The sequence below is a fragment of the Phaeobacter sp. 11ANDIMAR09 genome (genome assembly GCF_001294455.1).
Taxonomy (GTDB): Bacteria; Pseudomonadota; Alphaproteobacteria; order Rhodobacterales; family Rhodobacteraceae; genus Pseudophaeobacter.
Map to the genome: position 1 here is coordinate 1 of NZ_LIKT01000003.1, position 57671 is coordinate 57671.

The 57671-nt window shown below is 57.7% G+C and carries 46 protein-coding genes, 3 tRNA genes and 1 riboswitch; of the genes, 19 read left to right on the forward strand and 30 right to left on the reverse strand.

All coding sequences use genetic code 11. The features are described 5' to 3' along the window. From AN476_RS23030 to AN476_RS02980, 6 genes are all read left to right on the forward strand, one after another. The coding region (locus AN476_RS23030) for a hypothetical protein (protein ID WP_054459492.1) at nucleotides 1–822 on the forward strand (822 nt) is incomplete at its 5' end. A 29-nt stretch (nucleotides 823–851) separates the two neighbouring features. Further along, nucleotides 852–1274 carry a hypothetical protein gene (locus AN476_RS02960; RefSeq protein ID WP_157063668.1) on the forward strand — a complete coding sequence of 141 codons (423 nt, stop codon included), beginning with the start codon at nucleotides 852–854 and terminating at the stop codon, nucleotides 1272–1274. A gap of 307 nt (nucleotides 1275–1581) precedes the next feature. Continuing rightward, nucleotides 1582–2028, forward strand: a complete 447-nt coding sequence (locus AN476_RS02965) for a DUF2852 domain-containing protein (protein ID WP_054459497.1) — start codon at nucleotides 1582–1584, stop codon at nucleotides 2026–2028. A gap of 87 nt (nucleotides 2029–2115) precedes the next feature. Next, entirely contained in the window at nucleotides 2116–2547 is a 432-nt protein-coding gene (locus tag AN476_RS02970) for an RDD family protein (protein ID WP_054459499.1), read from the forward strand. Nucleotides 2548–2832: 285 nt separating this feature from the next. Continuing rightward, on the forward strand, nucleotides 2833–3657 hold the full coding sequence (locus tag AN476_RS02975) for an arginyltransferase (RefSeq protein ID WP_054459500.1): 825 nt from the start codon (nucleotides 2833–2835) through the stop codon (nucleotides 3655–3657). After that, entirely contained in the window at nucleotides 3654–4064 is a 411-nt protein-coding gene (locus tag AN476_RS02980; RefSeq protein WP_054459501.1) for a VOC family protein, read from the forward strand. The genes AN476_RS02975 and AN476_RS02980 overlap by 4 nt, the downstream gene beginning before the upstream one ends. A gap of 30 nt (nucleotides 4065–4094) precedes the next feature. On the opposite strand, the gene AN476_RS02985 is transcribed toward AN476_RS02980, so the two are convergent. The 4 genes from AN476_RS02985 to AN476_RS03000 form a co-directional block, all read right to left on the reverse strand. Further along, nucleotides 4095–4658 (reverse strand): hypothetical protein, encoded by a 564-nt coding sequence (locus AN476_RS02985; RefSeq protein WP_054459502.1) that lies wholly within the window; start codon nucleotides 4656–4658, stop codon nucleotides 4095–4097. A gap of 177 nt (nucleotides 4659–4835) precedes the next feature. Next, the gene (locus AN476_RS02990; RefSeq protein WP_054459503.1) at nucleotides 4836–7190 is read right to left on the reverse strand and encodes a TRAP transporter large permease subunit; all 2355 of its coding nucleotides are present in this window, start codon (nucleotides 7188–7190) and stop codon (nucleotides 4836–4838) included. Between the two features lie 17 nt (nucleotides 7191–7207). Continuing rightward, a complete protein-coding gene (locus AN476_RS02995; RefSeq protein WP_054459504.1) occupies nucleotides 7208–8134 on the reverse strand; it encodes a TRAP transporter small permease subunit in 927 nt (308 codons plus the stop codon). 152 nt (nucleotides 8135–8286) lie between these two features. Next, nucleotides 8287–9369 (reverse strand): TRAP transporter substrate-binding protein, encoded by a 1083-nt coding sequence (locus AN476_RS03000; protein ID WP_054459505.1) that lies wholly within the window; start codon nucleotides 9367–9369, stop codon nucleotides 8287–8289. 249 nt (nucleotides 9370–9618) lie between these two features. Here AN476_RS03000 and AN476_RS03005 point away from each other — a divergent pair, with 249 nt between their 5' ends. Both AN476_RS03005 and AN476_RS03010 read left to right on the forward strand, forming a co-directional pair. Then, nucleotides 9619–11055 carry a cache domain-containing protein gene (locus AN476_RS03005; RefSeq protein ID WP_054459506.1) on the forward strand — a complete coding sequence of 479 codons (1437 nt, stop codon included), beginning with the start codon at nucleotides 9619–9621 and terminating at the stop codon, nucleotides 11053–11055. 67 nt (nucleotides 11056–11122) lie between these two features. After that, on the forward strand, nucleotides 11123–11767 hold the full coding sequence (locus AN476_RS03010) for a response regulator transcription factor (RefSeq protein WP_054459507.1): 645 nt from the start codon (nucleotides 11123–11125) through the stop codon (nucleotides 11765–11767). A 21-nt stretch (nucleotides 11768–11788) separates the two neighbouring features. Here the strand turns inward: AN476_RS03010 and AN476_RS03015 are convergent, their stop codons facing one another. Further along, complete coding sequence (locus AN476_RS03015; RefSeq protein ID WP_054459710.1) at nucleotides 11789–12172, reverse strand: VOC family protein; 384 nt, start codon at nucleotides 12170–12172, stop codon at nucleotides 11789–11791. A 483-nt stretch (nucleotides 12173–12655) separates the two neighbouring features. On the opposite strand from AN476_RS03015, the gene AN476_RS03020 reads away from it, so the two are divergent. The 3 genes from AN476_RS03020 to AN476_RS03035 all read left to right on the forward strand — a co-directional run bounded on the left by AN476_RS03020 (nucleotide 12656) and on the right by AN476_RS03035 (nucleotide 16675). Further along, nucleotides 12656–14407 (forward strand): acetolactate synthase 3 large subunit, encoded by a 1752-nt coding sequence (locus AN476_RS03020; protein WP_054459508.1) that lies wholly within the window; start codon nucleotides 12656–12658, stop codon nucleotides 14405–14407. A gap of 66 nt (nucleotides 14408–14473) precedes the next feature. After that, nucleotides 14474–15034, forward strand: a complete 561-nt coding sequence (gene ilvN, locus AN476_RS03025; protein WP_054459509.1) for an acetolactate synthase small subunit — start codon at nucleotides 14474–14476, stop codon at nucleotides 15032–15034. A gap of 810 nt (nucleotides 15035–15844) precedes the next feature. After that, complete coding sequence (locus tag AN476_RS03035) at nucleotides 15845–16675, forward strand: helix-turn-helix domain-containing protein (RefSeq protein ID WP_371257282.1); 831 nt, start codon at nucleotides 15845–15847, stop codon at nucleotides 16673–16675. 40 nt (nucleotides 16676–16715) lie between these two features. Here AN476_RS03035 and AN476_RS03040 read toward each other — a convergent pair whose 3' ends face one another. From AN476_RS03040 to prfB, 3 genes are all read right to left on the reverse strand, one after another. Next, on the reverse strand, nucleotides 16716–17441 hold the full coding sequence (locus AN476_RS03040) for a DUF2189 domain-containing protein (RefSeq protein WP_172684791.1): 726 nt from the start codon (nucleotides 17439–17441) through the stop codon (nucleotides 16716–16718). Nucleotides 17442–17530: 89 nt separating this feature from the next. Further along, complete coding sequence (locus tag AN476_RS03045; RefSeq protein ID WP_054459512.1) at nucleotides 17531–18928, reverse strand: amidase; 1398 nt, start codon at nucleotides 18926–18928, stop codon at nucleotides 17531–17533. 233 nt (nucleotides 18929–19161) lie between these two features. After that, on the reverse strand, nucleotides 19162–20286 hold the full coding sequence (gene prfB / locus AN476_RS03050) for a peptide chain release factor 2 (protein WP_054459513.1): 1125 nt from the start codon (nucleotides 20284–20286) through the stop codon (nucleotides 19162–19164). A 273-nt stretch (nucleotides 20287–20559) separates the two neighbouring features. Here prfB and AN476_RS03055 point away from each other — a divergent pair, with 273 nt between their 5' ends. Continuing rightward, a complete protein-coding gene (locus AN476_RS03055) occupies nucleotides 20560–23196 on the forward strand; it encodes a Hint domain-containing protein (protein WP_054459514.1) in 2637 nt (878 codons plus the stop codon). A gap of 86 nt (nucleotides 23197–23282) precedes the next feature. Here the strand turns inward: AN476_RS03055 and AN476_RS03060 are convergent, their stop codons facing one another. The 3 genes from AN476_RS03060 to AN476_RS03070 form a co-directional block, all read right to left on the reverse strand. Next, nucleotides 23283–25787 carry a penicillin-binding protein 1A gene (locus tag AN476_RS03060; RefSeq protein WP_054459515.1) on the reverse strand — a complete coding sequence of 835 codons (2505 nt, stop codon included), beginning with the start codon at nucleotides 25785–25787 and terminating at the stop codon, nucleotides 23283–23285. Nucleotides 25788–26007: 220 nt separating this feature from the next. Continuing rightward, entirely contained in the window at nucleotides 26008–27243 is a 1236-nt protein-coding gene (locus AN476_RS03065; protein WP_054459712.1) for an N-acetylmuramoyl-L-alanine amidase, read from the reverse strand. 102 nt (nucleotides 27244–27345) lie between these two features. Next, nucleotides 27346–28491, reverse strand: coding sequence for a pyridoxal phosphate-dependent aminotransferase (locus AN476_RS03070; protein WP_054459516.1), 1146 nt, complete (start codon nucleotides 28489–28491; stop codon nucleotides 27346–27348). Between AN476_RS03070 and AN476_RS03075 the strand changes: the two genes are divergently transcribed. Together AN476_RS03075 and AN476_RS03080 are read left to right on the forward strand one after the other, a co-directional pair. Beyond that, nucleotides 28490–29866, forward strand: a complete 1377-nt coding sequence (locus tag AN476_RS03075) for a M48 family metalloprotease (protein ID WP_054459517.1) — start codon at nucleotides 28490–28492, stop codon at nucleotides 29864–29866. The two genes, AN476_RS03070 and AN476_RS03075, sit on opposite strands and share 2 nt — an antisense overlap. After that, the gene (locus tag AN476_RS03080; protein ID WP_054459518.1) at nucleotides 29863–30633 is read left to right on the forward strand and encodes a DsbA family protein; all 771 of its coding nucleotides are present in this window, start codon (nucleotides 29863–29865) and stop codon (nucleotides 30631–30633) included. The genes AN476_RS03075 and AN476_RS03080 overlap by 4 nt, the downstream gene beginning before the upstream one ends. An 82-nt stretch (nucleotides 30634–30715) precedes the next feature. Here AN476_RS03080 and ispG read toward each other — a convergent pair whose 3' ends face one another. From ispG to hemA, 3 genes are all read right to left on the reverse strand, one after another. Then, nucleotides 30716–31843 carry a flavodoxin-dependent (E)-4-hydroxy-3-methylbut-2-enyl-diphosphate synthase gene (gene ispG, locus AN476_RS03085; protein WP_054459519.1) on the reverse strand — a complete coding sequence of 376 codons (1128 nt, stop codon included), beginning with the start codon at nucleotides 31841–31843 and terminating at the stop codon, nucleotides 30716–30718. A 171-nt stretch (nucleotides 31844–32014) separates the two neighbouring features. Further along, complete coding sequence (locus AN476_RS03090; RefSeq protein ID WP_054459713.1) at nucleotides 32015–33229, reverse strand: RodZ domain-containing protein; 1215 nt, start codon at nucleotides 33227–33229, stop codon at nucleotides 32015–32017. A gap of 131 nt (nucleotides 33230–33360) precedes the next feature. Continuing rightward, nucleotides 33361–34584 carry a 5-aminolevulinate synthase gene (gene hemA, locus AN476_RS03095; protein ID WP_054459714.1) on the reverse strand — a complete coding sequence of 408 codons (1224 nt, stop codon included), beginning with the start codon at nucleotides 34582–34584 and terminating at the stop codon, nucleotides 33361–33363. A 504-nt stretch (nucleotides 34585–35088) separates the two neighbouring features. Between hemA and AN476_RS03100 the strand changes: the two genes are divergently transcribed. The 3 genes from AN476_RS03100 to AN476_RS03110 all read left to right on the forward strand — a co-directional run bounded on the left by AN476_RS03100 (nucleotide 35089) and on the right by AN476_RS03110 (nucleotide 37550). Beyond that, a complete protein-coding gene (locus AN476_RS03100; RefSeq protein ID WP_054459520.1) occupies nucleotides 35089–36477 on the forward strand; it encodes a M20/M25/M40 family metallo-hydrolase in 1389 nt (462 codons plus the stop codon). A gap of 220 nt (nucleotides 36478–36697) precedes the next feature. After that, nucleotides 36698–37108: a hypothetical protein gene (locus AN476_RS03105; protein ID WP_054459521.1), complete on the forward strand. Its 411-nt coding sequence runs from the start codon at nucleotides 36698–36700 to the stop codon at nucleotides 37106–37108. Between the two features lie 220 nt (nucleotides 37109–37328). Further along, the gene (locus tag AN476_RS03110; RefSeq protein WP_054459522.1) at nucleotides 37329–37550 is read left to right on the forward strand and encodes a hypothetical protein; all 222 of its coding nucleotides are present in this window, start codon (nucleotides 37329–37331) and stop codon (nucleotides 37548–37550) included. Between the two features lie 207 nt (nucleotides 37551–37757). Here AN476_RS03110 and AN476_RS03115 read toward each other — a convergent pair. The 4 genes from AN476_RS03115 to AN476_RS03130 all read right to left on the reverse strand — a co-directional run bounded on the left by AN476_RS03115 (nucleotide 37758) and on the right by AN476_RS03130 (nucleotide 39244). Beyond that, a tRNA-Asp gene (locus tag AN476_RS03115) sits at nucleotides 37758–37834 on the reverse strand. A 45-nt stretch (nucleotides 37835–37879) separates the two neighbouring features. Further along, nucleotides 37880–37956: transfer RNA gene (locus tag AN476_RS03120), tRNA-Asp, on the reverse strand. A 565-nt stretch (nucleotides 37957–38521) separates the two neighbouring features. Beyond that, nucleotides 38522–38597 (reverse strand) — tRNA-Val (locus AN476_RS03125). A gap of 74 nt (nucleotides 38598–38671) precedes the next feature. Continuing rightward, nucleotides 38672–39244, reverse strand: a complete 573-nt coding sequence (locus AN476_RS03130) for a histidine phosphatase family protein (protein ID WP_054459523.1) — start codon at nucleotides 39242–39244, stop codon at nucleotides 38672–38674. Between the two features lie 201 nt (nucleotides 39245–39445). On the opposite strand from AN476_RS03130, the gene AN476_RS03135 reads away from it, so the two are divergent. Continuing rightward, nucleotides 39446–40063, forward strand: coding sequence for a glutathione S-transferase (locus AN476_RS03135; RefSeq protein ID WP_054459524.1), 618 nt, complete (start codon nucleotides 39446–39448; stop codon nucleotides 40061–40063). 28 nt (nucleotides 40064–40091) lie between these two features. Here the strand turns inward: AN476_RS03135 and AN476_RS03140 are convergent, their stop codons facing one another. Then, nucleotides 40092–40658: a TetR/AcrR family transcriptional regulator gene (locus tag AN476_RS03140; RefSeq protein WP_083464231.1), complete on the reverse strand. Its 567-nt coding sequence runs from the start codon at nucleotides 40656–40658 to the stop codon at nucleotides 40092–40094. Nucleotides 40659–40809: 151 nt separating this feature from the next. Here AN476_RS03140 and AN476_RS03145 point away from each other — a divergent pair, with 151 nt between their 5' ends. Then, nucleotides 40810–41394 (forward strand): NAD(P)H-dependent oxidoreductase, encoded by a 585-nt coding sequence (locus AN476_RS03145; RefSeq protein WP_054459526.1) that lies wholly within the window; start codon nucleotides 40810–40812, stop codon nucleotides 41392–41394. A gap of 80 nt (nucleotides 41395–41474) precedes the next feature. On the opposite strand, the gene AN476_RS03150 is transcribed toward AN476_RS03145, so the two are convergent. The 11 genes from AN476_RS03150 to metZ form a co-directional block, all read right to left on the reverse strand. Then, complete coding sequence (locus AN476_RS03150; RefSeq protein WP_054459527.1) at nucleotides 41475–43094, reverse strand: AMP-binding protein; 1620 nt, start codon at nucleotides 43092–43094, stop codon at nucleotides 41475–41477. A 1-nt stretch (nucleotide 43095) separates the two neighbouring features. Then, on the reverse strand, nucleotides 43096–44256 hold the full coding sequence (locus AN476_RS03155) for an acyl-CoA dehydrogenase family protein (protein WP_054459528.1): 1161 nt from the start codon (nucleotides 44254–44256) through the stop codon (nucleotides 43096–43098). Between the two features lie 79 nt (nucleotides 44257–44335). After that, entirely contained in the window at nucleotides 44336–45139 is an 804-nt protein-coding gene (locus AN476_RS03160) for an enoyl-CoA hydratase family protein (RefSeq protein WP_054459529.1), read from the reverse strand. Then, nucleotides 45136–45597, reverse strand: coding sequence for a MarR family winged helix-turn-helix transcriptional regulator (locus tag AN476_RS03165; RefSeq protein ID WP_054459530.1), 462 nt, complete (start codon nucleotides 45595–45597; stop codon nucleotides 45136–45138). The genes AN476_RS03160 and AN476_RS03165 overlap by 4 nt, the downstream gene beginning before the upstream one ends. Continuing rightward, on the reverse strand, nucleotides 45594–46349 hold the full coding sequence (locus AN476_RS03170) for an SDR family NAD(P)-dependent oxidoreductase (protein WP_054459531.1): 756 nt from the start codon (nucleotides 46347–46349) through the stop codon (nucleotides 45594–45596). The genes AN476_RS03165 and AN476_RS03170 overlap by 4 nt, the downstream gene beginning before the upstream one ends. Beyond that, nucleotides 46346–48640, reverse strand: coding sequence for a bifunctional salicylyl-CoA 5-hydroxylase/oxidoreductase (locus AN476_RS03175; RefSeq protein WP_054459715.1), 2295 nt, complete (start codon nucleotides 48638–48640; stop codon nucleotides 46346–46348). The genes AN476_RS03170 and AN476_RS03175 overlap by 4 nt, the downstream gene beginning before the upstream one ends. Before the next feature lie 611 nt (nucleotides 48641–49251). Next, complete coding sequence (gene ptsP / locus AN476_RS03180; RefSeq protein WP_054459532.1) at nucleotides 49252–51492, reverse strand: phosphoenolpyruvate--protein phosphotransferase; 2241 nt, start codon at nucleotides 51490–51492, stop codon at nucleotides 49252–49254. A gap of 43 nt (nucleotides 51493–51535) precedes the next feature. Beyond that, nucleotides 51536–52774, reverse strand: a complete 1239-nt coding sequence (locus AN476_RS03185) for an aspartate kinase (RefSeq protein WP_054459533.1) — start codon at nucleotides 52772–52774, stop codon at nucleotides 51536–51538. Between the two features lie 150 nt (nucleotides 52775–52924). Further along, complete coding sequence (locus AN476_RS03190; RefSeq protein WP_054459534.1) at nucleotides 52925–54373, reverse strand: TrkH family potassium uptake protein; 1449 nt, start codon at nucleotides 54371–54373, stop codon at nucleotides 52925–52927. A 106-nt stretch (nucleotides 54374–54479) separates the two neighbouring features. After that, nucleotides 54480–55583 carry a GTP cyclohydrolase FolE2 gene (gene folE2 / locus AN476_RS03195; RefSeq protein WP_054459535.1) on the reverse strand — a complete coding sequence of 368 codons (1104 nt, stop codon included), beginning with the start codon at nucleotides 55581–55583 and terminating at the stop codon, nucleotides 54480–54482. Between the two features lie 176 nt (nucleotides 55584–55759). Next, a complete protein-coding gene (metZ, locus tag AN476_RS03200) occupies nucleotides 55760–56950 on the reverse strand; it encodes an O-succinylhomoserine sulfhydrylase (RefSeq protein WP_054459536.1) in 1191 nt (396 codons plus the stop codon). A 60-nt stretch (nucleotides 56951–57010) separates the two neighbouring features. Continuing rightward, nucleotides 57011–57089: riboswitch (SAM riboswitch) on the reverse strand. Between the last annotated feature and the right edge of the window lie 582 nt (nucleotides 57090–57671).

Here is a 57671-nt window from a genome sequence, read left to right on the forward strand (position 1 = left end):
AATGCAGACGGTGCACTTTCAGACTTCATTGAAACGATGCCTGAAGGCCAAGGGCGAAGGTGGTTCGAAACCAATAAAGACCTAGTTGTCAGCGTTTTCTCAGAAGCCGGACACAGTAACTTGAGAGTACTAAGGCAATGCCTGCATGATTGTGGACGGGTTATAGATGTTTTGGAGGAAGACTTACTTGCGTCAACTGGAGCAATGGCCCGTTTTGTACAAACATTTTTCGCTCTCTCCATGGCCTTATCTGTTGGCGAAATCAGTGCTAAACATTTGTCCGAAAGAGATAACTACGAAAACACTCTTGCTCCTAAAGAAGGTGAGAAACCTCATCCTCTCAGAGTCTGTATTGACCGACACAGTCATGCCGAAATTTTCGCGGGCGAAAGCTCAAGTATTATCCCTGTGGGCCTTGGGCTATCACTAATAGGTATAGGCTATGAGACACCAAAAAAGGTAAACCAAATACTGCGAAGCACAGGACAATTCACTGGTGAACTAGAAGTTCCTCTATGGCGACGCTTTGTCGAGTGGCGAAAAATGCCCACTGCTGAACTCGAGGAGACCTATACAGAAGCGCTCAGTTACTTGTTTGAGAGCGACGTGATACAAGCAGGTCCTTATCTTCATATCGCCAATGACATTGTAACGATTGAAAACAATGAAAGCAGCAACGAAAGTAAGCTGCAGGATAAGATTGTTGACAGGATTTCCAGCCTCGCGAAGACAGGGAAATCCCCATTGCTAACTACGGTAGCGAATTTGGCTGGAATATCCGCGGAAGTAACTTTTCATTTGGAGGATTTTCATACGAGTTGAATGAATGCACTACACAGATCATTAAAGCCATGAAAGAAGCCCAATTGGCTGCATTTGAGGTCAATCGGCCGAATGAATGTAACCGGTTGCTGGAGCTGTTGCGAGAGGACTTGACGGCGTTCGGAAATGAGTTTCGCTGGAACAGTGCCTTTTTCGGCTACCAAAACATAGACATCCTTCAAGACATTGGTACCGAGGAGTTTGCTGGTGCGGTTTTTTCTCATGTTAGAGCTGGCCAGTTCGATGCAGTCGGGAAACAGTTGCTCGCCATCGCAAACCTAATTCGCAGCACAATGCGCCAAAAAGACCTCACATGGGCAAGAGACATTAAAAAATCTCTCATCAAGCTCGCTGAAGGTATCAGCACTTTGGAAAAAGCGAGAATGGTCTGGTTCTTGGGGTTCAATTGGAACTTCCCTGATGCAAGTGAGGGCGAAGAAATTCTTACCTAGACAAACATGGCATTCATTCTCAGATACTCCGAGCAACAACTGAAACCCGAAATTTTCTGCTGCAATGGGAAGTGTCCCTTACTGCAACGCGAAGTGTCCCGCTACACTGCAACGCGAAGTGTCCCGCTACACAGGCGAGCATCCATCTTTTAAACACATAATCAATGCGTTACGAAATAATGTGAAAAAGATTTACATAAAGGCTTGAAGCCCCCTCTCCCGAGGCCAATATGCAGTAATGTGAACGGGATTTACATCACACCCTCACAACTACCAAATCGCAAGACTGCAACCCTGGAGATGAAACATGACAGCTATGACCTCCCCGACCCCAGCCCACAGTGAACAGGGTTGGTTTTCTCGCAGCGAAGCCTGGCTGGACCAAAAAGGCAAAGGCGCCTGGATCGCCGCAATGGTCCTTGGCTTTGTCTTCTTCTGGCCCATCGGCCTCGCCCTTCTCTTTTACATGATCTGGAGCAAACGTATGTTCAACAAATCCTGCCGCAGCCACAACCGTAAGCCCTGGGCCAAACATGGCATGGCGGCGATGAAACCTTCGGGCAACTCTGCCTTTGACGCCTACAAAGAGGACACTCTGCGTCGGCTTGAACAGGAGCAGGGCGAGTTTGAAAGCTTCATGCAGCGCCTGCGCGAGGCCAAGGACAAGGCCGAGTTTGATCAATTTATGGATGAACGCAGCTCTATGCCTGCAGAAGAGACCAGCGACGAAGACAGCGCTGCAAAGTCTCACTAAAATCGACCTAACCCTGTTAGGCTCCCCTGGACTGCAGCAGGCAGGGGAGCCCGCTTCCATGTTAGACGCCATAAAAAAGGACCCATCATGACTTCCCTGCCCGACCCAGAGTACCAGGCCGAGTTTTACGCGCTCACGGCACCCAAACGCCTGGTGGCTTGGGTTGTCGATAGTATCTTGATTGTTATGCTGTGCATTCTTGCGGTCTTCTTGACCGCATTTGTTGGACTGTTCATCTGGCCACTGCTCTATCTGATCATTGGCTTTTTCTACCGGGTCGCCACGCTTTCACGCGGATCAGCCACCCTAGGCATGCGCTTTGCCGGGATTGAGTTGCGCGACCTGTCAGGGCGGCGTTTGGACGGGCAACAAGCCCTTTGGCACACCGCGGGTTACACCCTGTCTATCGCGGTTCCGGTCCTGCAGATCGTGTCCATTATCATGATGCTGACCAGCAGCAAAGGACAGGGGCTGAGCGATTCCCTCTTAGGGACTGTCATGCTCAACCGTCGGGCCTGATTGGGCAAACACCGCAGCGGAGAAGGCCCAGGCTTTCTCCGGCTCTTTCTGCCTCTGCGCCTCGCATCCATAGGAAACGCCTGGGTGATCTCTTGCAGTCCGGCCCTGCGAGGTTGATCCCTGTTCTGACCTCCCCCCTACCGGCATTTTAACCACGTTTTATTGCAGACTTGGCCGAAGGACAGGCCATTGATAACCTGTGGCTTCGCCATTGCTATCCTGTCGTGGTCTCTTATGATCAAGATATTCGTTTTCCTGTCCGGCTCCAGATTAGACTGACCCCAGATGCGTCATACACTTCCTATTGCTCCGCAATTCTACGTCACGGCGCCTCAGCCCTGCCCCTATCTGGAAGGCCGGATGGAGCGGAAGCTGTTCACCTCGCTGCAGGGTGACGGAGCAGATCAGTTGAACAATAGCCTCTCGCATCAGGGGTTTCGGCGGTCGCAGAATGTTCTGTATCGCCCCTCCTGTTCGGATTGTTCAGCCTGCATGTCCGCCCGCATTGATGTCAAAGCCTTTGCCAAGACCCGCAGCCAAAAGCGTGTTCTAAAGCGCAATGCCGGATTGCTGCGGCGCGCCACCTCGCCCTGGGCAACCGAAGATCAATATGCGCTGTTCCGACGCTATCTGGACAGCCGCCACTCTGACGGCGGCATGGCCGATATGGATGTTTTTGAATATGCGGCAATGATCGAAGAAACCCCAATTCGCAGCCGGGTGATCGAATATACCGAGCCGCAATTCAGCGGCCTTGTTGCTGTCTCGCTGACAGATGTGCTCGAGGATGGGCTGAGCATGGTCTATTCCTTTTATGACCCGGATCAGCCACAGAATTCCATCGGCACATATATGATCCTGGATCACATCACGATCGCGCTAGAGGCCGGGCTACCCTATGTCTATCTAGGGTATTGGGTGCCTGGCAGTGGCAAGATGAGCTACAAAGAGAAGTTCTCAGGCTTGGAAGTCTATCACCAGGGAGATTGGAAGAAGATGCGCGATCCCGCTGAATTTGCCGAGAGCAGCCATCCTCTGTCAACAGACCCCATTGCGGAACAGGTCGCCAATATCCACCTGCCGGAACAGCCCGTTCACCGCCGCCGATGAAAGCCACTGCGGAGGTGAAACAAGCGCTGCATGCCGTAGCTTTGGTGGTGCCAGACTACGATGCGGCGATCGCGTTCTATTGTGGTCAGCTGGGCTGGCATTTGGCCGAAGATATTGATCAGGGCCACAAACGCTGGGTACGCATTCTGCCACCAGGTGCCACCCAGGGCAGCCTAATCCTGGCCCAGGCCAGCGGCCCGGAACAAAGCGCTGCAATCGGCAACCAGTTCGGCGGCCGCGTTGGTTTGTTTTTGACAACAGATGATTTTGCCCGCGACCATGCCCGGATGCTGGCCCAGGGCGTGCACTTTGAAGAAGCCCCAAGATCTGAACCCTATGGGACTGTGGCGGTCTGGCAGGATCCCTTTGGCAATCGCTGGGATTTGCTTGAGTTCACCTCCGCCTAGCCCGGCACCCCCTATTTCGCGACCTGCGGTTCAGCCAGAGATTTCATTGCACTTGAGGTAGTCATGCACCGCCCGACTGCGCTGATTAATCTTTTTCAGGATGGTGGCATGGTCCAGCCGCAGCGCCAGTTTATCTTCCAAGTTGGCCCGCTTGTTGATGAAATCCTCAAAGGCATCCCCTGCGTCCATCAACCGATGCGCGCTGCGATCATAGACCTCCCGGTATTGGCCCCATTGCACCGGCGACACATCCCCTTTGGCCATCAGCTCCTCCGCGGCTTCCAAAATCTGCTCCAGAACCGCAAGCGCCCGTTCAATCCCTACCTGGGGGCGCGCTTCAACGGCTGTCAGACTATCAAGCTCACGCAGCAGCTCAGTGTTGATCCTGTCGATGCTCTCGGGCGTGAATTCATCCAGATAGGCGTCGATCCTGCGCATATGAGCCGCATCGCCCAGCCTGTTGTCGCGCAGGGCTTTTAGGTAATACTCGACAGCGGAAAGTCTTGTGCTCAACCCACGTATCTGTTGTTTCGCGCGGGTATGAGCAGCGTCATAGCGTTTTTTGGCCGAACGCCAATCTCGCACCAAGGACATGGATTACCACTCCCTTCTTTGCACCCCAGCCCCCACCGGAAAACACGTACCAAGGTAGAACGAAATGGGATTTACGTAAAGTCACCTATCCCCTCGCCCCCAATCCCAAAACCCGGCACGCAAAAAGGGGCCCCAAACTGGAGCCCCTCTGCAGTCTGTTATTTCGTGTCAACCCGATCAGTTCGGGATCAAAGCCGGCACGATGGTCACGATCGACGGGAAGAACCACAGGATCGCCAAGCCAACCACCTGGATCAGCACGAAGGGAAGAACCCCGCGATAGATATGGCCAGTGGTCACTTCCTTCGGGGCCACCCCACGCAGATAGAACAGCGCAAAGCCAAAGGGCGGCGTCAAGAAGGAGGTCTGCAGGTTCACCGCAACCATGATGGTCACCCATTTAGGATCAAAAGACCCCCCATAGATCACCGGACCAACAATCGGGATCACGATGTAGATGATCTCGAGGAAGTCGAGCACAAAGCCCAGGAAGAACAGGACCAGCATAACAATCAGGAAGACCGTCATCTCATTGTCGAAGCTCTTCAGGAACTGCTGGATATAGTGCTCACCGCCAAAGGAAATCACCACCAGATTGAGCAACTGAGAGCCGATCAGGATGGTAAAGACCATGGAGGTCACCTTGGCCGTTTCGCGAACGATCGGCGTCAGAACCGCTCCTTGGTACAGAACCCAGCACCCATAGAGCAGACCAAACAGAGCAAAGAGATAAGCGCCATAGGCAAAGCCAAAGGCAATCCAGCTCTCAACACTCACATTGGACTGGTTGATGCGCAGATCAAAGTTCACCCCGATCAGGATCGCGATCATCACAGCCAGTGTGGCCCAGATGATGATTTTGCCCGATTTACCCTGATCCTGCAGCTTGCGGTAGGCCGCCAGCATGATCGCACCACCTGCGCCAAGCGCCGCAGCCGGCGTCGGGTTGGTGATACCACCCAGGATCGATCCCAGCACCGCAACGATCAGCACCAGCGGGGGGAAGACCACCCGGATCAGATCATTGCGCGCACACCGGGCCGCTGCCTCGCGGGTGCCATAGAGCGCCAACCAGAAAGGCAGCGCCAGCCACAGAACGGTGAAGCCTGGCGATGTTGTAGGGGCAATTGCCAACACATCGACCAACAAAACCAACAGCAGGCCGATGGCACCCAGGATCAACGGTTTTGTATCCCGTGACGGAGCCACCCCCCGACCAATGGCCAGAATGAGCCCCAGCATGATCACCAGAATAGTCACGCCAGTGCCAATCGGAGCGGCTGCCGCGACTTTGTCGACCTGCGCCTGGGCGAACTCTTCCTCAGTCAGTTTGGTTGCCTGCGCAACACCACCAGCCGCATCGATCACGGTCTGCTCAGCAACCGCAGCGTCCCAGGCCTCCTGGCCGTGCAGATCGATCATTGCCGCCTGACAGTCAGGCCCAACATTGGTCCGCAGCGAAGCGGTTTGACCCGCGTCAGAGAAAGCCGAAACAGTGATGTTCTGCGAGCCGATGACGCCAAAGGTGCTCAGCAGCATCGCGCCACCAATCAAGGCAGCAGGAGCGCCCAGGAACCACAGCAGGGCTTCATTCCGAGTCACCGGCTCATTGTCGCTGGCTTCCAACGCCACGGCAGGTGCCTTCTCCGGGTTCAGCATCGCATAGCCAAAGGCATATAGCGCATATAGAAGTGCCAACATGATCCCCGGCAGCAGCGCCGCCTGGAACAGGGTGCCCACAGAGACAACCGCCGGCTCACCCAGATAGGTCAAAGCGTCAGAGCAACCCGCATCCTGAGCCCGGCTTTCCTGCGCGGTGGAATAGAGATCCCCCGCCAGCGTCCCCAACAAAACGATCACGATCGACGGTGGAATGATCTGCCCCAGGGTACCAGAGGCGGCGATCACACCCGTTGCCAGCTCAGGTGAATAGTTGTTGCGCAGCATGGTCGGCAGAGCCAGCAGACCCATTGTTACCACAGTTGCACCAACAATCCCGGTGGAGGCCGCCAGGAAGGCACCAACCACAACAATGGACACCGCAAGACCACCCGGCAGCGGGCCAAAGACGCGCGCCATTGTTGTCAGAAGGTCATTGGCGATCTTGGAGCGTTCCAGGGTGATGCCCATCAGAACAAACATCAAAACCGCCAGCAGGGTTTCAATAGATGCACCCGCCAGAACACGTTCGTTCATCCGGTTCACAATAAAGGAGATATTGCGATCCATTGCGGTTTCCCAGCCCTGTACAAAGACAGGCTCGGCGATGCGGGGGAGTTCCGGGTATCGGAACACGGAAATCACATCGGGTTTCACCCCGCTGTTCACCAGCTCTCGATAGACATCAGAAGATGTATCAATGGCTTGGTGGATCAGCAGACCAGCACTGTCCAGCGCTGCGATGATCCCGAAGGAGATGATGCCGGCACCACCGATGGCAAAGGCCACCGGGAAACCGGAAAGGATGCCTCCAAAAAGGCATAGGAATACGATGAGCAGGCCGAGTTCGACGCCATCAAGACCGAAAAGCATATCAGCTGTCCCTTAGGTTAATGAGCGCCTTCATAGGCTTCTTCGCCCTCACCAAGGCTATCCTTGTCGAGGTACTTATTTTCGCTGCCCTGTCCTTCGATGAACTCCAGCAAGGAGCGATAGAAGAAGGCAGCCGCGTGGATAAAGACGATCCCGGCAAAGGTCACCAGCAAGATCTTGAAGAGGAAGTAGCCGTTAAAGCCATTGGGACTGAAACCGATCGTCTCGACGTTCCAGCGCAGCGCACGGGCCTTCATGATCAGGCGGTCCAGTTGGTCAGAAGCCGAGGGCTTTGGCACGATCAGGTGACGCCACAGGAAGAACCAGCCATACATCCAGGTCAGCACGGCAGCAGGCATCATGAAGATGATCGAACCAACCATGTCGACGACGCGTTTGGCGCGGAAGCTGATGCCGGAATAAATCAGGTCAACCCGCACATGCCCGCCCTGCACAAAGGTGTAGGTGACGCACATGCAAACAACCAAAGCATTGTAAAGCTTCAACTCTTCGGCAAACCAACTGATGTCTTTTTCCAAAGCGATGCCAAGCCCAAAGCTCATATCCGGCCGGGCAAAGATCCGTTGCATGAAAACAATGATGATCTGCTGGATCACCATGATCAGACCGGCCCAGGCAAAGAAGCGCCCGATGCCATTGGCAAAGCCCTCGAGGCCACGCACCATGCCCCACATGAACTGGCGCTTGTAGATGCCAATCGCGGTCAGGATCAGAAACAGCGTGAAGACCACAAAAAAGAACTCCACCGAGCCGCCATAGTAGACAAAGCGCATGATCGAAGTCTTGTCAGACCAATCAAGCCAAAGCTGCGGGTGAGTTACGGCGTAGCCGAAATTGTAAAAGGCGCCAGCGATGTTCTGAACCAGCCAGATCAGACCGTTGAACAGGGCGCCGAAAAAGGAAATGCCTGTATCGTCCTGCATTGTTCCCTCGGATTATTGCATGCGGCGAGGTGGAAATGCGGCTCCGCCCAGGGCGCGACTTGCGCGGGCGGCCACTGCCTTCTGGCCTGCGGCAAAATGAAAAAGGGACCCCCCGCACCCGGCGGGGGATCCAAAAGATGTGTCAGGTTGGGTTAACCCAGAACGCGGTCGCGCTGTGCGGTGTAGACACCGGAGGACAGGTTGTTCCACAGCGAAGAGGCTGTCATGGACTTCTGCGCGCTGTCGTAGATCTTCTTGAACAGCTCGTCGCCCATGTTTTCGTCCATAACTTCTTTCGAAGCCGCGCCGAATGCATCCCAAACCGCGTCAGGGAATTCCATCACTTTAACGCCGCCAGCCTGCAGACGCTGCAGAGCTGCACCGTTGTTGGCCAGGAACTGAGACAGGTTCCACTGGTGGCATTCACCAGAGGCGATTTCGATCATCTTCTGCTGGCCAGGGGTCAGGCTGTCAAAGACGTCGCGGTTGGTGGCAACCGACAGGGCCGCGCCTGGCTCGTGGAAGCCAGCGGTGTAATAGGTCTTGGTGATTTCCTGGAAACCGGCTTTTTCATCCGCCCATGGGCCGATCCACTCGGTGCCGTCGATGGCACCGGAAGACAGCGCCTGATACACTTCGGAACCTGGGATGTTCTGAACGGAAGCGCCCAGTTTACCCAGAGCTTTACCGCCAAGACCAGGCATACGGAACTTCAGACCGTTGAAGTCTTCGGGGCTGTTGATCTCTTTCGAGTACCAGCCGCCAGCCTGGGCGCCGGTGTTGCCGCCGAGGAAGGATTTCAGACCAAAGATCTGACCCAGCTCGTCGTGCAGCTCCATGCCGCCGTCCTGATAGTACCAGTTGGACATCTCAGTCGCGGTCATGCCGAAAGGCACGGCGGTGAAGAAGGCATAGCCTGGGTGCTGACCAACAAAGTAGTAGTCGGCACCGTGGTACATGTCGGCCTGACCGGAAGATACCGCGTCAAACACTTCAAAGGCGCCAACCAGTTCACCGGCCGCCTTGATGTCAACGGTCAGCTGACCGTCGGACATGGTCGAGATGCTGTCAGCAACACGCTGAGCGGCGTCAAAAACGCCCGCCAGACCACGGCCCCAAGTGGTAACCATGGTCAGGGTGCGCTTACCGGTTGCATAGGCCGGTGCGGCCAGAGTGGTTGCGGCTGCGGCGGTCCCGCCCAGCGCAGATGTTTTCAAAAAAGAACGACGATCCATAATAGTGCTCCTCCCATAAGTAGTCCCTATGTCCAGCTTTGGCCGGACGGATCTTTTCGAGTGGCGCCAGCCTAGCGGCGCGGCAGGGCATGTGAATACCTACTACTGCGTAGGCACCGCGAAAAACCGGGAAAACCCTTGAGATGTTACGTCATTTTCCCAGCTCCGTTGCGAATCTTGAGCCTCAAGACCGGAAAAATCGGTTTCCAACCTTTGATTCGGTTGCAGGATTGCGTAACGATTCGGCACATGGCCGCTTTTCGCTCTCTTTTTCGTCCGAACTACGCACAGAAGCTTTCTATTCTGGCGACTCTGCCGCTTGTTGTTGCAGTGGCCGCCATTGCGATTCTGGTGGCCTTTCAGTCTCGGGCTTCAGCAGAGCGCGAAATCCAGGCGCTCAAGGAGCAGCTGCTGGCGGCCAAAAAGGCCGAGCTGCGCAACTATGTGACCCAGGCCCGCAACGGGTTTTCCTTTATCTATGGGCGCGCAGCCCCGGATGACCAGCAGGCTAAGGAACAGGTCAGCCAGATCCTGTCTTCGATGATCTATGGCACCGATGGGTTCTTCTTTGTCTATGACTACGATGGCACCAATCTGGTCAGCCCGCGCCAGACCGACTTCATCACCCGCAACTGGACCGGACTAAAGGACAGCCAGGGAACCCCAGTGGTGGATGAGTTCATTCGTTTGGCGCGCCAGGGCGCCGGCTGGCACACTTTCATGTGGCAGAAACCGTCAACCGGCGAAGAGGCCCAGATGGTGGCCTATGTGGTCGGCCTACAGGATTGGCAATGGGCCGTGGGTACCGGCGTCTTTATCGACGATGTTCTCTCCTCGGTCGCGGCAGCGCGCGCCGAAGTCGAAGCCCGCGTGCAACGGACCTTTCTCTACATTGGGGTCATTACCTTGGCGGCGCTGATCGTTGTCTTTGCCTCCGGAATGGTGCTCAACATCCGGGAAAGACGTCTGGCGGATGCCAAGCTCAAGGAGTTGACCCAGAGGGTTTTTGACACCCAGGAAGAAGAACGCGGGCGGGTAGCGCGGGAATTACATGATGGTATCAGCCAGATCCTGGTTGGCGTGCGCTACGCATTAGACAATGCCAGCAGGCGGCTGAAACGCGGGGACCAGGAACGCGCCCTGCCCCCGCTGGACAAGGGCATCGATGACCTGGCCAGCGCCATCACCGAAGTGCGCCGCATCAGCCGCGACCTGCGGCCCGGGGTTCTGGATGATCTGGGTCTCGGCCCCGCGCTCAAGGTTTTGACCGATGATTTTGCCACCCGCACCGGCATCCACTCCGAGTTCAGCACCGTGGTTTTTCGCAACCGGCTCGACCCCGAGGCCAAGATCGCGCTCTACCGAATTGCCCAGGAAGCGCTGATGAATATCGAACGCCATGCAGAGGCCAGTGAAATGACAATGGACCTGCGCGGCCATGCCAAGGGTGTCACCATGCGGATCACCGATAATGGCCGTGGCTTGCCGCCCGATCAGGACCGAACAGGCCCCGGGATTGGCCTGCGCAACATGCAAGAGCGGATCGAGCAGCTTGACGGTACCCTACGCATTCTGTCATCACGTGGCACCCAAAGCGGCACCGTCATCGAAGCCAGCCTCCCTCTCAGCCATCTTCTGGCTCCTGGGGAGAGCCTGGGCGAGGAGAGCCGGAGCAAATCGGTTTAAGGCTCTGCGTTTTGACGGAGGGAGAGCCAGACCGCGGCGCAGGTCGCTTGGGACAGAGGGGGAAGACATGAGCACAGCAATTCGCGTCCTAATCGTTGATGACCACCCAATGGTCGCCGAGGGCATCCAGTCGATCCTGGAGAGCTATGACGACATTGAGGTGCTTGCCTGTCTCAATGATGGGGCTGAAGCGGTCGAACAGGCTCAGACGCTTGCGCCGGACGTGATCCTTATGGATTTGAACATGCCCCGTCTCGGCGGGTTGAGCGCAACCGAAATGATCCTTGAGCGGCTGCCGGAAACCCGCGTTGTCATCCTGACCATGCACGACAGTCCAGAATATATCTCGACCGCGCTCAGCCACGGGGCCATGGGCTATATCCTCAAAGATGTGCCCACCGAAGAGATCAAACAGGCCATTGATGCGGTGATGAGCGGTAAGCGGTATCTGTGCACCGGCGCCGAAATCGCGCTCAAACCCAAGGGGGGAGAGGCACGCGAGGCGCTGACCGGGCGCGAACAGACCATCTTGCTGGAGCTGGCCCAGGGCAAATCCAACAAAGAGGTTGCCCTGACACTGGATATCTCGGTGCGCACGGTTGAAACGCACCGCAAGAATATCAAGCGCAAGCTGGGGATTTCCTCGACTGCGGGGCTGACCCGTTATGCCCTGGAACATGGCGTTCTGCAGGGCACCGGCCACGAGTTCTAGTTGGGAGGGGGCTATAGGCCCCTAGCCTGAGGTCCGCAAAGCCATGCCAAAAAACACCAGGGCGCCATCCTCGTCGATGACATGGAACTCACGCTGGCCATAGGGCTGATCAAAAGGCGCTCGCACACGATCAGGTGCCAATTGCCGAAGCCCTGGCAGAAGATCCTGATAGAGCTGATCCACATCATCCGTGTCGATGTAAAAGGACATCTCTGCCCCCAGAGGCTTGCCATCGGGCTGGGCCGGGCATTCCAGTAGACGCAGCGCCACCGGCCCCTGTTTCAGATAGGCATAGTTGTCGGCCTGAAAGGCGCAGGAAAACCCCAGGACCCTGGAGTAGAATTCGATCTGCTTTTGCAGGTCCAGACACAGGACAAATGGCGTCACTTGGAACAGCTCAGGCATGGTCAATCCCTCTCTCCTCTTTTCAGAACTCTGCGGTGTACCTTCAAACTGGGTCAAGGCGATTTCTCCCCTGACATGAATATGAACATACATTTTCTCGCAAAGGTCAGGGTCAGTCTTGCCGGAAGGTTGCCAAACCAGCCCCATACCAGCTGGGCCAATGCTGGCTTTGGGAGTTTTCAAACCAAAATCACAGCTCGACTTTTCGAAAAGGTCGCCAAATGATCCCGACGCGCAACAAAATGTCCCAAATCGGGCGATTTTCATTCCTTTTCCCTGTTGACGCCCCTCGCCAGCAATCATAATGTCCGCTGCAACGCAGTAAAGGAGAGCCTGGCGATGACCAGCCTAGTCGTAATTGTAGGAACCAAGCGCATGGGCCGGTAACGGTAGACCACAATCAAACCCATGCGCCTCCCCTTGAACAAGCGGAGGCTTTTTTTATGCGTAATGGACGATGCCGCCAATTGGAGCAAATAGCAGATGACACGTGAAATGACCGGCGCAAAGATGGTAGTTGAAGCCCTGAAAGAACAGGGCGTCGACACAGTATTTGGCTACCCTGGGGGTGCCGTACTTCCCATCTATGATGAAATTTTCCTGCAAAATGACATTCGCCACATTCTGGTGCGTCACGAGCAGGGCGCGGTCCACGCCGCCGAAGGCTATGCCCGGTCCACCGGCAAACCCGGTGTTGTTCTGGTGACATCAGGACCCGGTGCCACCAATGCGGTCACTGGCCTGACCGATGCCTTGCTCGATTCCATTCCACTGGTGGTTCTTACGGGCCAGGTTCCCACTTTCATGATCGGCTCCGACGCCTTTCAGGAGGCCGATACCGTCGGCATCACCCGCCCCTGCACCAAACACAACTGGTTGGTCAAAGACACCGACAAACTGGCGGAAACCCTGCACGAAGGTTTTCACGTAGCCACCTCGGGCCGCCCTGGTCCGGTGCTGATCGACATTCCCAAGGATGTGCAGTTTGCCACCGGCACCTATCAGCCTGCCAAGCCTGGTGCCTCGCGCTATCAGCCCCCAGTCAAAGGCGACATGGAAGAGATCACCGAGCTGGTTGCCGCCATCGAGGCCGCCGAACGGCCTGTGTTCTATACCGGCGGCGGCGTGATCAACTCAGGCCCAGCCGCCTGTCAGCTGCTGCGCGAATTGGTGGATGCCACCGGCATTCCGATCACCTCTACCCTGATGGGCCTTGGCGCCTATCCGGCCTCGGGCGACAATTGGCTGGGCATGCTGGGCATGCATGGTCTTTACGAGGCCAATTTGGCGATGCACGACTGCGATCTGATGATCAATGTCGGCGCCCGCTTTGACGACCGTATCACCGGTCGTATCGATGCCTTTAGTCCGAACTCGAAAAAGGCCCATATCGATATTGACCCCTCTTCCATCAACAAAGTGATCCGCATCGACATCCCAATTGTCGGGGATGTTGGCCATGTGCTTGAGGATATTCTCAAGGTCTGGAAGGCGCGCGGTCGCAAAGTGAACCGCGAAGCCATTGCCAAATGGCAGGAGCAGATCACCGAGTGGCGCAAGGTGAACTGCCTTGCCTATACCGGCTCGGAAAAGGTCATCAAGCCGCAGTATGCGCTGCAGCGCCTGGAAGAGCTGACCAAGAACCATGACCGCTACATCACCACCGAGGTGGGACAACACCAGATGTGGGCAGCGCAGTATCTCAATTTTGAGGATCCCAACCGTTGGATGACCTCTGGCGGCCTGGGCACCATGGGCTATGGCTTCCCCGCCTCCATTGGGGTGCAGATGGCGCATCCAGACAGCCTGGTGATCAACGTCGCCGGCGAGGCCTCTTGGCTGATGAACATGCAGGAGATGGGCACTGCCGCGCAGTATCGCCTGCCAGTGAAACAGTTCATCCTCAACAACGAGCGTCTTGGCATGGTGCGTCAGTGGCAAGAACTCTTGCACGGTGAGCGCTACAGCCACTCCTGGTCGGAATCGCTGCCCGACTTTGTCAAACTCGCCGAAGCCTTTGGTGCCAAGGGCATTCTCTGCTCGGATCCAGCAGATCTGGACGATGCGATCATGGAAATGATCAACTACGATGGGCCCGTGATCTTTGACTGCCTGGTGGAAAAGCATGAAAACTGCTTCCCGATGATCCCATCGGGCAAGGCGCACAATGAAATGCTGATGGGCGAGGCCGACACCCAGGGCGTCATCCAGTCCGGCGGCGCGGTCTTGGTCTAAGTCGCTTTCAATCACAGATTTCGCAGGGCGCATAGGCCCTGCCCCGAATTCAGGAAAGGGACATAAATGTCTGCCCTACATATCAAAAAAGGCTCCACCCGCCATTCCGCCTATAACCTGCGCCCCAATTTTTCGGACGTACAGGAACGCCACACCCTGGCGGTTCTGGTCGAAAACGAACCCGGCGTTCTGGCCCGCGTCATCGGCTTGTTTGCCGGGCGCGGCTATAACATCGAAAGCCTGACCGTTGCGGAGGTCGATCACACCGGGCACCTGTCGCGCATCACTGTGGTAACCACCGGCACCCCGCAGGTCATCGAGCAGATCAAGGCGCAGCTGGGACGGATCGTGTCGGTGCACGAGGTGCATGACCTTACCGTCGAAGGCGCATCTGTAGAGCGCGAACTAGCGATCTTTAAGGTGATTGGCGATGGCGACAAACGAGTGGAAGCCCTGCGCCTGGCCGATATCTTCCGCGCCAATGTGGTCGACAGCACCTTGAACAGCTTCATCTTTGAAATCACCGGCGCTCCGGAAAAGATCGACGCCTTTGCCGATCTGATGCGCCCGCTGGGCCTGGCCGAGGTCGCCCGGACCGGTGTTGCAGCCCTGTTGCGCGGCGTTTGAAGATCTAAGCAAACTCGAAACATCAAAGGCCGATCCCTAGGATCGGCCTTTTGCATGCACTGTTGCGTTCTGACACTCAAAATCAGCCAGTAGATCAGATCTCAGGCGCGTCGCAGGCCTCCATCTCCCTTTATCGGGAAAGCGATGACATTTTGCCCTGCGGGCGCAGGCAAGACTGATCGTCCGGGGACGCTGTCGGCCAGGTCCTTTGGCATTTTTACACAAGCAGCATGTGTTTGAGCCAGCAAAGCAGCGGTCGCTGCTGTTGTTGCAGGAGCCTGAGAGCCAGAAAACTCTGCTCCCTTCCCCTCGCCGGGCTCTTCCTCTTGCCCAACCAACTGCAGTGGCACGGCCCCTCCCCTCTTCGGTTTTGAAGCTGAAAGCCCATCTGCCACATTTGGACAGCCCGGTTCATGAAGAACCTCAATACTATGCGCCAAACGTAGATCGCCCTGCAGTTTTACGTCAAACAACACCCAATCGCCTACGCGGATACCATAATCCTCAAAGCTTCCAACGTGGGAATAGAAGGCCAAATCTCCCTGGTCTTCGCACCAAATCACTGCTTTTCCGGCTGTGGCGTCACTCCAAAGAACAATTCCAATCATAACGTGCCTCACATCCTGGACAGATTAAGTTTGGTTGAATTGACGCCATTTCAACATCGTCAAAAATGCGTCGACCCATTGCAATTTGTGTCTGCAACATTACAGTTCTGCCACATATTAGCGGCGGAATGACGCGCATTAGCGTCTGGTATTGAGGAATCATACCTCTGCCCGGCCATAGCAACAGGAAATTCAGTCGCTCATGCCAGACACAGTGGACGGATCAGGTCAGACAGACGGCAGCCTTGGGCGATCGCCGGCACAATTACGGAATATGTTTGGCACCAATCTGCGTCACCTGGCACAACAATACCCTTCTGTTTCGGAATTGGCGCGTCGGCTTGGCATCAATAGAACCCAGTTCAACCGCTACATGTCCGGCGAAAGCTTTCCACGACCGGACATTTTGGATCGGATCTGCAACTTTTTCAAAGTAGACGCCCGCATTCTGTTGGAACCCGTCGAGACAATTACCCACCAAGGGCAGATCCTGAACGGTCCGTTTCTTGCTGATTTTCTCGGCTATGGCATCCGCCAGGTCAGCGAAGACATGTTCCCCTCCGGCTTCTATCGCTTCACACGGCGCAGCTTTGTCAACAGCGATCAATTCATCATCGGGCTGGTCTATGTGTTCCGTTCTGGCAACACAGCCACCTATATCAAAGGCTACGAGGCCCGCGCAGCGATGCGCTATCAGGGGCTCCCGGAGACTCCCAAGGTCCGCGAGTTTCGCGGCGTTCTGACCTCGCATGAAGACGGTGTGGCCTTTGTCATCTCACGCCGCCATGCGATGACCTATTCCTTCAACTATCTCGCACGGGTGGGGTCGCTGGAAAACAACTTCTGGCTGGGCTATGTGGCACGCACCGTGCGCGATGGCAGCGGCGAGCGCGTCACCCGTATGGTCTATGAACATCTGGGGCAGGACATGGGCCGGGCACTGAATGCCGGGCGCAGCGCCGGTTTCTCCACCGCCGAGGATCTGTTGCCATATCACCGCCACCTGCTGCGTCCCGATGAGCCTTTCCGCTGAGCACAGCGCCTACGGCCGCCGCTTTCAGCCCTCCGCGGGATCAATGGGCGATCTGGCGATAAACATGCCAGGAGGCATGTCCCAGCAAGGGCAGAACCAGAAACAGGCCCAAAAATCCTGTCAGCAGGGCCGCAAAGGTTAGAACTGCGATCACCAGCCCCCAGAACACCATCAGCAAGAAGTTCTTTTGTACATAGGTAAAACTAGCAATCATCGCTGTCACAAAATCAACTTCCCGGTCCAGCAGCAGCGGCAGTGAGATGACGGTGATCATATAGAGCAGCAGCGCAAACAAAGCGCCGACCAGGCTCCCAATTGCCAGCATCAACACCCCGTTGAAGGTCAAAAAGACCTCCAGCGAACTAGAGATATTGGTCATGGTCGCCAACCCCAGAAACAGGGCAAAGATCATATGGCCCAGGAAGAACCAGAACAGGAACACCACAATGATGATGGCGCAGATCGAGGGCAGCTGGCGGCGGCTTTGATGCAAGATCACCCCCAGAATATCCCCGAACTTCATGGCTTCGCCCTGCTCCAGACGATGCGAGACCTCATATAGTCCCACAGCGGCAAAAGGCCCGATCAAGGGAAAGCCGATGGCCGCAAGGACCAGCCAAAAGGTGGTTCCCGTGGCGAGGGTGATCCAGGACATCAGCCAACCGGCCATCACGTAGAAGGCCGCAAAAAACAGCCCGTAGCCCGGCTTTTTGCAAAAGTCCTGCCAGCCACTTTTCACAGCCTGCATCAATATCTCGCCCCGCATGGGCCGCAGATCTGGCACACCAAATGGTTTTTCACTCACTTAATTCTCCTCCCCAGAAAAATCTCACGTGTTTCTATGTTCCCCACCGCTCACCCCAGGGGCGGTGGGTGCCTCTGCGGCCATTGGGTGGTCTGGTGATAGCTCTGGCCCAGCGCCAACAGAGTACGATCCTGCCCCTGCGCCGCAAAGATCTGCATCCCATTGGGCAGCCCCGTGGCGCCAAACCCCGTGGGCACCGCCAGCGCGGGCAGCCCCAGCAGGCTGACCGGTGTCACCACCTGCATCCAGCGGTGATAGCTATCCATTGCCAGGCCATTGATCTCGCGCGGATAGTCCTGATCCAGCGGGAAGGGCCAGCACTGGGCCGCGGGCAGGACCAGGGCATCATAGCTTGCAAACAGCTGGGCAGCGCGGCGTTGCCAATTTGAGCGCAGATCCGACGCTCGCTGAATATCGCGGGCCCGAAACGACAGCCCCCGGTCCAACTCCCAGATTGCAGTATCCTTCAATTCTTCGCGCCGGTCGCCAAAGGCGCGCAGACCGGCAGCAACCGCAAAGGATCGCAGCGTGATCCAGGCCTCCCAGATCTGCTCTGCCGAAAAGGGCGGCGCCAGGGCCTCGATCCTGTGCCCCTGGTTTGACAGATGCGACAGGGCCGCCTCACAGCTCTCCAGTATTCCGGGTTCCATTGGAAAGGCCCCGCCCCAATCCCCCAGCCAGCCGAGGCGCAGGGGGGCTGCCTGTGACAATGGCAGCATCTCCTGTCGCGCTCGGGCCAAAGGCTGGCGCGGATCCGGGCCAGACATAACATCCAGCAAAAGGGCAAGATCCTCGGGGCTGCGCGCCATGGGGCCTAGCGTTGACAAAGGGTGCAGGAACAGATCCCCTGCGGGCTCTGCCGGGACCAAGCCCCAGCTGGGCCGGAAGCCATAGACATTGTTCCATCCCGCCGGGTTGCGCAAAGACCCCATCATGTCAGAGCCGTCCGCCAGGGCCACCAGCCCGGCGGCAAGCGCTACGCCTGCGCCCCCAGAAGAGCCGCCACAGCTGCGATCCAGGCCAAAGGGATTGCGTGTCGCACCATAGACCGGGTTGAAGGTATGCGAGCCCAGTCCAAACTCCGGCGTATTGCTCTTACCGATAAAGATGGCACCAGCCGCCCGCAGCCGCGCGACAAACAAGTCGTCCTGGTCTGGCACAAAATCGCTCAACAGCGGCGACCCCTGAGTCGAGGCGAGACCTTTGACATTGGCCAGATCCTTGATGGCCATGGGCAGACCATGCAACGCGCCCCGGTCCTCTGCCCGATCCGCTGCTTCTGCTTCTGCCATCAGCTCCGCGCGGGGGCGCAGCGCAACAATGGCATTGAGCCCAGGGTTAAGTGCATCGACACGATCCAGCGTCGCCTGCATCACCGAAACGGCGCTCAGAGCGCCACTGCGCAATTGCTCTACCAGGTCGCTTGCGGATCCATAGGGGTCGTACATTCGGGCATGCTCCTGCAACTCTTGCAAACAAGCCTAGCGATGGAATTCCCTACTGAAAAGATACACCCGAGTGTAACCTTTTAATTCCCAAGGAAAACGCGGCAACACCCCTCCCCAAAGGTCATCGGTTCGTCATCAGCACAGTTAAGGCCAAACCCACAAAAGAAAACGGGCGCAGGGTTTCCCCGCGCCCGCAGAACTGCGTGCACCACAGAAGTGGCACAGAGACTGTTTTATTCGCCCTGCGCTTCGGAGCGGCTTTTGCCCGCAACATTCATCGCCAGAGTTGCCGCCATAAACCCATCCAGATCACCATCAAGCACCCCTTTGGTATCCGAAGTTTCATGGCTGGTGCGCAGATCTTTTACCATCTGGTAGGGCTGCAAAACATAGGAGCGGATCTGGTTGCCCCAGCCGGCGTCACCTTTGTTTTCATGGGCCTCATTGATGGCCGCATTGCGCCGGTCCAGCTCTTGTTGATAGAGCCGCGATTTCAGAGCCTTCATGGCGATATCGCGGTTTTGGTGTTGGGATTTTTCCGAAGAGGTCACCACGATATTGGTGGGAATATGGGTGATCCGCACCGCCGAGTCCGTGGTGTTCACGTGCTGACCGCCAGCCCCGGAGGAGCGATAGGTATCAATCCGGATATCCGCCGGGTTCACTTCGATATCAATATTGTCGTCGACCACCGGATACACCCAGACCGAGCTGAACGAAGTATGCCGTTTGGCCGCTGAGTCATAGGGCGAGATCCGCACCAGACGGTGCACGCCGCTTTCGGATTTGAGCCAGCCATAGGCATTGTGGCCTGTGATCTTGTAGGCGGCTGATTTGATGCCAGCTTCTTCGCCGGCACTTTCGGACTGCAGCTCGACTTTGTAGCCCTTTTTCTCGGCCCAGCGCACATACATCCGGGCCAGCATCGAGGCCCAGTCGCAGCTCTCGGTGCCACCAGCGCCAGAGTTGATCTCGAGGAAGGTATCATTGCTGTCGGCTTCCCCGTCCAGCAGAGCTTCAAGCTCTTTTTCCGCCGCCTTCGCCTTCAGGGCTTTCAGGGCCTCCTCGGCATCGTCGATGACTTCCTGGTCCTCTTCCATTTCCCCCAGTTCAATGAGTTCAATGTTGTCGGCCAGATCCTGTTTGATGCCTTTGTAGACATCAATCGCATCCACAAGATTCTGGCGTTCGCGCATCAGTTTCTGCGCCGCTTCCGGGTCATCCCAAAGATTGGGATCTTCCACACGTGCGTTGAATTCCTCCAGCCGGTATTCAGCGGTCTCCCAATTCAGACGCTGAGCCAGAAGCTCCAGCGACTTCTCGATCTCGACCACGTGGTTTTGGGTTTCAGCGCGCATGTCATTTCCTTGAACTTACGTATCAAGCAAGGGTGATAGACCACCCGGAGGCTGCGAGCAAGCCAACCCCCAACAAAGCCCGCCGGGCGCTCGCCCCTTACGTGTATCAAAATGAAACTAGTTTTCAGAGGCCCCCCAAACGCACCGGAAACCTTTCGATTTTATTATGGTTTTTCGCAGCCATGCGGCTCAGGGGGTTGGTCCTTCTGGGATGAGGCTGTGCAGATCCAGCGCCTGCACCGGGCGTCGCAGTTCAATCGACGGAATATAAAGATGCCACAGGGTTACTTAGTAAAATTGGTAGACGGGTCGCTGGACTCAGGAGATGCAATCAGTGGCAGCGGCAGCAGTTTCACCTCTGATAGCAATCTCGGCACAGGATCCTGGAATTGGTCTGGCGTCTATGCAGGAAATGGATCCTCCTATGCCAATATCACAGACACTGGCAGCTATCATCTGGGCACCGACGACAATGTCTATTTTGTCCCAGATAACTGGGACATCACCAGCGGCTCTGCAAGCGCCACCGACACGCCGGATTTTTCCTTTTTTGACGGAGCGATTGACGGCACCGACGGCGCCGATGCCATCGATTCATCCTTTGTCGATTCAGATGGCGATCAGGTCGATAATGGCAATGGGGCTGGCTCTGGCGGCAATGATGACGTCGTGCAGGCCGGCGCAGGGGACGACAAGGTCAGTTCGGGCAGCGGCAACGACACCGTCTACGGCGGCTCCGGCGAGGACAAGATCGACGGTGGCAGCGGCAATGACCTGATCTATGGCGACAGCAGTTCGGACAGCAACCTGACCGAAACCACCGTTCGCATTACCTCCGGAAACGTCACCGAGACGGGCAATGGCTACTCAGTGGAGGCCCAGGCTGTGGGCGGCGGTGCGGGGTCCCTAGACTATTATGGGGGCGCGTTTGGCGTCGCCGGGGCAGTCAGTGATAGCGACAGTGGCGTGACTGCTCAGATTGGCTATGACATGGCCTCAGGTGAATCCGAAGCCTTGCTGGTCAATCTTGACGCCCCCGTCGAAGAGATCAGCTTTGGGGTGCAACATCTTTACACCAGCGCCTTTGCTGAAGTGGGGCATTGGGCTGTTTATAGCGAGGGTTCCCTGGTCGCAGAGGGCGACTTTACCGAGGACGGGCAAGGCAGCGGCACCGCCACGATCTCGGTAAGCGGCGTTGGCGAATTTGATCAGCTGGTTCTGTCGGCAAAGATGCAGACAGATATGACCGATGGCTCCGACTTTATGGTCACAAATGTGGAATTCTCCCTGCCGGTTGTGGAAGCCGCGGCCTATGATGACCAGCTTCGCGGCGGCGAAGGCGATGACACCATCTTTGGCGAGGGGGGAGATGACACCCTCGAGGGGGGCATCGGGGATGATTCCCTGCTCGGCGGCGATGATGCGGATACCTTCGTTGTACAAGACGGTTTTGGCACCGACACTGTCACGGGCGGTGAAGGCGGCACAGATTCCGACACTCTCGATTTCTCGGCTCTGGGCGATGGCGTCACCGTCACCTACAGCGGAGACGAGGCTGGAAAGGCCACTGACGGAACCGATACCCTGAGCTTTAGCGAGATCGAGCGGATGATCCTCACCGATCAGGCGGATTCGGTGGATGCCCAGGCCGATAGCGGCGCCAGCTACTTTGACCTTGGCGAAGGCAACGACACCATCCGCGTCGACGGCGGCTCCGATACGATCGAGGCCGGAGGCGGAAATGACAACATCAATGTCGGCTACAGCGACGGCACCACCAGCATCGTCGGCGGGACTGGCCGAGACACTGTTCGGTTCCATGATGAGACCACAGAAGGTGTCGATGTCAAACTCACCTCAGCAGATGCCGGATCCTATGACTGGGACACAGCTGGGGGGGGCTCCTTTTCCGAAATCGAAAAATATGGCTTGAGCGACCAGGATGACGTCCTAGATGGGAGCGCTGCAACCGGTAGCATCGATGTGAGCGGCTATGCCGGGGACGACCTCCTGATCGGGGGATCGGGCCACGACATCATGGATGGCGACGCCGGAGCTGACACCATGGTTGGCGGGGCTGGTCAGGACAGGATCAGGGTTTCTGAGGGCGACAGCGCCACCGGTGGTGATGACCAGGACATGTTCTATATCACGGATAAAGGCGAAGCCGGGAGCGCGACCATCTCGATTGATGGCAGCGAAGGAGGCGAGGACTGGGATACGCTGGATTTCAACGGGCTACTGGCCCCTGGCAGCCTGTCGATCACCTCGGTCTCGGATGACGGCACCAAGAGCGGCACCGCGACTCTAACAGATGGTTCGCAGGTCGAATTCAAGAACATCGAAAGCATCATCTGTTTCGCGGCAGGCACCCAAATTTCAACGATTTCTGGCTCTGTCCCTGTTGAAGAACTGCTTCAAGGCGATCTGGTTCTGACCCGCGACAATGGCTTTCAACCCGTGCGCTGGGTCGGCAAGACCACAGTTCCAGCCATGGGAGACTGGGCTCCGATCCGCATAGCTGCCGGCACCTTTGGCTGCAGCCGCGATCTATTGGTATCGCCTCAGCATCGCATGCTGCTGTCCGCCCCGGCCACCCGCCTGTTGTTTGACACCAGCGAGGTTCTGGCCCCGGCTCATCACCTGATCAACGACCACAGCATTCGCCGTCAGCCCGGCGGCAGCGTCACCTATGTCCACCTGTTGCTGGACCAGCACGAGATTATCTATGCCGAAGATTGCCCCACCGAGAGCTTTTTCCCCGGCGATCAGGCGCTTGAGGCTCTAGGCCCCGCGGCCCTGTTCAGCCTGTTTGATTGCATGCCGGAATTGCGCGGCCACCCCGAAAGTTTTGGCTCCACCGCGCGCTATTGCCTGACAGGGCGCGAAACCTTGGCTCTGATGGCCTGAAATCGCGCCCGCTCCTTACCCCGGTGCCTGTCAGCCCGGGGCAATCAAAATCAAAACGCCTTGATCGGCTAGGCAGCTCGCTAGCCCTAATATTGGCCGCCGGAGGTGATCGTTCCAAAGGTCGCCTTGGGCCCCAGTACGGCCGTGCCCCCGCTCGAGGTTGTGACCTGACGCCCGGATTGCCGCACCTCTTCCAGCAGCGGCAGATCGGACCCCATGGCAAAGCCACCGTCAAACGCCAGACCAAAGATGGGCTCAGCCCCATCGCGGAAATATTCGGCTACCACATAGGCCCCGGACGCACTATCGGGCAGGCGGGCGCCGGTATAGCGGTCGATCTTGATGAAATGACCGCCCTCGGGCACTTCAAACGGGCCGCCGCCGAACTTCTCGGTGGCAACCTTCATGAACTGCTGGAAGACTGGACCACACATGGTACCGCCATAGGCACCCCGCCCCATGGGTCGGGGTTGGTCAAAGCCCATGTAGCAGCCAGCAACAATATTGGAGGTAAAACCAACAAACCATACATCGCGGGAATCGTTTGTGGTCCCGGTTTTGCCCGCTGTCGGCACCGGCAGGTTGATTACACTGGAGGCCGTGCCGCGATCCACAACGCCCTTCATCATCGAGCTGAGCTGATAGGCGGTGATCGGATCCATCACCTGTTCCCGATTGGTCTCAATTCGCGGTGATTGTCCTGTCGGCAATCCTGGCGCAGAGCAATCCACACAGTCGCGATCGTCATGACGGTAGATGGTGCGGCCATACCGGTCCTGCACCCGGTCAACCAGAGTGGGCTGCACCCGCTCACCGCCATTGGCGAACATCGCATAGGCTGCCACCATCTTGTAAAGCGTGGTCTCTTCGGCGCCCAAGGAGTTGGCCAGGAAGGCCCCCATGTTGTTGTAGACGCCAAAACGTTCGGCGTAGCCTGCAACCACAGGCATGCCGACCTCCTGCGCCAGGCGGATGGTCATCAGGTTTCGCGACTGTTCAATCCCAGTCCGAAGCGGCGTTGGCCCGTAAAATTTATTCGACGAGTTCTTGGGCCGCCACAGCCCCTGGGGGGTGTTGATTTCGATCGGGGCGTCAATGACGATGGTCGCAGGGCTATAGCCACTGTCGAGCGCCGCCGCATAGACAAAGGGCTTAAAACTGGAGCCCGGCTGGCGTTGCGCCTGGGTTGCGCGGTTGAACACCGAATGCTGATAGGAGAACCCGCCCTGCATAGCCAGAACCCGGCCAGTGTTCACATCCATCGCAACAAAGCCGCCCTGCACCTCGGGAACCTGGCGCAAAGACCAGTGCCGGATACTGCCATCATCCGCCGTCACTGCGCGCACCAGCACCACATCACCCAGGGTGATATTGTCCTTGAAACTGCCCTTCATCCACTTGATGTCGTCGCGCGGCACCTCTCCGGTGCCGGTTTGACCTTCGACGCCAACCACCAGAGCCCTATCGCCAACCTCCAGCGCAACGGCAGGATACCACTTCCCCCCAAGGGTAATATCGCGGGGCACTTCGGCCTCCGCCAGGGCGTCGCGCCAGCTGGTCTCATCCGCCAGCGCCGTCTCTTCCAGAGCGACGCCAGTGCCAATCCAGACCCCGCGAGAGCGGTCGTATTTCTGCAAACCCGTGCGCAGCGCATCCGCGGCCTCGGTCTGCATCTCTGCGTCAATGGTGGCGCGCACTGACAGACCGCCGGTAAAGAACTCACCCTCGCCAAAGTCTTCAGAGAGCTGGCGGCGGATTTCATCCGAGAAGTAGTCGCGCGGCGGCAAGGTGGTGCGGAAACTGGGGAAGTCGCCATTTTGAACCGACCGCAACGGCTGCTGGATCTCCACCTTATAGACCGCTTCCGAGATATAGCCGTTTTCAAACATCTCGCGCAGCACGTAGTCGCGCCGCTCGGTCAGCCGCTCCTTGCCGCGTACCGGATGGAATTTGCCCGGCGCCTTGGGCATCGAGGCCAGGGTCGCCGCCTCATGTGGGGCCAGCTCACCCAGGGTCTTGTTGAAATAGCTCTGCGCCGCAGCCGTCACCCCGTAAGAGTTTTGACCGAGGAAAATTTCATTGAGATAGAGCTCAAGGATCTGATCCTTGCTCAGGGTTTCCTCCAACCGGGTGGCGAGGATGATTTCCTTGATTTTACGCGCAGCCTTGCGATCGCCGGACAGCAGGAAGTTTTTCATCACCTGCTGGGTGATCGTCGAGGCCCCCCGCACGTTATCGCCGCGCGAACGCACGGCTTCGACAGCGGCAGCGGCAATACCACGGGCATCATAGCCCTTGTGTGAATAGAAGTTCTTATCCTCCGCCGAGATAAAGGCCTGTTTCACCATGTCCGGAATATCCTCGGACGGGGTGAACAGGCGCCGCTCCCGGGCGAATTCGTCAATCATCCGTCCCTCACCGGAGTAGATCCGGCTGATGGTCGGCGGCTGATACTGCGACAGGGATTCGTGGCTCGGAAGATCACGTCCATAGATCCAGAAAATCGCCCCAAGCGTCAGGGCCACCATGGCAATGCCAAGCGTAATGGTGCTGAAGATGGAACCAAAGAAGGATAGAATAAACCTGAGCACAGATAGGAGCCTTTCTCGCGGGGTGTCGCCTATATAGGAGGGCGAAGGCGCGGGGTCAAAAGCGGAAACAGCGGAAAGGTGCCGCCGAGGGGGGAAAAACGCCAGTCAATGCCCCCATCAATGCGGTCTGCTTTGGCTTGCCTTAGGCAAAGCAGGCAGAGCGGCCCTAGTAAAAGGGCCCTCGGCAGCCCCTGCATTCCGGCGCTAATTCCAGGCGCACCTATTGCCGGACCAGCGCGCGCTGCGCCTCATCCTGAATGCGCCAGTCAATCAGGCCCTTCAGCATCGCAGTTGCCGTTTGCCGACGCCACTCCGGATTCTGCAGATTGGCCAGATCGCGCGCGCTGGACATAAAGCCGATCTCCACCAGAACCGAGGGGATATCGGCAGATTTCAAGACCGAAAACCCGGCAGAGCGCAGCGGTTTTCGATTGACCGGCCCAGCCTGGGCCTTGAGCCCTGATACAAGCGCCCGTGCCAGGGCTTCGCTGCGGGGCTGCGTTTCCTGACGTGCCAAATCCAGCATCACCCCGGCCACCAGATCATCGGTGTGGCTCAGATCCGTTCCCGACAGCAGGTCTGCCCGGTCGTGGCGTTCTGCCAGGCTGGCCGAAGCCACGTCAGAGGCCTCTTGCGACAGGGTATAGACGGTGGTGCCATGGGCGTGGCCCTGCGTCAGCGAATCCGCATGAAGGGAAATGAACAGATCTGCTCCGGCCTGGTGCGCCAGCGCGGTACGACGCTCCAGCGAGACAAAGTAATCCCCATCCCTGGTGACCTGCACCTCGAACTGCCCCGAACGGACGAGGGTCTCGCCCAGTTCCAGAGCGAATTGCAGCATCAGATCCTTTTCGACAATGCCCCCTGCGGCCTTGGCGCCAGGATCAATGCCGCCATGACCCGGATCCAAAACCACCAGCAACGGCGCGTTTTCATCGCGCTGAGGAATAGTCTCCAGGGCCTGGGGGGAGGGCAGGTCCCAGCGCGCATCCTGTGGTGCCCCCGAGGCCTTGGCAAATTCCGCAGCCGAACTGGGTTGCAAAGCCACCTCGAGTACCCCGGCAGCGGTGACGGGGTCGATCTCAAGCTCAGCGGCTGCAACAGCCATGGGGCCGGAGAGCGCCAGCACCATGCGCGACCAGCCCGGCACATAGGTGCCAAATTGCACTGAGCTCACGGTTTCGCCGTTCAAAAACGCCTCCGGGTCCAGCCCACTCCAGTCCACTTCCTGAAAATCAACCACCAAACGTGGCGGCTTATCCAATGTGAACAGCCGATAGGGCACACCCTGGCTGAGCCCCAGTTGGATCTTGGCCCCACCCCCGGCATCGCTGATGCGGGATATCTCGCCCAAGATCCGCGCCAGGCCACTGAACTCCTGCGCCGCAGCCACTGAACCAAAAAGGCAAAGCCCCCCCAGCCATAGGGCCGCTATTGCCGCCTTCCCTCTGCCCATCACCTGCCCCTGCTCTTTGTCTTTGGCTTCAACGCCACTGTACCGATCGCGCAGCACAGATCAAACTGGCCGCCCCCCCGTCGCCGCCTCTCTGCGCGGCTTTCAGCCGCGCGCGGCCATAAATTGCTTTAGCCGCGCCAGGCCTTCTTGGATGTCCGCCGTGCCACGCGCATAGGAGAACCGCAGGGTTGTCGCCCCGCGCTTGGGATCAAAATCCAGGCCCGGCGTCACCGCCACCCCAGCTCTTTCAAGGATTTCAGCGGCAAAACTACGGCTGTCCGTAGTCAGGTCGGACACATCGGCATAGACATAAAAGGCCCCATCTGGTGGCGCGATTTTGGTAAACCCAGCAGCAGGCAGCCCCTCCAGCATCAGCTGACGGTTGCGGGCATAGACAGAGAGGTTCTCGCGCATTTCATCCTGGCAATCCAGGGCGGCCAGCGCGGCCACCTGGCTGGCGTGAGGGGCGCAGATAAACATGTTTTGCGCCAACCGTTCGATCACCCGCACATGGTCTTCGGGCACCACCATCCAGCCCACCCGCCAGCCGGTCATGGAAAAGAACTTGGAGAAGGAGTTGATCACATAGCAGTCATTGGTGAGTTCCAGCGCGGTCACGGCCTTGGCCTCATATTCCAGCCCGTGGTAAATCTCGTCCGAAATAAAGGCGGCATCCTGCGCCCTGGCGGCCTCAATGAGTTGCCCCATGGCCGCGTGATCCAGCATTGTACCCGTCGGGTTGCCCGGCGAGGCCACCATGAGCCCGGCCAGATCCAGCCCCTCCAGATCCGCCGCCACCGGCTGCAGACGGTTCTCGGGCGCGGTTTCAATATCCACCGGCGTCAACCCCAAAGCCGAGAGGATCTGACGGTAGGAGGGATAGCCCGGCGCACCGATGCCAACCCGGTCGCCACTGTCAAACAGCGCGGTAAAACCAAGCAAGAAAGCGCCCGAAGAGCCAGGGGTCACCACCACACGCTCCGGGTTCAGGTCGACATTGTACCACTCCCCGTAAAGCTGCGCGATACGTTGCCGCAGCGCAGGCAACCCGAGCGCAACCGTATATCCCAAGCTGTTGTTCTCCAAGGCATCGGCCAGGGCACGCCGTGCCGCCATCGGTGCTCCGGTCGAGGGCTGGCCCACTTCCATATGGATAATGTGGCGCCCCTGCTCTTCGGCCTGGCGGGCGGCCTCCATTACATCCATCACAATGAAGGGATCGACGTTTGATCTGCTTGAGTTTCGCATGATGATCTCCCATGGTGCGCGCATGACTTTTGACCGTTTCTCTCGGCTGGCGTCAATCCCGGCCGTGGTATTTTGCCTATTGATCTACACCGCCAACTCGGTACAGGCGGCGTCGATCACGCTGTTGCGAGATGCGGGGATCGAACAGGGGCTTTCGCGACTGGCCGCACCGGTTCTACGGGCCGCCGGGCTGAATGCAAAACGCCTGCGCGTTCTGGTGGTGAATGACTCGCAGTTCAACGCGTTTGTCTTGGACAGCCAGACGATTTTCATCAATTACGGCCTGATCCTAAAGGTCGACAACCCCGAGATGCTGCAGGCGGTGATCGCTCATGAAGCCGCCCATATCACCAATGGGCATCTGGCGCGACGGATGCAGAACCTGCGATCAGCCGGCACCGCTGCCGGGCTTGGACTTGCCCTTGCCGCCCTGGCCGCCGCCGCCGGTGCGAGTGAAGCCGCCGGCGGGATCGCCATCGGGACACAGACCTCGGCGCTGCGGGGGTTTCTGTCCCATACCCGCGCCGAGGAAGCAGCCGCCGACCGTACCGCCGCCCGCTCACTCAAAGCCGCCGGCATTGACCCGCAGGGCCTGGTGGATCTGCACCAGATCTTTGCCGGTCAAGAGGTGTTGAGCGCTGCCAATCAGGATCCCTATATGCGCTCGCACCCCCTGAGCCGTGACAGGATCCGCGCGGCGCAAGCCTTTGTTACCTCCACCGGTCAGACCACCGCGACCAACCCCGAGTCAGACTATTGGTTTGCACGCATTCGCGGCAAGCTTTCGGCTTTCAAACGCTCCCCCAAATGGAGCCTGCGCCGCGCCAAGGAAGAGAGCCATAAGGACATCCGCCTGATGCGTGAAGCCATCGCCTATTTCAGGCGCAATGACTTGCAAAAGGCGCTGCGCAAGATCAATGCCGCCCTGGCCATTCGCCCCAATGATGCCTTCTACCACGAGCTCAAAGGCCAGATCCTGTTTGAAAACAGACGCTGGAACCCTGCCAAGGCCAGTTTTGCCCGGGCCGTGCAGCTGGTGCCCTCTAACTCATTACTTCTGGCCAGCTATGGGCGGGCGCAGCTGGCGGCAGGCGCACCAAAAGCGGCCCTGAAAACCATGGAACGCTCCCGCAGTCTGGATTTCCGCAACGCCCTGGTGCTGCGGGATATGTCCCAGGCCTATGCTCAGACCGGTCAGAATGGTATGGCCGCTCTGGTGACGGCAGAACGCTATGCTCTTGCCGGGCGTCTCGATGATGCAGGCCTCCACGCCAAACGCGCTGTCGCGCTGCTGCCACGTGGTTCTTCCACCTGGCGCCGTGCTCAGGATGTGGTGTTGGCCTATGAACAAAACCAAAAAAGGAAACGACGATGAAACCTCTTTCGCGCATGGCCACAGGGCTTGCAACCGCAGCAGCGCTAACGCTGGGCGGGCTTCCGGCGCAGGCCTTTGATCTGGGCGCTATGACCGCTGAGGAGCGCGCTGCTTTTGGCGCCGAGGTCCGGGCTTATCTGATGGAAAACCCCGAAGTGATCCTGGAAGCAGTCAATCTGCTGGAGCAACAGCAGGCAGCCAGTGAAGCCAACCGGGATCTGGCCATGGTCGCCGCCAATCTGGAAGAGCTGCACAATGACGGATACTCCTGGGTCGGCGGCAATCCCGAGGGGGACATAACTCTGGTTGAGTTCATGGACTACCGCTGTGGCTATTGCCGCAAAGCCGCGCCAGAGGTTGCCAAGCTTTTGGAAGAAGACGGGAATATCCGGCTCATCGTCAAAGAATTTCCAATTCTCGGAGAGGCCTCCGTCTTGGCCTCGCGCTTTGCAGTGGCCGCCAAACATGTGGCCGGGGATGAGGCCTACAAGCAGGTTCATGAGGCTTTGGTCGCTATTTCCAGCGATGTGAATGAGGTCACCCTGCGCCGCCTTGCAGAAGGGCTGTCGCTTGATGCCGATGCGATTTTGGCGGCGATGGATACGGAGGAGGTGACCGCTGAGCTGCGCCGCACCCGCGCCCTGGCACAAAACCTGGCGATTTCCGGCACCCCGACCTTTGTGCTGGGGAACGCGTTGCTGCGCGGCTATCTGCCTGCCGATCAGCTGAAAATCATCGTTGATGAACAGCGCGAAGAAAACAGCTGACCTAGCTGTTCACACTCAAAAAAAACAAGGGCGCCCCAACAGATGCCCTTGTTCATTTAGTCGCGCTTTTTAGCGGCCTTGATTAGCCTTCAGCCTCCAGGGCCTCTTTGGCGTCAATCTCAGCGGCCTTTTTCTCCACCTCTTCGACGATATGATCCACCATGGCCGCATTGCTCATCTTGTGGCTCGCCTTGCCCGCCAGATAGACCATGCCAGAACCGGCACCGCCGCCGGTAAAGCCCACATCGGTCATCAGCGCCTCGCCGGGGCCATTGACCACACAGCCAATGATCGACAGGCTGAGCGGCGTGTGGATATGGGCCAGACGCTCTTCCAGAGCCTCAACGGTTTTGATCACATCAAAGCCCTGCCGCGCGCAGGAGGGGCAAGAGATGATATTGACGCCGCGATGGCGCAGCCCCAGGGATTTGAGGATCTCAAAGCCAACCTTGACCTCTTCCACCGGATCTGCCGAGAGGCTGACGCGCAGGGTATCGCCAATACCCATCCACAAGAGCTGGCCCAACCCGATGGCCGATTTGATGGTGCCAGAAACAAAGCCACCGGCCTCGGTCACGCCGATATGGATCGGCGCGTCTGTGGCCTCGGCCAGCTGCATGTAGGCGGCAGAGGTCATAAAGACATCCGAGGCCTTGAGTGATATCTTGAAGTTGTGGAAGTCATGGTCCTGCAGGATCTTGATGTGATCCAACCCGCTTTCCACCATCGCATCCGGACAGGGTTCAGCATATTTGTCCAACAGGTGCTTTTCCAGCGAGCCCGCATTGACCCCAATCCGGATAGCGCAGTCATGATCACGGGCCGCCTTGATCACCTCGGCCACACGCTTTTCATCACCAATATTTCCGGGATTTATCCGCAAACAGGCCGCCCCCGCCTCGGCGGCCTCGATGCCACGTTTGTAGTGGAAATGAATATCCGCGATGATCGGCACCGGGCTCTCGGCCACGATCTGTTTCAAAGCCTTGGAAGAAGCCTCATCCGGCACTGAGACCCGCACCAGATCCGCGCCCGCCTCGGCCGCCGCCTGCACCTGTGCAACCGTCGCCGCCACATCCGTGGTCAGCGTATTGGTCATGGTCTGAACCGCAATTGGCGCATCGCCACCGATGGCTACGTTCCCGACATGGATCTGGCGGCTTTTGCGGCGCTCGATATTGCGCCAGGGGCGAATGTGATTCATCGACATACAGGCTGATCCCGGTTGACCCTTGTTGCCTGTTAGATACGGACTCTGCCGCGCAGCTGCAATGGGTCAGCCAGCCCGCTCTCTCTGGAGCGCGCGTTTTCTTTCAAAGAAAGGGATATCAAAGCGCCCTGCCAGCGCCAGCCGATAGGGCTGGCAGCGAAGGCCCGGACCTTAGTCCGTGGTCGCTTGGGTTTGCAGCGCCGCGACCATGGTCGCCAGGGCCTGGTTTTTGCCATCGGTCAGATCTGCGACCTCAAAGCGCTCCAACACACCATCCACCGACAGGTCGACATTTTTGCTCACCTGACCGCGGCCACCAACCGGGCCAAAATGATTACCATTGACGGCAAAATAGATTGCACCGCTTTCGCCCGTCCGCAGCTTGGGGGCCTCTTCGGTCAGAGGGACCGAAAAACTGTCACCAGCATTCATGATCGCTTCGAAGATGACAGAACCATCAGCCGAGGTCACCTGCACCCAAGAGGGACGCACCGCGACCATTTCAACACCGGGAGAGACCGCTTCGACCACCTGTGGCACAGCAGGCCCAGAGGGTTCGCCCGCAGGCAGGCTGGCCTCGGCGAAGGCCAGGCTGGGCAATTCTGGAACGGCGAAGTTGCCCAGGCTTCCGGGGTTGAGCGTCGCAATCGGCGCATCGCGGGCAACCAGAACCGGCACATCCAGCGCCTGAGGCCGATAGAGACGATCCAGCGCCGCGGCGGCAATATCTGTTTGATCACTGGCACTGGCATCCCCCACAGCACCGGAGCCTGCGCCCTGCAGCGGGTCAACATCAGCCAGAACCAGTGGCGTTTGCTCAACCGGGGCAAATTGCACCTGCTGCACTTCTTTCAGAATGCTGTAGCCGCCATAGCCAATCCCGGCGATCAGCCCCACCAGGACCATCAATGATCCGATGGCGCGGGGTTCGATCTGAGAAAACACGCCGCTCGCCGCAGGAGCAAAGGGGGTTGTGGGGGCGGTAAAAGCTCCGCTACCCAGTCCGCCGCTCGTGGTCACAGGCGCGGCCACCACCTTACGCGATGAAGCCTCGGACGACATGCCATGAGCGACGGCAAACCCGCTTTCACGGCAAAATGTGTCAAAGGCGACTTCTGGATCCATGTTCAGATAACGGGCGTAAGAACGCACATACCCGGCGATAAAACCGGGCGTGTCAAAAACAGAAGGATCAGAATTTTCAATTGCGGCGATGTAGGAGGCCTTGATGCGGAGCTCGCGCTGAACGTCCAGCAGGGATTTCCCCAAGGTGGCCCGCTCTCCGCGCATCATATCACCGAGGCGCAATTCATAGTCATCGAAGCTCTTGGGAGCAGAGGATTCCTCGTACTCCTTCGACTTGCGCAAAGTGAGGCGCCTAATCATGCCCGCTGTCCCATCATAGCCTGCCGCATTCGACATCTTTTGGCACTAAACGAATCACCCCATGATTCGCCCGCACCTTTTCATTAAGGGAAATATAACACACTCAATAGTTTTGAACACAAAACTGTGCGCTAACCCGCCAATTCGGCACGATTCAGCGCACAATGCGCCCAAAGACTGTCCATCGCCTTCACCAGATGGTCGATCTCGGTGGGGCCATGTACTGGTGATGGTGTGAACCGCAGCCGTTCTGTGCCGCGGGGCACGGTTGGGTAGTTGATCGGCTGCACGTAGAGGCCGAACTCGGACAACAGCATATCGCTGAGCTTTTTGGTGTGGACCGGGTCGCCCACCATTACAGGAACAATATGGCTGCCATGATCAATGATCGGCAGGCCTAGACCTTTGAGGCGCAGTTTCAGAACCTTGGCCAGCTCCTGGTGCTTTTCGCGCAGCTCCGGGTGGTCTTTGAGATAGGCCACAGAGGCCGCGGCGCCCGCTGCAACCGCAGGGGATAGCGAGGTGGTAAAGATAAAGCCCGGCGCATAGGAGCGGATTGCATCGCACATCTTGGGCGAGGCGGCGATATAGCCGCCCATCACGCCATAGGCCTTGGCCAGGGTGCCGTTGATGATATCAATGCGATGGGCCAGGTTGTCACGCTCTGTCACGCCGCCGCCGCGTGGACCATACAGGCCAACGGCATGGACCTCATCGATATAGGTCAGGGCGCCAAATTCATCGGCCAGATCACAGATCTCCTTAATCGGACCAAAATCGCCATCCATCGAATAGACTGATTCAAACGCGATCAGTTTTGGCGCCGCAGGATCGTCTGCTTCCAGCAACTCCCGTAGATGCGCAACGTCATTGTGGCGGAACACCCGCTTGGCACCACCGTTGCGGCGCACGCCCTCGATCATCGAGGCATGGTTCAGCGCATCCGAATAGATGATCAGTCCGGGAAACAGTTTTGGTAGGGTGCTCAGCGTCGCGTCATTGGCGATATAGGCCGAGGTGAACAGCAAGGCCGCCTCTTTGCCATGCAGATCCGCCAGTTCTGCCTCGAGACGTTTGTGATAGACTGTGGTGCCCGAAATGTTGCGGGTGCCGCCCGACCCTGCGCCAGTGGCATCGATCGCCTCGTGCATCGCGTCAAGCACAACCGGATTCTGTCCCATGCCGAGGTAGTCGTTGCCACACCAGACGGTGATATCCTGCGTACTGCCGTCCGGGCGGGTCCAAACCGCATGGGGAAACTGGCCGTTTTTGCGCTCAATATCGATAAAGGTGCGGTAACGCCCCTCTTCGTGAAGACGTTCAATGGCGGTGTCGAGTTTCGCGGAATAGTCCACCGGCTTCTCCATAGCTATCTCAGGCGCCCAACGTCAGGCAGCACAGGCTGTGTATCTGTCACGCAGTTTGTGGGCCACTCACCCATTCACATTCATGAATAAGTAACAAATGCGCGCGCTCAGATCAACCGGATACGCGCCACAGCCCCACACAACTTTGATACAGGTCAAATAGACCTATAGCAAAAGCCCGACAAGAAGCCCTGCGGCCCGTTTGCCGTCATTTGCGCCATTTGACCTGCGACATTTGTGAAAATTGCCGTGTATTGGAAACCAAAACCTCCCGATCCGCTCCTATTGCACCTTGGGAACGGGGCCTTGGGTCGGCGGCAGGGCCCATTCAAATCTGATGGATTCGGCCAGGCAACGCGGCGAGGTTTGCCCATATCTCTGCTCCGGTTGGTCAAGCATTTTCTCCCTGCAGTAGATCTGGCCCCCCGCATAGGAGCCTGCTAGGCTCCCGCCGATCGAACCTGAAACCCATGCTAATTGCCGGAGACCATGATGTCGCTTAACGACGTGCTTGATCGGATTGACACAGACCTAGACGCGGCCACAGAACGCCTGCTGGAACTGCTGCGCATTCAGTCCATTTCCACCGACCCCGCCTTTAAGACCGATTGCGACAAAGCCGCGGACTGGCTGGTCGCCGACCTCAACAGTCTGGGGATAAAGGCCGAAAAGCGCGTAACCCCCGGCCACCCCATGGTCGTAGGCCATGTTGGCGAAGAAAACACCGATGCGCCACATGTGCTGTTTTACGGACATTACGATGTGCAGCCGGTCGATCCGCTGAACCTGTGGAACACTCCCCCCTTTGAGCCTCAGCTGGAAGAGACCGAAAACGGCACTGTGATCCGCGGGCGCGGCGCCTCGGATGACAAGGGCCAATTGATGACCTTTGTCGAAGCCTGCCGGGCCTGGAAAGCCGTGCATGGTTCCCTGCCCTGCCGCATCACCTTCTTCTTTGAAGGCGAAGAGGAGAGCGGCTCGCCCTCCTTGGTGCCTTTTATGGAAGAACATGCCGCAGAGTTGAAAGCCGATATCGCCCTGATCTGCGACACCTCGATGGTGTCGCGCGGTGTGCCCTCCATCGCCTCGCAGCTGCGCGGCATGCTCAAGGAGGAGTTCACTCTGGTTGGCCCCAAGATCGACCTGCACTCGGGGCACTATGGCGGCCCCGGCCTCAATCCGCTGCGGGAACTCTCACGTATCATTGCCTCGCTCTACGATGAGGACAGCGGCGCTGTAGCCGTTGAAGGCTTCTATGAAGGCGTCAGCGAAGTCCCGGCAGAATTGCTGCGCCAGTGGGAAGCCTCAGGCTTTGACGCCAAGGACTATCTCGACAATGCAGGCTACACCCAGGCCCATGGCGAAAAGAAATACTCCATCCTGGAGCAGCAATGGGCCCGCCCAACACTGGAAGTGAACGGTCTTTGGGGCGGCTACAACGGCGCCGGCTCCAAAACCGTCATCCCCTCCGAGGCGCACTGCAAGATCACCTGCCGCCTGGTGGGCGACATGGACCCGGACGCGCTACAGGCCAAAATCCGCGCCCATATTGAGGCCCAGCTGAAGCCCGACTGCAAGGTGATTTGGGACAACGACAAGGAAGGCTCCAAGGCCTCGGTCATGGATATCAGTCGCCCTGAATTCGAAGCCGCACGCGGCGCGCTCAGCGACGAATGGAATCGCGAGGCGGTTTTCTGCGGCATGGGGGGATCCATCCCAATCGCGGGGTTCTTCAAATCGATCCTGGGCATGGAATCCATGCTGGTTGGCTATGCCAATGACGATGACGCCATCCATTCCCCCAATGAGAAATACGACCTGAAGAGCTTCCACAAGGGGATGCGCTCCTGGGCACGCATTCTCGACGCCCTCACCAAGTAAGCAAACAGCGGCCATAGCCAAGGACGCGCTTTGGCCGCTTCCCCTTTCCTCCTTCGCTCCAACTCTTTCACTGGAGTTTTCTTTTCTTTCTAATAGCTACCGCGCATGCGGACAGATATACCTCTGTCTTTCAAGACACTTCATTTCACAAAAATCAGGTTTGCCGATGACCCCCACTCCAAAGCCAAGCATTTTCAGAACCAACTCTGCGCGACTTGGCATGCTCTTTGCCCTCGCGGGCTCCATGATGCTGGCCGGCTGTGCCCAGACCCCAGGGCCGTCAGTCCCCTCGCAACCGGGCAAGAACCTTGCCGCAGCCAAGCTGGCACTGGCAAACTGTCATGGGGCGGCACACAAAAGAGGCAATGGCGCAGTGGCAGGCAGCTATGTCGCCGGGGTCCTCCTGGGCGGGTTGGTGGTGGGTCCCATCGTTGTGGCGTCAAATCAGGAACGGATTCGCAACAACGGCGAAGCGACCGGCGCAGATCTCTGTCTACAGCAACAGGGCTACACTCGCCGTGACCTGACACCAGAAGAGCTCCAAGCACTGAACCGCGCTGACGCCTCTCAAAGGAGAGTCATCCTCGACCATCTGATTGGCGGTGGCAGCTTGAGCGAATTGCTGGGCTGAACCGCGAAGGATTCGGCTACCATCCATGGCCGGACCTTACCCATACCGGAAAGCCCCAGGTCCAGTGCAACTCAAAGGAACCCTATTTCGGCCTACGCCCATGAATAGATGATTTTCCCACCCGTTTCTGAGGCATTCAGCCCGCCAGTTAGGAATTACTTATGAGAATTTCGCAATACTGTGCTGGTAACGCGCAAAAGTTGCGAATGGAGACGAGTAAATGCCGCAGAGCAAATTCAAACGCCCCGCCGGATTTGAGGGCACACAAAGCGATCCCGAAGAGAGCTACCGCGCAGGCTATCAGCATGGTGTCCGGATTATGCTGCGACACTTGGAATCGGAACAGAAGCTGGACATGGAACGCCTGACGAAATGGGTGAACTCTGAGCTGACACAATGGCGCCACGACACCCAGGCAGCCCCAATTCCACCAGCGCCCTAAGGCGCAGAAGCCCCACCACCTAGCATTCGGCGCAATCCTTCTTACAAGAGGGGTGTGCCCCCATCCTGCGCGAACCTAGCTGCGCAGCGTCCGCACCCAGCCAGAACGGATGGGCATCGCAGGGCTAAAAACTTCGCCGAGAGGCTGTAAGGACACGCCACAAACCATTGTGGACGTTGCTTCATTCATCAATCAACGAGATAAAAGTGGCGCGGTTGACGGGGCTCGAACCCGCGACCCCCGGCGTGACAGGCCGGTACTCTAACCAGCTGAGCTACAACCGCGCATCTATGCCTTTTCAGGCGTCCTTTCGGACAATCAAAAGAAAGTGGCGCGGTTGACGGGGCTCGAACCCGCGACCCCCGGCGTGACAGGCCGGTACTCTAACCAACTGAGCTACAACCGCGTGCTGCCCATCCAGCATCTCTGCTGAATGTTGGGCTGTAATATTCCTAGGGCTCGGGGATCGTCAAGCGGTGTTTTGGCATTTTCGACGCTTTGACGAAAAAAAATGGCTGAAACATCCTAACCATTTGATTTTCATAGCTTCAAATCCGCCTTTTTGCTCCCTAAAGGCGCCCAGGTCTCTGCCTTCTCAAGAGAGCCTCCCCCATCATCAGAACCCGACTACTGTCCTGGTGCCGTTTCTGACACCAAGCGGCACTCGGGAGTGGCTTGGCCAATGCAGCTAGACCGACCGACCGAGAGCTCACTCCTGGCCCGACCCGACATTCTGGCGCACTCGTGGCTGTCTCAAAGGAAACTCAACTGGCGGAGGTCCACACCTATTTGGCTAGAGCAAAGTGGCCATGACCCATCAAACCTGCGCCCGCCCCGACCAGTTCGGAGATGCAGCTGCATTCAATGATTTCGTCAAATTGGGCCAAGCCCGCTAGGTTCGCAAAATTTTGGAACGCCTTGCGCTTGGCATAGCGCCAACGAAACTATTCTCTATTTTCAACAGGGTGGGATGGTGGGTCGTGAGAGGCTCGAACTCCCGACATCTTCGGTGTAAACGAAGCGCTCTACCAACTGAGCTAACGACCCGATGAGCGTGGATTTAGACAAAGACCGCGGCGGGTGCAAGAGGCGAAAACTGTTTTTGTGCAAAAAAAATCAGATTACTTTAATAGCCGCTCACGGCCCTGTTCCAAAACATAGATACAGCCCTGCTCGTTTGAGAGCCTGGCCATCTCGGGCTGCGACAGCCCCAGAACGATTCCACGCATTACCTGGCCCAGCAACCCATGGGCCACAACGACCGTCGGCTCTGTCAGCGCCTGCATGAACAACAGTATTCTGCCATGGAAACTGTCATAGCCTTCACCATTGGGAGCCGCGCAAAACAGCTCCAGATGAGAGGGGTTTTGCGCCCAAATCTCGGGAAACCGCATCTCCACCTCTGGCAAAGTCATTCCCTGCAGATCCCCGGCATGAGCCTCGGCCAGACGAGGGTCCGTGGTGAAGTCGACGCCGTCGAGCGCAATCGCTGCGGTTTCTTGCGCCCGCCCAAGGGGCGAGACAAAACACTGCGGTTTCTGCGCCAAAATGGGCCGCATCAGGTCTGCCTGTTGGCGCGCATGAGATTGGCCCAGAGGGCTCAACCGTGATTCCAACTGGCCCTGGATCCGCTTTTCGGCGTTCCATTCGGTCTGCCCGTGGCGCAAAAACCAGATCTTGGGAAAGGAGGTCATGCGGCAATAAATCCTTGTATGTATCACTTGGTGGCAATCCCTACACTGTTAGCCCCGCATCTGTCGGAATGAAAGACCCGGCACTGCGGCAGCGAGAAACAGAGCGGGCGCGCGACAGCCCCCTCGACAAGGTCGCAAAAATCCGGCCTGTTAGGCGACAATCTCCCCCCCGTCCCTCACAACAGCAGTTCCAAGCGCGCCATGACACAAACGCTCTATTCCTTTCGCAGATGTCCCTATGCCATGCGCGCGCGATTAGCGCTTGCCTCGGCGACGCAGCCGGTAGCCTTGCGTGAGGTTGTTCTGCGGGACAAACCAGCCGCCTTTCTAGAGGCCTCGCCCAGCGCCACTGTGCCCTGTTTGGTCACCCCTGATCAGGTGATTGATGAAAGCCTCGACATTATGATCTGGGCCCTGCGGCGCAACGACCCGGAGGGCTGGCTGCACATGCCCGACAGTGGCTGGGATTGGATAAACCGTGCAGACGGACCTTTCAAACAGGCACTAGATCGGACCAAATACGCCAGCCGCTACCCGGATGAGGATGCGACTGCGCAGCGCCAGCAGGCGGCCCTGTTTCTGGCGGATCTAGACAAGCAAATTGACGGCTGGATTTTTGAGCACGCCACTCTCGCCGACTATGCGATCCTGCCCTTTGTTCGCCAGTTCGCCTTTATCGACAAAGCTTGGTTCGACCAGCAGCCCTGGCCTGACCTGCAGGACTGGCTCGAGCGTTTTCTGGCCAGCAGCCGATTTGCAGCAATCATGCAGAAGTATCCCCAGTGGCGCACGGGCGCTGCCGTGACGATCTTTCCCTAGCCAAAAGCCTGGAGCGACTTGGCCGAGTTTAGACCTTTGGGCAGAGCCAAGCCTGGAAGTAGACCTCTAGTCTGGCCTCCATTTTTTGATCGTCATGCAGGGCACAGAAATTCAACGCCATGACCTGTGTCAGAAAAGCCTGCATACCTTCGGCCAGCAGCTCAGCCGGGATGTCACGGCGGAAGCCTCCCCTCCTGAACCAGGCGGCTGTCAGGTCGATATACCGGCCAAAGGTCGTGGCAATTGCGCCGATTTCCTCCACCGCGGCGGCCCCGGAGAGACGCAGAATGACGTCAAAAACATAGCGTTCCTGGGTCATAAAACGCAGCAAAGGCCGATGTAACGCCACCAACTCTTCCACGGTAGCGGGAGGCGTGGCCTGCGCCATGTCATCAAGATGTCGATCTATCCCCGCCCCGATCAACAGATCCATCAGGGCGTCTTTGTCTTTGAAATGGGAAAAAAAAGTGCCCTTGGCAACACCGGCGCCTTGCACCACCTCTTCGGTTCTAAGAGCCGCATAGCCGTTTTGCGCCACCAATTGCGTGGCCACGGCCATAAGCCGGGCGCGGGTTTCCAGAGTTCGTTTCTGCATCTGTTTTATCATGGTCCCCTTGCTGACACGTGTGCCGCGAATGGTCAAACCACCACAAGTCCCCTCACATTAAATTGACTGCGGTCATTTTAATATTGACTACGGTCAGTTTGTGCAAATAAATGACCGCAGTCAATTACTGGAGCCCCCGATGACCCGAATCTTTATTCTCAACGGCCACCCAGCCGAAACCTCCCTGTCCAAAGACTTGAGCCTCACCTATGAACGCACCGCCAAGGCAAATGGCCATGAGGTTCGTATCTTGCATCTGCATGATTTGAAGTTTGACATCGACTACGGCTATGCAGGCTACACAAATGTCAAACCTCTGGAGCCGGATTTGCAGAGCTTTTTCAGTGACCTGGAATGGTGCGAGCATTTTGTGGTGACCACGCCCATGTGGTGGGGCGGGCTGCCCGGGAAATTGAAGGGGCTGTTTGACCGCACCCTGCTACCGGGACGTGCCTTTGACACTCATAACACCACGCTCGGCATGCCCGCCCCCATGCTCAGGGGGCGCAGCAGCCGGGTGATTGTCACCGCTGACACGCCAAAATTCCTACTGTGGCTGCTCTATGGCAATGCAATGCTGCGCCAAACCGAACGCCAGATTCTGGGCTTTATTGGTCTAAAGCCAGTCAAGACCAGCTATTTTGCCCCTGCCTCGCACCCCAAGCCCAAGGCCGTAAGCCGCCTGCTTGAGCGGGTGCAGAAACTGGCCGCAAAGGCCGCATGAGCCAGCACGAGGGAAAAGGAGCCGGAGCCTGCGCTCTTTCTAACTGCACAAAGAGCACCGCAGTCACCGGCTCGTCCCGCCTACCCTTTGGACTTCAGACGAAACCGTTGGATTTTCCCGGTTTCTGTCTTGGGCAATTCCTTGGTGAAAACCACTGAACGCGGGTATTTAAACGGAGCGATACTGGCCTTCACATGGTCTTGCAACTGCTTCACCACCCCGTCAGAGGGAACATAGCCTGCGGTGAGCACCACATGCGCTTCGACGATCGCGCCCCGCGCCTCGTCAGGTGCCCCAATCACTGCGCATTCTGACACGGCCTCATGCGACAGGAGAGCCGCCTCCACCTCGGGTCCTGCAATATTGTAGCCTGATGAGATGATCATATCGTCGTTGCGAGCAGCAAAATGCAGGTAACCCTCTGCGTCCATCCGGAAGCTGTCGCCCGTCACATTCCACCCGTCCAGAACATAAGAGCCTTGCCGGGTATCCGCCAGATAGCGGCAACCCGTTGGCCCTTTGACCGCCAGACGCCCGACCTCTCCTCGCGGCACCTCCTGCCCCTGCGCATCCAAGATCCGCACCTGATAGCCCGATACTGGTTTGCCAGTGCAGGCAGGCCGGTGATCGGAAAACCGGTTGGTGATAAAGATATGCAGCATCTCGGTCGCCCCGATCCCATCCAACATCGGTTTACCGGTCTTGACGATCCAATCCTCATAGACCGGCGAGGGCAGAGTCTCACCCGCCGAAACCGCCGCCCTAAGCGAGGAGAGATCTGCCCCCTCCTCCATCGCCTGCAACATCACCCGATAAGCCGTTGGCGCGGTAAAGCAAACTGTGGCCCGGTACTTCTGAATAATCTCAATCAGGTTTGGCGGAGAGGCATTTTCCAACAATGTCGCCGCCGCACCAAAGCGCAGTGGAAAAATCGCCAAGCCTCCTAGACCAAAGGTAAAGGCCAGCGGCGGTGAGCCAATAAAGACGTCCTCGGGCTGAACATCCAGGACTTCACGCGCATAGCCATCAGCAATGATGAGCAGATCCCTGTGAAAATGCATCGTCGCCTTGGGCGTCCCCGTGGTGCCCGAGGTAAAGCCCAAGAGCGCCACATCATCGCGGCCGGTCTCTACCGCCTTGTAGGTCACCGGTTTCTCCAGTGCCAAGCGATCCAGTTCTGCATCATGGCTGAAGGTACCATCAAAGCCGACAACCGACTTCAGATAGGATGACTCCTTGGCGCAGCTCACCAGTTCTTCCATCAGACGGGTGTCGCACAGAGCGTGGCTGATCTCTGCCTTATCGACAATCTGCGTGAGCTCGCCGGCGCGCAGCATCGGCATAGTATTGACCACCACAGCCCCCACCTTGGTTGCCGCCAACCAACAGGCCACCATGGCCGGGTTGTTGGCCGAGCGGATCAAAACACGGTTGCCGGGCTTAACCCCTAGGTCCTCACTCAGCACATGGGCCAGCCGGTTGGTCCAGTCGGATAACTCTTTATAGGTGCGCCGCCTGCCATTGCCGATCAGCGCTATCCGGTCGCCATACCCTTTCGCCACCATGGCATCGGTCAGCTCGACCCCGACGTTCAGCCGCTCAGGATAGTCAAAGCCATCCAGCAGGAAGTCCGGCCATTGATCCTGCGGCGGCAGATTGTCCCGGGTGAATGTATCGCTATGTGCGCTCGCTCCCAGCATCTCACCTGCCCCCCTGAAATGCGCCAAGGGTCTGCCGCGCAATCACCACCCGCTGCACATCCGAGGCTCCCTCATAGATGCGCAGAGCCCGAATGTCGCGATATAGCTCCTCGACCTTCTGGCCATGGCGCACCCCATCACCGCCATGCAGCTGCACTGCCTTGTCGATAACCTGCTGCGCCTGATCGGTGGAAAACAATTTGGCCATGGCCGCCTCGCGGGTCACCCGCGCCGCGCCGCTGTCCTTGGCCCAGGCCGCGCGGTAAACCAATAATGCAGCGGCATCCACATCCAGCGCCATATCAGCGATGTGGCCCTGGACCATCTGCAACTCAAACAGCGGCGCCCCCTGCACCTGCCGACTCGTGACCCGCTCCAGGGCCTCATCCAGCGCTCGACGCGCAAAGCCTAGCGCCGCTGCCGCCACGGTAGAGCGGAACACATCCAGCACCGACATGGCAATTTTGAAGCCCGCGCCGGGCAGTCCGATAAGAGCCGATTTGGGGATCCGGCAATCAGTGAAGCGCAGGGTGGCCAGAGGGTGTGGGGCAATCACCTGCTGACGTTCCACAACTTCGAATCCTGGCAGACCTGCGGGCACAATAAACGCCGACAGCCCTTTGGCCCCTGGCGCCTCTCCAGTGCGGGCAAACAGCGTATAGACATCGGCAATGCCGCCATTGGAAATCCAGGTCTTTTCTCCATTCAACACATAATGGTCGCCCTCAAGCGAGGCTGTCATGGTTGAATTGGCCACATCCGATCCTGATTGAGGCTCAGTCAGAGCAAAAGCAGAAATCGCCTGACCACTGCGGGTCAATGGCAGCCATTCCGCCTGCTGGGCTGGTGAGCCAAACAATGAGATCGCCCCGGTGCCCAACCCCTGCATGGCAAAGGCAAAATCAGCCAGGCCATCATGGCGGGCCAGAGTTTCCCGGATCAGGCAAAGGCTGCGCACATCCAGGGTTTCCCCCGCCATTGCACCGCTGAGCTGCGTCCAGCCACCCGCGCCTAAGGCGGCAACCAGGCTGCGGCAGGCCGCATCCACATCGCCGTGATCAATGCCACCCAGATGTTGCCCAGCCCAAACCTCCAGCGCATCAGCCAGCTCGCGATGCCGTTCCTCAAAGAACGGCCAGCTCAAATAGCTTCGATCTGCCATCTTTCCCTCCCAGTATCATCTTTCCGCAAATATTCCCGCCGGAGGCATCCCCCGATGCCTCAAACGACACTCTGGCGGCTCAATCGCCTTGAAAAACCGGCTTTTCCTTATTCACAAAGGCATGATAGGCGCGCTCAAAATCAGCCGTCTGCATGCAGATCGCCTGCGCCTGGGCTTCGGCCTCGATGGCCTGCTCGATCGACATTGACCACTCCTGCGCCAACATGGTCTTGGTCATCATATTGCCAAAATTCGGCCCTGCAGCGATACGCGCCGCCAATGCCTGTGCCTCAGCCTCCAGGTCCGAGGCCGCCACCAGCCGGTTATGAAAGCCCCAGGCCACACCTTCTTCTGCACTCATCGAGCGCCCGGTATAGAGCAGCTCTGCCGCACGACCCTGGCCGATGATCCGGGGCAGGATGGCACAGGCGCCCATGTCGCAGCCCGCCAGGCCAACGCGGGTGAACAAAAAGGCCGTCTTGGCGTCTGGCGTGGCAATCCGCAGGTCTGATGCCATGGCTATAATTGCGCCTGCACCCACACAGATGCCATCAATCGCCGCAATCACCGGCTTTCCGCAATTCACAATCGCCTTGACCAGATCCCCGGTCATACGGGTAAAGGCCAGCAGTTCCTTCATGCTCATCTTGGTCAGCGGGCCAATGATATCATGCACATCACCGCCCGAGCTGAAGTTGCCACCATTGGAGGCAAAGACCACGGCTTTGATCTCATCATCATAATGCAGGGCACGAAACCAATCCCGCAGCTCACCGTAGCTGTCAAAGGTCAGCGGGTTTTTGCGCTCTGGCCGATCCAGGGAGACGGTGGCAATCCCGTCTTCCACCCGGCAAAGAAAGTATTTGGTGTCGATCTGTGTCATTGCGCCTCGTCCTCATTGTCCAATCGCCGCGCCACCGCATCCAGGGCCACGGCCATGCTCTGGGCCGCCTCGGGCGCCAAAGCGGCAAAAATTTCGTCAATCCAGGCTTCATGCGCCGCAGCCTGGCGGCCAAACTCTGCTTCCCCCTCCGGGGTGAGCCGCACCCGACTGGCGCGGCGGTCACCCGGCACTTTTTCGCGCAGCACATGGCCGTCTTCGACCAGCCGCTCGACAATGCCGGTGACATTGCCGTTGGAAACTTTTAGCACGCTGGACAACTCACTCATCTTCAGCCCCGCCCCATGCTGCGACAGCGCCGCCATGACGTCAAACCGGGGTAAGGTGGTCGCAAACTCCCGCCGCAGGTTCTCGCGCAGCGCGCTCTCAACGCTGCGGCTTGCCTTCAAAAGCCGCAGCCAGAGCCGCAACCGGTCTTTCGAGATATCCGTATCGCTCAAATTTCACCTCCAGAAATGGGCAGCGCTGCGCCGTTCACCGATCCTGTCGCCTCCCCCGCCAGCCACAGCGCTGCGGCAGCGACCTCACCGGGCTGAATAAAGCGATCCTGAGGATTACCCCGGCGCAGGGATTTTGCAGCCTGCTCGCGCGACAGGCCCGTTTTTGCCACGATCAGCTCCAGAGAGTTTTCAAGCAATGGTGTCTCAATAAAGCCCGGGCAAAGGGCATTCACTGTCACGCCGGTTCTCGCCATTTCAACCGAAAGGGCACGTGTTAGCCCAAGCACCCCATGTTTTGCAGCACAATATCCTGAGACATAGGGATATCCCTTCAGGCCAGCGGTCGAGGCAACAGCAATCAAACGGCCCCAGCCAGCAGCCTTCATGCCAGGGAGACAGGCCTGCCACAGATTGAAGACCCCCAGCAGGTTGACCCCGAGGGCATCGGAAAAATCAGATACCTCCATCTGTTCAAAGGCCTTGGAGGGCGCAGCCCCTGCGTTGGCCAGAGCGATATCCACAGTGCCTTGCGCCGCGCGGGCCTTTGCAATTGCCAGATCCAGACTGTCCCGCTCTGTCACATCACAGGTCAGCGGCAGTGCTCCGGTCTCGGTCGCAACCTCCTGCAGAGCCTCCAGCCGACGGCCAAGTATGGTCACTCGCGCGCCCTGCGTCGAAAATTGCCGGGCGAGCTCTGCGCCCAGTCCAGAGCCCCCGCCTGTAATCACAACATGTTTTCCGTCAAAGCTCATGCCCGGATCACCTCGGCTTCGCGATCTGCCAAACGCCAGGCCTGGTCCCGCCCGGCCTGATAGGGCAGCGGCCAGTCTGCGTGGCGATCGCCAATTTTGCTGGCTTCATGCAAGGCCCAGTAAGGATCCGCCAGATGTGGTCGCCCGACGCAAACCAGATCCGCGCGCCCCGCCATCAGGATGGAATTGGCATGATCCGCCTCGTAGATATTGCCAACCGCCATAGTCGCCAGACCTGCTTCGTTGCGAATGCGGTCCGAAAACGGCGTCTGAAACATCCGCCCATAGACCGGCTGGCCCTCGACCGAGGTCTGCCCCGCCGACACATCAATGATATCAACACCTGCTTCAGAAAAGGCCCGCGCGATCTCCACCGCGTCTTCTGGCGTGACACCATCTTCGCCCAGCCAATCGGTCGCAGAGATCCGCACCGACATGGGCTTTTCCGCAGGCCAGGCTGCTCGCATGGCAGCAAAAACTTCCAATGGGTAGCGCATCCGATTTTCCAAAGATCCACCATAGGAATCTGTGCGAATGTTCGATTTGGGCGAAATGAAAGAGGAGATCAAATACCCATGCGCCGCATGAAGTTCGATCATGTCAAAGCCACTGCGCGCCGCCATCTCGGCAGCGGCGGCAAATTCGCCCTTGATCTCAGCCATTTCCGCCAGGGTGATTTCGCGCGGGGTGGCATTCTCCGGCGACCAAGGCAGAGGTGACGCCGAAACCAGATCCCAATTCCCGCTCGCCAGCGGCGCGTCCATTTTCTCCCAGCCAACCTGTGTAGAGCCCTTGCGCCCTGCATGACCGATTTGACAGCAGATCTTGGCGCCTGTCTCCTGATGCACAAAATCCACCAAACGCTTCCAGGCCTGCTCATGCTCTGGCGCATAAAGCCCAGGACATCCGGGTGTGATCCGCCCTGTGGGACTGACACAAGTCATTTCCGTGTAAACCAGCCCGGCCCCGCCCTTGGCCCGCTCGCCATAATGAATCAAATGCCAATCATTCGGACAGCCATCCACAGCCTTGTACTGCGCCATAGGCGAGACAACGATACGGTTCTGCAAAACCATGTCACGCAATTGATAGGGAGCAAACATCGGCGGGCGAACTGGGGCAGTTTCCGGCGCTCCAGCCTGTTCCTGAAACCATTTTTCAGCCGAAGCCAACCATTCTGGATCGCGCAAACGCAGGTTCTCATGAGAGATCCGTTGACTGCGGGTGAGCAGCGAATAGTTGAACTGCACTGGATCCATGCCAAGATAGCGTTCAACATCCTCAAACCACTCCAGCGAGTTGCGCGCCGCCGATTGCAGGCGCAGCACATCCAGGCGGCGTTCCTCCTGATATCGCTCAAAGGCGCGCTCCAAACTGGGTTCTGTTGAGATCAGCTCGGCCAGGGCAATGGCACTGTCAAAGGCCAGTCGTGACCCCGACCCAATCGAGAAATGCGCCGTTGCAGAAGCATCGCCCAGCAGGACAACATTTTCATGATGCCACTTGTCACAAAGCACCCGTGGGAAATTGATCCAGACAGCCGATCCGCGCAGGTGGTCGGCATTTGACATCAACGCATGGCCGCCCAGATGATCGGCAAAGATCTCCTCGCAGGTGCGAATGATCTCCTCCTTAGACATATCTTCAAAACCCCAGCGCTCCCAGGTCTCGCCCGAGCATTCAACGATCACCGTCGCGGTGTCTTCATCGAACTGATAGGCATGAATCCAGACCCAGCCATGTTTGGTTTTTTCAAATACAAAGGTAAAAGCGTCATCAAACTTCTGATGGGTTCCCAGCCAGATGAACTTGCAGGGGCGTACGTCGATATTCGGTTTGAAATGATCGGCAAACTCGCTGCGGACTGCAGAGTTCAAGCCGTCACATCCCACCACGATATCGTAGTCTTTCTGATAGGCCGAGGCTGGCTTGGCCCGGGACTCAAAGCGCAGATCCACCCCAAGTTCGCGGGCGCGTTCCTGCAGGATCAACAGCATCTTCTTACGGCCAATGCCTGCAAAACCATGACCCTGTGAGACAGTCCTCACCCCGTCTTGAACCACTGCGATATCATCCCAATAGGCAAAACTTTCCTTGATCGCCAAGGCGGTTTCTGGGTCGTTTTGGCTTAGATTCTCTAGGGCATCATCAGACAAGACAACCCCCCACCCAAAAGTATCGTCAGCCTTGTTTTGCTCAAACACCGTCACGTCGGCCTCCGGCAGCCGAAGCTTCATTGAGATTGCAAAATAGAGCCCGGCTGGCCCCCCACCCAAACATGCAACTTTCATGACCCTTGCCCCCTGAAACCAAAATATGGGGTCAAGATAAGAGAGCATGAGAAACTTTCAAGTTTAAAGTTTCATACTTGAAGTTTTTGAGCTCACCTCCCCCCTATCGCCGCTTTGATCTCTGCGTCGAACTGGAGATGGACAAGCCAAAGGGATCTGGGACAATTGCAAATCAAAACTTCTGGACAATCAAATTTAACTAATTTTAACAAATCTTTAAAGCGCAAAGCTCTGTGGGTAACCTTGTGGAGAGGTAAGGCGTAAAAAGATAGATGAAGCCGCAGCCCCCGCAGGAGCCCCCCCAATCTTGCCCTAACATTCATCAAAAACCCGGTCATTTTCCACCTCTGTCGCACGGAGATAGATGTTGTCAAAAAGAATCCACCCGAAAACCTAAAAATTATTGAAAATAGACAATTATCCTAGATTTTCGGTAGAATTTTTCGGAAAAATTACGAAAAAAGACAATAAATTTTCGTGAGAACTGCAAGAAAAGGCGCTCTAATCCAGTGTTTCCTACAGGAATTCACCCGGGACACGTGTATAGCCCCGCCCAAATATGTTGAGGCAGGCCCAGCGTCACGCAAATTGATTAAACCGAGGCTAAGGGATTAGATCTCGCGCAAATAGCGCATCACAGCCTCGCGGACCGATTGGTCTCCACGGTGTCGTGATTCAAAAATGACCCTCCGCAAGTCTTCCAAGTTAACCCTCATTAACAAAGACTTAACCGGGCCAATTGAAGCAGGTCGCATCGACAGCGTGCGCATCCCCATCGCGGCAAGACAGACGGCCTCGATGGGCCGTCCGGCATCTTCGCCACAAAAACTCAACGGGGTCTGCGACAGGGAACAACGCTCAACAATTTGCTCGATAAAGCTGAGGAAGCTGACATTCAGGCTGTCATAGCGCTTGCGTACACGCTCGTTCTCGCGATCGGCAGCAAAGAAGAACTGCTTTAGATCATTGCCCCCAATAGAGATAAATCCAACCTCATCAAAGAACTTTTGCGGCGCAAAAGCCAGCGATGGGGTTTCGAGCATGGCTCCGATGTCCAGGCTTTCAGGCAGGACATGCCCCAGAATGCGTTCACGCTCCAGCGTCTTGTTCACCTCATTGCGGGCGGCACGAAACTCTTCGGCCTGCGCCACGAAAGGAAACATCACGGTCAGCGGCCGACCTTCAGCTGCGCGCATCAATGCCTGCAACTGCATCCGCATAATGCCCGGCTTGTCCAAGCCCACCCTGATAGCGCGCCAGCCCAGGGCTGGGTTTGGCTCGTCATTTGGCTTCATATAGGGCAGAACTTTATCTGACCCAATATCCAAAGTTCGAAAGACAACGCGCTTTCCCTGGGCCGCATCCAAGACCCGTTTGTAAAGCGCAACCAGCTCTGAACGGCGTGGCATCTGATTGCGCACCAGGAACTGGAGCTCGGTGCGAAACAGACCAACGCCTTCGGCACCGGAGTTTTCCAGCGAGGGCAAATCGGCCATCAGACCCGCATTCATCACCAGGTTGATTTTTTGTCCATCAAGCGTCACCGCATCCTTGTCGCGGATCGAAACATAGCGTTCCTGCGCCTGGGCCAACATGGCGATCTTGTCACGGAAGGCGCTAACAACGCTGTCGTCGGGGCGCAGATGCACAACCCCCTGCTCGCCGTCCACCATGATATGGTCGCCGTTCAACGCCTCATTGGTGATGCGTTTTGCATGTACCACCAGGGGGATTGCCAGAGCTCTGGCCACGATGGCTGCGTGGGAGCCCACCGAGCCCTCCTCGAGCACGATGCCTTTGAGATTGCGTCCATATTCCAACAGCTCTGCAGGTCCGATATTGCGGGCGACCAAAATGGGATCATCTGGCAATTCCGCCCCGGTTTCAGCCCCCTGCCCGGTCAGAATGCGCAGCAGACGATTGGACAGGTCGTCCAGGTCGCTGAGCCGCTCGCGCAGATAGGCATCCTGCACCTGCGAGAGCCTTGCGCGCGCCTGAGACTGCTCTTTTTCAACGGCAGCCTCGGCACTCAAGCCCCGGGCAATGTCTTCTTCCATGCGCCGCATCCAGCCTTTGGAATTGGCAAACATACGATAGGCCTCAAGGACCTGTAGCTGTTCCTTATCGCCGTTCTGCGAGATCTCGAGCATCTTGTCGACGCCGACACGCAGCTGTTCCACCGCCTCATTCAGGCGCTCCAGCTCTCTATCCGGATCATCCGCAATCGGGTTGGTGACCAGAACACGTGGTTCATGCAGCCAGACATGCCCCTCTGCGGCGCCCTCCTGGGCCGAGGTCGCGGGCAGTAAAACGGGCTGTTGGTGCAGGGGCGACAGCGCCGCGCCTTCCCCAACAAAAGCGCCAAGCTCGGTCATCTCGGCGATGACCATAGCAACCACCTCCAGCGCATAGACCGCATCGGCAGAAAATTCGCGCGCATCTTTGGACTGAACAACCAGGACGCCCAGCATTTCGCCCAGCCGCTGGATCGGTATCCCCAGGAAGGAGGAGAACCGCTCCTCGCCGGTTTCCGGCATATAGCGGAACCCCTTGGCATTTGGGGCGTCAGGCGTATTGATCACCTTGCCAAACTTGGCCACCCGCCCCACCAGGCCTTCGCCGATGCGCATCCGGGTTTGGTGCACGGATTCGACGTTCAGGCCTTCGCTGGCACAGAGTTCGAGCGTGTCCTCGTCGCGGAACAGGTAGACCGAGCAGACCTCGGTCCCCATGCTGTCCCCGATCAGATGGGTGATCTTGTCCAAACGGGCCTGGCCGGGGTCTTCCCCAGCCATCGCCTCTCGCAGGCGACCAAGTAGCTTGCGGCTTTCAGATTCAGTTGCTTCGACCATGGGCCCTGTTCACATTTATTTTTGTGGCAGGCAGCCCGATAGATCAGGCAACCTTGTCCAATTCAAAAGCATCATGCAGTGCTTGCACAGCAAGTTCCATGTATTTCCGATCTACAAGCACGGAAATCTTTATCTCTGAGGTTGTAATGACCTTGATGTTGATCCCCTCATCCGAGAGCACTTTGAACATCTTGGCCGCAACGCCAGACTGCGACCGCATGCCGATACCCACAACTGAGACCTTGGCAACATCCTTGTCGGCGACCAATTCCGCGTAGTTCAGCTCGCCCTCTTCCTTGATGCCCAGCAGCGCCTTTTCGGCACGGGCCACCTGATCCGTGGGACAAGAGAAGGTCATATCCGTGCGGCCATCTTCCGAGATGTTCTGCACGATCATATCGACATTCACCCCGCCATCAGACAGCGCATTAAAGATGATCGCCGCGATGCCTGGGCGGTCAGCAACCGACATCAGGGTCATCTTGGCTTCGTCGCGGGAATAGGCCACACCGGCCACTACATTGGATTCCATGATTTCCTCCTCGTCGCAGACCAGTGTTCCGGCCTCGTCGGATTGTTCTTCAAAGCTAGAGAGAACGCGCAGTTTCACCTTGTAGCGCATGGCCAGTTCCACCGAACGGGTCTGCAGCACCTTGGCCCCAAGCGAAGCCAGCTCCAGCATTTCTTCAAATGCGATCTTGTCGAGCTTGCGCGCCTTGTCGCAGATGCGCGGATCCGTGGTATAGACCCCGTCTACATCTGTATAAATATCACAGCGCTCGGCCTCAAAAGCCGCCGCAAAAGCAACAGCTGTGGTATCAGAGCCTCCGCGGCCCAGCGTGGTAATGCGGCCTTCGGGGCTAATGCCCTGGAACCCGGCAACCACCGCCACGCGCATGCCTTCAGCAAACTTGGCATTGATGTTTTCCGGCGGGATCTCTTCGATCCTGGCCTGGCTATGGGCGCTGGTTGTCTTCAGCGGCACTTGCCAGCCCTGCCAGCTGCGCGCAGGCACATCCATTTCCTGCAGCGTCAGTGCCATCAACCCGGCGGTGACGTTTTCGCCAGAGGAGACCACCGCATCATATTCGCGCGCGTCAAACATTGGCGAGGTCTCATTGACCCAGCCAACCATTTCATTGGTCTTGCCCGACATGGCAGAGACGATGACGATGACGTCATAGCCCTTGGCCACTTCGACACCAACGCGCTTGGCAGCGCGCCGGATCCGGTCGAGGTTGGCGACCGAGGTGCCGCCGAATTTCATTACTAGAACGGGCATGGGCGAAAGTCTCCGTGCGCTCGCTGTTTCCGATCACAGCGTCATAGGCGGAAGCGGTTTTGAGGGCAAGGCCGGGGATTGTAGCGATACACGTCCAGGGCCCAGGCCAGACGATCTGCCGCAGTGTTGTATTGCAATGTGAGCCTAGGATCAGGCGCGCCAGAACCGGACCGTGAGAATGGCATAGACCGCCATCAGCTCCAACCGTCCGATCAACATCGCGCTGCTGAGGATCCATTTGGCGGCATCGTTCAACGAGGCAAAGTTCCCGGCGGGACCGATGGTTTCGCCAAGTCCGGGGCCCACATTGGCGACAGCGGTGGCTGCGCCGGAAATTGCGGTGATGAAATCCAGCCCCGTCAGTGCCAGGGCCCAGGCAACGATGCCCATGGTCACAATGAAGAACATAAAGAAGGAGATCACCGAGCTCAGTACGTCCTGCCCCACAGGCCGCCCCTCAAATCGGGGCACAAAGACGCCATGGGGCGAGCGAATCCGCTGGATCTGCACCCGAATCGAGGCAAAGAGCAGCTGATAGCGAAAGATCTTGATCGAACAGGCGGTTGACCCGGCGCACCCACCGATCATCCCGATGAAGAAAAACACCATCACCAGAAAGCTACCCCATTGCATGTAATCGGTGCTGGCATAGCCCGTGCCCGACATAATGGAGGTGATGTTAAACAGCGACTGGCGCAGCGCCTGCTCGGGGGAATGAGGCAAGACAAAGTAGAGCACCCCGGCCGTGACCAGCACCAAGAGCCCAAGCGTACCCAGAAAGGTCCGGATCTGGCTATCGCGAAACATCGGCAAGGTCTGGCCGTTGACCAGCTGCACGTAGCGTACAAAAGGCAATGCCGCGAGGATCATGAAGATTGATGCCGCATATTCTGCCTGACCGCTGAAGGCCCCAAAGGAGGCGTCATAGTTGGAAAACCCACCTGTGGCGATGGTGGTCATCGCATGGACCAATGCGTCAAAGCCGCCAAGCCCCAGCATCAGATAGACCAGCATGCACATCAGGGTCAGCCCCACATAGATGAGCGAGATCTGTTTGGCGATTGCCTGGGCACGCGGCAGGATTTTCCCAAAGGTATCAAAGCTTTCGGATTTGAAGATCTGCATACCGCCAACCCGCAACTCCGGCAGGAAAACCATGGCAACAACAATGATGCCAATGCCGCCCAGCCATTGCAGAATACCACGCCACAAAAGCAGCCCCTTTGGCAGATCATCCAGGCCCGAAATAACCGTTGATCCGGTGGTCGTCAGCCCCGACATGGCCTCAAAAAACGCATCCGTAAAGCTGAGCTCAGTCACCCCAAGCATCAGCGGCAAAGCGCCAAAAATCGGCAGCGCCACCCAGACAAAGGTGGTCAGCAAAAAGGTCTGCTGAATGGTCAGACCCTGATGATTGCCACTGCCGCAGCTCAGCGCCAGAAGCGCCCCCGCCAGCATGGTTATGATGCCGCTTTCCAGAAACACCGGCCATTCTCCCCGCCCCTCTATGAGGTCAGCAAGAAAGGGGAACACCATCATGGCGCCCAGAATCACAACCAGCAGGCCGATCACATATCCAACAGGTCGAAAATCCAACATGGGGGGGAGCGTTGGCCCTCCGAGCAGAAACTGTCAAGCCAATCCCCGGTCAGGGCCACACTGACGTGCCCGGCAAACAACGGTTTACCCCCACCAAGGCTGCTGCTCAGCCCTGGTGGATCAGGGTAGAGAACAGACGCGGATCCAGGCTTTTGCTGGCAAATAGCGGGCCTTGGGTCAGGATGCTGATGGCATCATGGCTGTGCAGGCTTTCTTGATGGCTGGCCACCACCCGGAAATCCCTGATTCGGGCATCCTTCTGCAAGGCTTCGCAAAACAGCCGCGCCGCATCTTCGACAAAGATCGGGTTGGCGGCGTTCAATTCAGCAAAGGCCTGCTCGTCTTCGCGCTTGACCATCACCTGGGTCTCAGTCGGCACCGCGCCGCGGCAATGCTCGATCAGGTCTTCAAACCACAGGCAATCACCATCGGGATCGACCGAGACCGAAATCCGCGCCACCGAGCGCTGCGAATGTGGCGTCGCCAATTGACCGCGTGCCTGGCGGGCATGCTCGCTCAGCTCCAATGAACAGGGACAGGTCGAAGAATAAACATAGTCCAGATGCATCACCTTGTGGCGCTGACCTTCGGACTGCACCAGCTCCAGCGCGAAATCATAATACTGGTAGCCAGAGAGCCCTGAGCGCAGGCTTTCAATCCGCACCGGGAAGGAAAACCGCATCTGAAGGCGCGCATCCATGCTCTCCAGATCTGTGAGGTAATCGCTGAGAGCCGCCTCCATCACCTCGAAACTAAAGGTTTTTTCGGCATGTTTGTAAAAGGAGCGCATGATCCGGGACATGTTGATGCCCTTTTTGTCCGCCTCCAGGCTGACAGAGCCGGTGACCGAAGTCTCCAGCGTCAGGTCGCCATCATCACGGGTGTGAAAGCGGATCGGCAGGCGAAAATTGGAAATCCCGACGTGTTGGATCTGCTCCTTGGCCCCGCGAATAAGGCTGGCCGGTCCGTTTTGCAGGTCCGGCAGCGTGGCGCGATAGGCCTCATCCGAGACAAAGTCCTGTGGGTAATCGCGCGACAACTCCGGATAATTCCCTACCTCACGCCCGGGCAACAGACGCGCAACAGCCGGATCTAATTGCGCTATCTCGGTCGGGTCCGCAGTTTTGGCCCAGTGCCGCAGCAGGGCCAGAGCCGCTTCGGCCGCTTGACGATCGGGAGCTTCGGACAGATCACGCGTTGGGATGTTCATGGCTAAATGCACTCCGGTAGCGCCGCCCTGCAGGGACGACGTTCAACTTCTTTAGAGCTTTACGGTGCAAAACTCAAAACGGATCAATCAAATACGGCAGGTTTCAGCCCGGATCGGACGAAAACATCCAATCCGGGCCTCTGCCCTTGGGTCAGGCAACAGGGCAAGGCCGGAGCCTAGCCCTGCGCGGCTGCCAGGGCCTGTTTCAAATCGGCAATCAGGTCATCGCTGTCTTCCAACCCAACCGAGAAACGGACCAAACCAGCTGTAATGCCCAGCTCCGCCTTCAGCTCATCAGAGAGCCTTTGATGCGTGGTGGTTGCCGGGTGGGTGGCAATGGATTTTGCGTCGCCCAGATTGTTCGAGATCACCGGAATGGTCAGCGCATTGAGGAAACGGAAGGCCGCCTCTTTGCCCCCCTTCAGGTCCAGGGACAGCACCGTGCCGCCCCGGCCACCCAGCTGGCTTTGCACCAGCGCATTCTGCGCATGATCAGCAAGACCCGGATAGATCGTGCGCTCCAAAGCGTCATGACCTTGCAGCGCCGTGGCGATCTGCAAGGCGGTGTCGGCCTGCGCCTTGACCCGCAGATCAATGGTTTCCAAACCTTTGAGCAGCATCCAGGCATTAAAGGGGCTGAGCGAGCCGCCGGTATGTTTCATATAGGGTTCCAGCGTGCCCCGGATGAAATCCATGGTGCCCAGCACCACACCGCCGAGAACCCGGCCCTGACCGTCGATATGTTTGGTCGCAGAATAAACCACCACATCTGCGCCCTGTTCAATCGCCTTGGAAAAAACCGGCGTGGAGAAGACATTGTCCACCACAACTGTCGCGCCGACTTCATGCGCGATGGCAGAGACGGCGGTGATGTCGATCACTTCCAGGGTTGGATTTGACATGCTTTCAAAGAACACCGCTTTGGTGTCGGGACGCATGGCTGCGCGCCATTGCTCCAGATCCGTCCCATCCACAAAGGTGACTTCGACACCATAGCGGGTCAGAATGTTTTCCAGAATATACAGACAGGATCCAAACAGCGCCTTAGCTGAGACCACGTGATCACCGGCCTTGAGAAGAGAGGTCAGCGCGCCGCTGACCGCCGCCATGCCCGAGGCTGTGGCAAAGGCATCTTCGGCGCCTTCCAGCAGGGCAATACGCTCTTCGAACATAGCCACCGTGGGATTGCCATAGCGCGCATAGATAAACTCATCGGGCGCGGTTTCGATGAACCGGGCTTCCGCCTGCTCGGCACTGTCGTAGACAAATCCCTGGGTCAGGAAAATCGCCTCGCTTACCTCGTTGTACTGGCTGCGGCGGGTGCCGCCATGCACCAGCTTGGTGCGGTTATTCCAGCTTTCACTCATCTCATGTCCTCCTGCGCGCTTGGCGCAACAAAAAACCCCCGTCCGGCCAAGCGAAAGGGGGTCCTTCACATCCTGACCTCTTTAGCGGGATATTTTGCGTGGCCCGCAATCCGGTTACAAATCTACCACGTCCAAAGAAGCTTCCTTTGGAAAAATTAAAACACCATTTCTACAGGCTTAGAGAAACACGGAGAAGCCCTATCAATAGTGTTTTGTCTCTCAGCTCCAAACCTCTGCACGGGTAAGTTCCGCAGGCAGCCTTTCAGCGCGCAAGGCCTCCCCAAAACGATATTCCAGGAGTGCTCAGTCAGGAGAACTGATCGAATCTGTTCGCAATACGGCAACATGTCACGTCAACGCAAGTCAGAAATCAATCAAGCCCATTCGGCTCTGCGCCACCATGCAAATCAGCAGATGACCCTCCGCATAGTCGGTCTGGCCTCCCATATCTGAGGCAATCCCAAAGCCGGCACGCGGCATAGAATGCTTCTGTAGGGCTGCGCTCAGCCTCTTCAGGCCGATCGCATCAGGCGGTACTGCACCAATCCCACAGATCACAGGATCTGAACGTCTCTCCCATAAGCGATCATTGATCAAAGTTGGTACAGGATTTCAAAACACCAAACGACCCTACAGACGTTTTGGAACGGGTCCCGATTTATTTTCCCAATATTCACAAGCGGATCAATTGCCACGGCTCCCCCATTCAGCTTTCGATTTA

Excerpts from the sequence above, each read along its gene's own strand:
- AN476_RS02960 (WP_157063668.1), top strand. The coding sequence starts at position 852 with ATGAAAGAAGCCCAATTGGCTGCATTTGAGGTCAATCGGCCGAATGAA.
- AN476_RS02965 (WP_054459497.1), top strand. The coding sequence starts at position 1,582 with ATGACAGCTATGACCTCCCCGACCCCAGCCCACAGTGAACAGGGTTGG.
- AN476_RS02970 (WP_054459499.1), top strand. The coding sequence starts at position 2,116 with ATGACTTCCCTGCCCGACCCAGAGTACCAGGCCGAGTTTTACGCGCTC.
- AN476_RS02975 (WP_054459500.1), top strand. The coding sequence starts at position 2,833 with ATGCGTCATACACTTCCTATTGCTCCGCAATTCTACGTCACGGCGCCT.
- AN476_RS02980 (WP_054459501.1), top strand. The coding sequence starts at position 3,654 with ATGAAAGCCACTGCGGAGGTGAAACAAGCGCTGCATGCCGTAGCTTTG.
- AN476_RS02985 (WP_054459502.1), bottom strand. The coding sequence starts at position 4,658 with ATGTCCTTGGTGCGAGATTGGCGTTCGGCCAAAAAACGCTATGACGCT.
- AN476_RS02990 (WP_054459503.1), bottom strand. The coding sequence starts at position 7,190 with ATGCTTTTCGGTCTTGATGGCGTCGAACTCGGCCTGCTCATCGTATTC.
- AN476_RS02995 (WP_054459504.1), bottom strand. The coding sequence starts at position 8,134 with ATGCAGGACGATACAGGCATTTCCTTTTTCGGCGCCCTGTTCAACGGT.
- AN476_RS03000 (WP_054459505.1), bottom strand. The coding sequence starts at position 9,369 with ATGGATCGTCGTTCTTTTTTGAAAACATCTGCGCTGGGCGGGACCGCC.
- AN476_RS03005 (WP_054459506.1), top strand. The coding sequence starts at position 9,619 with ATGGCCGCTTTTCGCTCTCTTTTTCGTCCGAACTACGCACAGAAGCTT.
- AN476_RS03010 (WP_054459507.1), top strand. The coding sequence starts at position 11,123 with ATGAGCACAGCAATTCGCGTCCTAATCGTTGATGACCACCCAATGGTC.
- AN476_RS03015 (WP_054459710.1), bottom strand. The coding sequence starts at position 12,172 with ATGCCTGAGCTGTTCCAAGTGACGCCATTTGTCCTGTGTCTGGACCTG.
- AN476_RS03020 (WP_054459508.1), top strand. The coding sequence starts at position 12,656 with ATGACACGTGAAATGACCGGCGCAAAGATGGTAGTTGAAGCCCTGAAA.
- ilvN (WP_054459509.1), top strand. The coding sequence starts at position 14,474 with ATGTCTGCCCTACATATCAAAAAAGGCTCCACCCGCCATTCCGCCTAT.
- AN476_RS03035 (WP_371257282.1), top strand. The coding sequence starts at position 15,845 with ATGCCAGACACAGTGGACGGATCAGGTCAGACAGACGGCAGCCTTGGG.
- AN476_RS03040 (WP_172684791.1), bottom strand. The coding sequence starts at position 17,441 with ATGCGGGGCGAGATATTGATGCAGGCTGTGAAAAGTGGCTGGCAGGAC.
- AN476_RS03045 (WP_054459512.1), bottom strand. The coding sequence starts at position 18,928 with ATGTACGACCCCTATGGATCCGCAAGCGACCTGGTAGAGCAATTGCGC.
- prfB (WP_054459513.1), bottom strand. The coding sequence starts at position 20,286 with ATGCGCGCTGAAACCCAAAACCACGTGGTCGAGATCGAGAAGTCGCTG.
- AN476_RS03055 (WP_054459514.1), top strand. The coding sequence starts at position 20,560 with ATGCCACAGGGTTACTTAGTAAAATTGGTAGACGGGTCGCTGGACTCA.
- AN476_RS03065 (WP_054459712.1), bottom strand. The coding sequence starts at position 27,243 with ATGGGCAGAGGGAAGGCGGCAATAGCGGCCCTATGGCTGGGGGGGCTT.
- AN476_RS03075 (WP_054459517.1), top strand. The coding sequence starts at position 28,490 with ATGATGATCTCCCATGGTGCGCGCATGACTTTTGACCGTTTCTCTCGG.
- AN476_RS03070 (WP_054459516.1), bottom strand. The coding sequence starts at position 28,491 with ATGCGAAACTCAAGCAGATCAAACGTCGATCCCTTCATTGTGATGGAT.
- AN476_RS03080 (WP_054459518.1), top strand. The coding sequence starts at position 29,863 with ATGAAACCTCTTTCGCGCATGGCCACAGGGCTTGCAACCGCAGCAGCG.
- ispG (WP_054459519.1), bottom strand. The coding sequence starts at position 31,843 with ATGTCGATGAATCACATTCGCCCCTGGCGCAATATCGAGCGCCGCAAA.
- AN476_RS03090 (WP_054459713.1), bottom strand. The coding sequence starts at position 33,229 with ATGATTAGGCGCCTCACTTTGCGCAAGTCGAAGGAGTACGAGGAATCC.
- AN476_RS03100 (WP_054459520.1), top strand. The coding sequence starts at position 35,089 with ATGTCGCTTAACGACGTGCTTGATCGGATTGACACAGACCTAGACGCG.
- AN476_RS03105 (WP_054459521.1), top strand. The coding sequence starts at position 36,698 with ATGCTCTTTGCCCTCGCGGGCTCCATGATGCTGGCCGGCTGTGCCCAG.
- AN476_RS03110 (WP_054459522.1), top strand. The coding sequence starts at position 37,329 with ATGCCGCAGAGCAAATTCAAACGCCCCGCCGGATTTGAGGGCACACAA.
- AN476_RS03130 (WP_054459523.1), bottom strand. The coding sequence starts at position 39,244 with ATGACCTCCTTTCCCAAGATCTGGTTTTTGCGCCACGGGCAGACCGAA.
- AN476_RS03135 (WP_054459524.1), top strand. The coding sequence starts at position 39,446 with ATGACACAAACGCTCTATTCCTTTCGCAGATGTCCCTATGCCATGCGC.
- AN476_RS03140 (WP_083464231.1), bottom strand. The coding sequence starts at position 40,658 with ATGCAGAAACGAACTCTGGAAACCCGCGCCCGGCTTATGGCCGTGGCC.
- AN476_RS03145 (WP_054459526.1), top strand. The coding sequence starts at position 40,810 with ATGACCCGAATCTTTATTCTCAACGGCCACCCAGCCGAAACCTCCCTG.
- AN476_RS03150 (WP_054459527.1), bottom strand. The coding sequence starts at position 43,094 with ATGCTGGGAGCGAGCGCACATAGCGATACATTCACCCGGGACAATCTG.
- AN476_RS03155 (WP_054459528.1), bottom strand. The coding sequence starts at position 44,256 with ATGGCAGATCGAAGCTATTTGAGCTGGCCGTTCTTTGAGGAACGGCAT.
- AN476_RS03160 (WP_054459529.1), bottom strand. The coding sequence starts at position 45,139 with ATGACACAGATCGACACCAAATACTTTCTTTGCCGGGTGGAAGACGGG.
- AN476_RS03170 (WP_054459531.1), bottom strand. The coding sequence starts at position 46,349 with ATGAGCTTTGACGGAAAACATGTTGTGATTACAGGCGGGGGCTCTGGA.
- AN476_RS03175 (WP_054459715.1), bottom strand. The coding sequence starts at position 48,640 with ATGAAAGTTGCATGTTTGGGTGGGGGGCCAGCCGGGCTCTATTTTGCA.
- ptsP (WP_054459532.1), bottom strand. The coding sequence starts at position 51,492 with ATGGTCGAAGCAACTGAATCTGAAAGCCGCAAGCTACTTGGTCGCCTG.
- AN476_RS03185 (WP_054459533.1), bottom strand. The coding sequence starts at position 52,774 with ATGCCCGTTCTAGTAATGAAATTCGGCGGCACCTCGGTCGCCAACCTC.
- AN476_RS03190 (WP_054459534.1), bottom strand. The coding sequence starts at position 54,373 with ATGTTGGATTTTCGACCTGTTGGATATGTGATCGGCCTGCTGGTTGTG.
- folE2 (WP_054459535.1), bottom strand. The coding sequence starts at position 55,583 with ATGAACATCCCAACGCGTGATCTGTCCGAAGCTCCCGATCGTCAAGCG.
- metZ (WP_054459536.1), bottom strand. The coding sequence starts at position 56,950 with ATGAGTGAAAGCTGGAATAACCGCACCAAGCTGGTGCATGGCGGCACC.